Raw genomic sequence first — 56,962 nt, 5'->3', positions numbered from 1 at the left:
AGGTCTGCTGCTGAAATGGACATCGCCTTTTCACAATCACTTCAACATCGAGCTGGCGAACGGAGCTGAGGGCTACATCCCGCCACGTGAGCAGCATGCGCTGGGAGGCTACACCACATGGCCGGCCCGCACCGCAGGACTTGAGGTGGAGGCGGAAGGAAAGATCCGCACTGCATTGCACAAGATGATAAGGGAGCTTGATCTGGCTCCAGGCAGAGGCATGAGCGAAGATTGTCCTCCTTACACCTCGTCGATCATCGACTCTCATGTAGATCTGTTTATCGATTTTCAATGGGGTCTCAGTGATCTTTGCGCGGTGTATACAGGCGCCAGAACGGTCGTGAAAGGCGGCCATGCACTCTGGCTTTCCGGTTTTAATGCTGGAAGAGGATATGGAGATGAATCGGCGCTCAGGCCTCAGCAGGTCCAGGTGCCACGCGACAAGATCAACCGCTCCATTCACCTTGCTGGCGGCCATCTGGAAACTTCCCATCTCAAACTTGGAACTCAGGCCAGCGCCGCCCTCTGGTTCTGGCTGGGCCACGAAAGCGGCGCGAGTGATCGCACCGGCGAGCTTGTCAACGTATTCGGCATCAGCCTGAAAGCACATCAGGATGCAAAGCACCGCGTACGGCTTTCATTAGGGGGAGAGGAATCAAAGGAGGAGCTGTTTGCCGACGACTGGCATTTTGTAGTGCTCGTGCGTGATGGCGACGGCGTCCGCGTGCATATCGACGGGGCAGAAAAACCTTCGCTTCAGGCAAAGACCGGAAAAGTGAACGAAACACTGCTCTTTGGCAGAGGGCTTGAAGGCAGGCTAGATGAAATCACCGTTTGGAACAGGGCGGTCGAAACCGCGGTCATCACAGAGTTATGGCATATCTCAAAGCTGTCTGAAGACAATGCGCGGCATGCGATCACGCGGAAGGAAAAAGCCAAACAAGCTCAGGCCCAAACCTCGGCCATGCTGAAGGGCCATGAAAACTGGTCGGCCTCACTTCGCTTTCGCAACACCAAGGCAAACGACGCCTCCGCTGTGACCGCCTACCTCATCTCGCGCGGCCCAAAGGGCGATCATCTGGCTCCCGGCGACCACCTTGGCATTGGCGGCAGCTACAAAGACTCGCTGCCCGGAAGGTTGTTTGTCTTCAATGGAAACGCGGCCGATCAAATCGTGCGAGGGAAGACCATCATCACCCCTGGATCATGGAACAACGTGTCACTTCAACGCACCGGCTCACACGTGAAAGTCATGCTGAACGGTCAGGTGGAGATTGACGCCGAGCTTCCCGTCACAGCGCCCGGTGCTACAGAGCTCTTCTTCGGCAAACGTTGCGATGACTTTGCCCCCTTGGAAGGCGAGTTCACAGACGTGGCGGTCACTGGCCTGGAAAAGCCTGCCGCCGCACCCAAGCCAAAGGTGGAACTCGCCTCTCAGCCGCTCAGCCCAGAGGAATCAGCGAAGAAGTGGCATATCCGCGAAGGCTACCGCATCGACCTCGTCGCCGCAGAGCCTGTGGTTCTCGATCCCGTCGCATTTGACTGGGATGACAAAGGCCGCCTCTGGGTCATCGAGATGGCGGACTACCCCCTCGGCATGGATGGCAATGGCAAGGCGGGCGGACGTGTGGTCATGCTCGAAGACACCAACTCCGACGGCCGCTACGACAAACGCACCGTCATCGTGAACGACCTCAGCTATCCCACCGGCATCCTGACCTGGCGCGAAGGCGTCCTCGTGACCGCCGCTCCAGACATCTTCTTCATCAAGCCGAACGGTGAAAAACAAATTCTCTACACCGGCTTCAGCACCGGCAACCAGCAGCTCCGTGTCAACGGCCTGCGCTGGGGCATGGACGGCTGGGTTTACTGCGCAGCCGGGGCGCACCACGGCGGCTACAACAAGGGCACCCAGATCGAGTGCAAGCTCACCGGTCAGAAGATCGACCTCGGCAGCCGCGACTTCCGCTTCAAGCCGGACACCGGCGAGTTTGATCCGCAGAGCGGCCCCTCGCAGTTCGGTCGTGCGCATGATGACTGGGGCCACTGGTTCGGCGTGCAGAACAGCTTCCCGCTCTGGCACTACGTGCTGCAGGACCACTACCTGCGCCGGAATCCGCATGTCATTCCGCCGGACCCGATTCACCAGCTTTTCCCGCGCAATCCCCCTGTGTATCCCGCCAGCAGCATGGAAAAGCGCTTTCACAGCTTTGATCAAGCCGGCCGCTTCACCAGCGCCTGCGGCATCGAGGTCTATCGCGACCGCGTGCTGTTTGATGATAACAAGACCCACGCCTTCACCTGCGAGCCCTTCCACAACGTCGTGCAGCATCACATCCTCGAAGACGACGGTGTCACCTTCAAAGCCCTGCGCGATCCCGCCGAGTCAAAGCTGGACTTCCTCGCCAGCGAGGACCGCTGGTGCCGCCCCGTGATGGTCCGCACAGGCCCCGATGGCGCGCTCTGGGTGGCGGACATGTACCGCTACATGATCGAGCACCCGCAGTGGCTGCCACAAAATGGCAAAGACGAACTGCTGCCACACTACCGCGAAGGAGATGACAAGGGCCGCATTTGGAAGGTGGTCCGCATCTCTGCGCCATCCACACGCACAGATGCAGGGCAAGGCCTTGCCTCTGCCAATGGATGGCAGCGCGACAAGGCCCAGATGCAAATGGCCTGGGAAAACAGGAAAGCGGAGGCCAATGACCTCCTCCAATCCAAGCAGCCCCAGACGCGTGCGCAGGCGGCATGGTCATCGCTGAGCCAGGGCCGGCTGACCACCAGCGCGTGTCTGCAATTGCTGGAGGATGAGTCCCCCCACGTCCGCGAGCAGGCCTTGCAGATGGCCGAGCAGTTGAAATGGAAAGGCGACTCATCCGCATTGCAGCAGGCGCTGGCCAAACTCCTGCACGACAAAGATGAAAAGGTTCAGCTCCAGCTCGCCTGCACCTTGGGCGAACTGCGTGGCGACTGGGCGGCAGATCTGCTTGCGGAGTTGCTCCGCACAGCCCCCCCAGCTTCACCGCTGCAAGGCGCGGCCTTGAGTTCCGTACTGCCGCACCTGGAACGTGTCTGCGCTGCTTCTCCCGAGAGCGACAACCGCGTTGCAGGCATGCTGTTTCGCTGCGCTCTGGCGGTGAAAAATGAAAACGCCCTGGCAGCTCTGCTTTCGCGTCCGGCATCACAAAAACAGGCCGCAGAATTTCTGGCCGTTCTGGATGAAAACGGCCTTTCTCTGGCCCAGTTCGCCAAGCAGACCACTTCGCCAGCCGCGCAGCAGGGATTGAAACAAATGTCTGACATGCTTGCCAAAGCGGCCGCCGCGTTGAAGACCTCACAAACTTCACCACCCATGGCAGACCTGGAGCTGCTCGCCTCAGACCGCGAGCATCGGGAGATGGTCAAAGCTCTGCTGCCTGAGCTCTGGCAGAAATCGGCAGACGCCGGAGTGCTGCGTCTGGTCACCAGGCTTCAGCCAAAGAGCGGCCCTGAATTTCTCCTCGCAGGCTGGAACGAGCGCACGCCTGCGGTTCGCATGCAGATCCTTGAAACCCTCCTCTCCAACGACGGCTGGACACTCGCCCTGCTCCGGCGCCCCGAGGCCAAAGGCTGCGACGCCGCCACGCGGGCCCGGCTGACAAAGCACCCGAAAAAGGAGATCGCCAAACTGGCCGCAGCCGTGTTTGAAGATGCCTCCAGCTCCACCCGCGCAGCCGTCGTCGAAAAGTTCAAACCCGCCCTCAAGCTCAAGGGAGATGCCGCCAGAGGCAAAACCACCTTCGCCCAGGTGTGCATCAGCTGCCACAAGCTCGACGGCGTCGGCATCGAGCTCGGCCCGGATCTCCGCAGCGTCGTTCAGCACGATGCCGAGAAGCTTCTCAACTCCATCCTCGATCCCAGCGCCATCATCGAGCCCGGGTTCATGGCCTACCACTGCACCCTGAAAAACGGCGAGCAGCTCTACGGCGTGATCGCCACGGAAACGAGCGCCAGCCTCACCCTGAAAATGGCCGGCAACATGACCAAATCCGTGCTGCGTAGCGACATCGAAAAACTTCAAAGCACCGGTGCCTCCCTGATGCCGGAAGGTCTGGAGGCCGCGCTCACCCAGCAATCCCTGGCAGACCTGATCGCCTACCTGCAGACACCGAAGTAATTTTCGGATTCGCACTATGTGGCTAGAGAGCCCTCCTCTGGCGCGTATTGCACCTCGATGTCTTCTCCCGATCATCACTGCAGCGGCCACGGCGGACAGCATGCCTTCGGCTTCATGAACCCGCGCCTGCGGGACGGTGTGGTCGTCCACAGCCGCCGCTCCGTGCTCAAAACCAGCCTGGCAGGACTGGGCGGCCTGACACTCCCAGCTCTGACCAAACTTCGGGCCGAAGGCAAGACCGCCAAAAGCGGCAAGTCTGTGATCCTGCTCTGGATGACCGGCGGCCCCTCCCAAATCGACACCTGGGACCCAAAGCCCGGCCGCCCGCGCGAGATTCGCGGCCCCTTCAAGACCATCCCCACCAAGCTCCCCGGCACCCACATCTGCGAGTACCTGCCCAGGCAGGCCGCCATGCTGGACAAGTTCACGCTCATCCGCTCGGTGGACTGCCGCTTCAGCAACCATGAACCCAACATGGTCATGCAGACGGCGAACCTCGCCAACGAGCCGCGCACCAATCCCAAGGCTAAGTACTACCCTTCATTCGGCAGCATCGTGGCCAAGCATCACGGCGCGAATCATCCATCTATGCCGCCCTACGTGGTGCTGAACATGAAGTCCCGCTCCCACGTGGGCTGGGGTGGCTACCTCGGCACCCAGTACGATCCTTTTGATGGCAACAACGCCTCCAAGCTCTTCCAGCTCCCCGCCGGCCTCAGCATGGAGCGCCTGCAGGCACGCCAGACCCTCAGCCAGCAGATGGACGGCTTGCGCGCCGAGATCGACGCCAGCGGCATGATGAGCGCCATGGACAGCTTCTCCCAGACCGCCTTCGACATCGTCGCCGGTGGCCGCGCGCAGGAGGCCTTTGACCTCAGCCGCGAACCCCAAAAAGTGCGCGACCGCTACGGCGACCACGACTGGGCCAAACAGGCCCTGCTGGCACGCCGCCTCGTCGAGCGCGGCTCCTCCTTCGTCACCATTGACCTCAGCAACCACGGCGCTTCCGGCACCTGGGACAATCACGGCGACAACATCCCACCCTACGGCGGCATCTGGAACGGACTCCGCCCCCTGCTGCCAGTCTTCGACCACGTCATTACCACGCTGGTCAGTGACCTCGGAGAGCGCGGCCTCCTGGATGACACCCTCGTCATCTGCATGGGCGAGTTTGGCCGCACCCCCACCCTCGGCACCCAGGGCAGCACCGATGGCCGCAACCACTGGCCCTATGTCATGTCCATGTGCCTCGCCGGCGGCGGTTTCCGTCATGGCCAGGTCATCGGCGCCTCAGACAAAGACGGCGGCCAGATCGACGAGCGCCCCGTCACTCCTGGCGACCTCGCCGCCACCATCTACCACCACATGGGCGTGCCCCTCGACACCACCTACACCGACCACCAAGGCCGCCCCAACTTCATCGTGGACCAAGGTGCCCCCATCCGGGAGCTGATCTGAGTCCGCGCTGGCTCTGCATCGCGAATCTTTGAGCACCTGCTCCAGTCCGTGTATGCTGCACTGTAATCGATGCGCATCCATGTGGTCAGCGATCTTCATCAAGAGTTCGGCGAAGTTCCTTTGCCAAAGGTGGACTGTGACTGTGTGGTCCTGGCTGGAGATGTCTCGACTAAGACCAACGGTCTGAAATGGATATTGCGGGAGATCCCAGATGTCCCCGTGATCTACATCTGTGGCAACCACGAGTTCTACGGAGAAAACTACCCCAGTCTCTTCGGCAAACTGCGCACCTTGTCACAAGGCACCAACGTTCATTTTTTGGAAAATGAGTCGGCCACCATTCAAGGTGTGCGCTTTTTTGGTTGCACCCTATGGACTGACATGGCGCTGATGGGCGGCTGGATGGACGGCGCGGCCGAGGCAGGTCCTGCCATGAACGATTATAAAAGAGTGCGCAACTCTGCCCGGGGATACAAGCACCTCGCACCACGTGAAACACGTCTGGCCCACATGGCTTCTGTGGAGGCTCTGCGCTCCTTTCTCAGTTCAGGTCCGCCAGAGAGCTCTGTTGTCGTGACACATCATGCCCCCTCTCTCATCTCATTACCTGCACACAGACGCACAGAGCCAATAAGCTGCGCCTATGCCTCCCATCTCGACAGCCTGATCCAAGAGTTCCAGCCACAACTCTGGGTTCATGGTCACATTCACCACAGCAATGACTACATGATTGGCTCCACCCGTATTCTGGCCAATCCCCGAGCCTACCCGGATAAACCCAATCAAGGCTTCATCCCGGATTTAGTTGTGGAGATTCCTTCCGATTAACATCTTCACTGACTGTTCCCTGGCCATCACGATGTTCTCGCTCGCTTTGGCTCTCGCTTGAGGGGGCTCTGACTCACCACTCTGGAGCCCCCCATCTCCCAAATTCGCGACCTAATTGTGAACAATTGAACAGTTTGTGAATACAGGAGGAGTATTTTTTCGCGAATAATTATGGCAAACGCACTGACAATCTCTTATTTAAGAGATATTAAACACCGGTTCGTTTGTTTTCGTCACCGGAATTTCCGTTTGTCTGCTCATGTCTGCCGCCAAGAATGGTTCAAAGAAACCAGCCAAGCGCCCTTCCCGTAAGCGCAAGGGGGTTGGCTCGCACGTGATCGATTACGAACCGGAGTCCCCAGTCATCCGCGAGCACGAGGCGGTCGAGCGCCGCCGTCGGGGCTTCCGCACCGCCATGTGGCTGATCACGGCCATGCTCGTGATCGGCGTCTGCTGGGTGACCTGGCACGAGGCCTTGGAAAAAAACTCACAGTTTCTGCTCAAGAGCGTTGAGGTAAACACTGAGGGAACCCTCACGCGGCAGCAGATCGTGGCCGCCACCGGCCTCACCGAAGCCACCAACCTGCTCACCATGAACCTGCGTGAAGTGCGCGCGAAAATCGAGCGCCTGCCCCAGGTGAAGTCCGCGGTGATCCGCCGCGACTACCATGGCAAGCTCAAGCTCGATGTCGTGCAGCGCCTGCCAGTGGCCTGGATGGAGTGCCCCAAACACAAGCTCATGGGCCCGCTCAGCGGCAAGGGCTGCCTGATCGACGCCGAGGGTGCTCTCGTGCCATGCAATGTCATCACCAAAGACTATCTTGCCATGCCGCGCATTCAGTTCCCGGCACTCAGCGAGGCCACCCCCGGGATCCCCTCCCCGGACCTGCAGGTCCATGCGGCGCTGCGCCTCATGGAAAAGCTGCAAAGCCGCCATCAGGACGGGCACCCCGCGCTGGAAGTGATCGAAATTCCCAATCCATGGTCGCTCGTCGCCCATTTCAACGGCGACACCCGGGTCACCTTCGGCCTCGACGACCTTGACCCGCAGCTGGTACGATTTGACCGCGTCATGCATGAGGCCCATGAGCGCAAATGGCGCATCGCCACTGTAAACTTGATTGCAAGCATCAACACCCCCGTCACCTTTCATGAAACACCGGACGTCACCGGGCTGAATCTGGCGGACACCGCCTCCACCCCACCCGCACGCTGAAACTCATGGCAAAAAGCACCATCTACGCAGGTCTTGAAATCGGAACACACAAGATCTGTGTCGTCGTGGGTGAGGCCAAGCGCGACGGTGCCATCAAGATTCTCGGTGTCGGCCAGGCCCCCTCCCGTGGCGTGCGCAAAGGCGAGATCGTTGACTTCGAGAAAGTCCAGACCTGTGTGAACGACGCCCTTGTGCGTGCGGAGGACCGCAGCGATGTGATGATCCGCAACGTCTTCCTCGGAGTGACTGGCGCGCACATCGAAAGCCTCAACAACCGCGGCCGCCACCGCCTGCCGGACGAGCAGACGGAAATCACCGAGGACGATGTGGAGGAGGCCAAGGAAATCGCCCGCAGCGTCTCCATCCCGCAGTCGAATGTTTTCCTGCACAGTGTCACACGCCAGTACATCGTGGACGGCCAGGAGGCCGTGCGCCAGCCCATCGGGCGTGAGGGCCGCGTGCTGGAGGCGGACTACCACATCATCCACGGCGTTCGCGGCCGTGTGCAGAATGCCATCCGCTGCGTGCGTGAAATCCCGCTCGAAGTCGAGGACGTGGTCTTCAATCCCGTCGCGGCGGCACAGGTCGTGCTCACACGCGAGGCGAAAATGCAGGGCGCGCTCATGATCGACTTCGGTGCCGGCACTTGTGACTACGTCTTGTATGAAGACGGCATGATCACCGCCTCCGGCTGCGTCCCCCTCGGCGGCGACCACATCACCAATGATGTCTCCATGGCGCTGCAGATTCCGAACGGCCGCGCCGAACGCCTCAAGGTGGAGGAAGGCAGCGTGCTCTATGACGATGTGCCGGAAGGAGAAATGCTCAGCATCGAAGACGACACCGGCCTGATCCTTGGCGAGATCGAACGCGCCTTTTTGAACGAGGTCATGAATCTCAGAACCAAGGAGATCCTCACCCAGGTGCGCGTGCGCGTGGAAGATCATCTCGGCCGTTTGGGGGCGGGCGTTTTCCTCACCGGGGGCGTCAGCATGATGAAAGGCGTTGACGTCGTGGCCCGTGAAGTGTTTGGAATCAAGGTCACGCGCGCAGGTTCGGCCCCCGTCAGCGGCATCACCGCCACTTTCGAGAATCCGCAATACTCCGCCCCGATCGGCCTCATTCGTTATGCGCAGATTCTGGACAGCGAGAAGCCTTTTCTCTCCCCCCTGAAGCGTCTCGGCAGGCGCATGCAGGAACTTCTCTCGTCCGTCACACTTTAAAATTCAGCAGCAGCCCAACCCTAACCACCCACGATTATGGTAGAATACGACCGCTCCCAATCACCAGAAGGTGCCAGCAAAGCGGCGCCTCGCATCTGCATCGTCGGTGTCGGCGGCGCGGGTTCCAACGTCGTCGATCGCATCACCCTGGACCGCATCGTGGATGCCACGCTGGTCTGCGCCCATACGGACGTGCGGGTGTTGGGCCACTCGATGGCTCCTGTGAAGATCCAGCTGGGGGCCGAGCTCATGAAGGGCATCGGCGCTGGCGGTGACCCTGACCTGGGGCGTGAAGCAGCGCTTTTCTCCCGCGAACAGATCCGTCAGGCCATCGAAAACCACGACATCATCTTCATCAGCGCCGGACTCGGCGGCGGCACCGGCAGCGGCGCGGCCCCTGTCATTGCTGAGATCGCCAAGAACACCGGGGCGCTCGTCCTCGTCGTCGCCACCATGCCCTTCAGTTTCGAAGGCCGCCGTCGTCTGGCCCAGGCCGAGGAGGCGCTGGAGCTGCTGCAAAAACGTGCCGATGCCCTCGTGCTGTTTGAAAACAACCGCATGGGCGAGCTCATCCTTCCAAAGGATGGCATTCAGAAAGCCTTCAATCAGGCCGACCAGCTCATTGCCCAGAGCCTGCGCGCCATCTCCACCATCACCATCACGCCAGGCCTGGTGAAGCTCGGCCTTGATGACCTCACGTCCGCCCTGGCCAATGCAAATGGCCGCTGCCTCTTCGGCTTCGGCGAAGCCCGTGGCCAGAACCGTGGCGCCGAGGCGCTCAAGAAAGCCCTCAAGAGCCCGCTCATCGACTCCGGCCGCCTCCTGCATCAGACGAAGAACCTCCTTGTACACGTGGCTGGCGGCGAATCGCTCACACTGGTGGAAGTCGAAGGCGTCATGAAACAGCTCGGCCGCCATGTGCCGGACCAGACGCACATCCTCTTCGGTCTCGGAGTCGATGCAAAGCTGGGAGACGCCGTCGCAGTCACCCTCATCAGCTCTCTGGGCCTCAATCAGCTCAACGCACACGCCACGGCGGCGCCCCCCTCTGAAATGCTCATGCCGCGCCCTGAAGCGCCTGCGGCAGCCCCGGCCCCGGCTCCCGCCCCCAAACGCGAGACTCCGGCCCGCAAGGCCCCTTCCCCCTATGCCCCGCCGGCGGAATCCGTCCCGGATCTCCTCTTCAAGTCCGAGGAGTTCGCCTCCGTACCAGCCATCGGTGACTCCTTCCCAATGGCCAGCCTCCAAGCCGAGATCGCCAAAGTTCAGACTCAGGAGCTGCCGGTCTCCCATGTGGAGGAACCCGCTGATTTTGCCGACTTTGCGGCATTTGAAGAGCCCGCGCCGCCCGTGATGCCGACCGCCCCTGAAACGGCACGCATTCCCGTGCGCACCCCTGCCGCCAAGGAACTCGCAGACGCCGCCCGTAGCAGCAAGGAATCCACCCTCGCTGCCGTCGTGGCCCGCAGCGTCACCCTGCAGACCGAAATCTCGCCTGCACAGGATGATCTCATCTCCTTTGACGAGCCGGAGTCGGAGCCTTCGGCAGTCACTGCCGCCGTTGCGGCCACCACAGCCGTGCTTGCCCGCACCAAGCCCGCAGCGGAAAGCCAGCAGACCTTCAGCCTCGGCGAGGAAGACCGCGGCCGCTTCAAGGACACCGAACCCTCCATCGTGCAGGGTGAGGACCTCGACGTGCCGACCTGGATGCGCCTCAAGAAGAAGCTGCGCCGCTAAGACATTGCTTTTGCTGCTCAAAAACAGCATCCCAGGCGCGTTTGTTCCCACCCATGAACGCTCCTTTCTCACGTCGTCGCCTGCTTCAGTCCCTGCCCCTTGCTGCATGCGCCGGCAGTTTCAACATCCTCGCCCGCTCCCAGGAGTCGAAAAAATCATGGATCACCGGCAATCCGGCGATCGACAAGCCGCGCGAGATCGCGCTCAGCCTGCTCAAGCCCTCTCAGGCGCAGATTGACCATGCTTGGGAGCTCCATTTCGGCTCCGTCGTCTTTGAGAGCTACGGCTTCGCTCCTCGCTGCGCCATCGACGCCGAGGCCATGAACGAGGCCATCAAATCCGGCATGGGCGCCGCCGAGATCAACGACCTCCGCGAGTCCATGTCCATGAACCGCAACGCGACCAACGAGCGCGAGCGCAAGGAGTTCCTCGACGCCTTCCACGCCGCCGGTGTCACCTGCATTTTCCAAAATACCGGCGAGGAAGGCAGCGACCCCATGCGGCTCATCAAACGCCTCGCCCACTTCACCAAGGCCACCGACTTGCTGAATCCGACACTCTCCAAGGTCGTAACCTCCGACGAAATCGTGGCCCTCAAGAAGGCCGGAAACGTCGGTATATGCTTCACCACCAACGGTGTACCACTCATGCAGGACTGGGAAAGCGTCCGCGACGAACTGCGCTTCATCCGCCTCTTCCACGAACTCGGCACCCGCATGATGCATGTGACCTACAACCGCCGCAATCCGCTGGGAGACGGGGCCGGAGAGCCACACGATGGCGGCCTGAGTGATTTCGGCCACGCAGCCATCGCAGAGATGAACAAAATCGGTGTCATTGCCGATGTAGCGCACAGTGGCTGGAAGACGGCCTACGATGCAGCGAAGTGCAGCACGCGCCCCATGGTGGCCAGCCACACTACCTGCTGCGGGGTATATGAACACTTCCGCGGCAAGCCGGACGACACCATCAAGGCCATCTGCGACACTGACGGGCTCGTGGGCATCTGCTGCATCCCGCGTTTCCTGGGCGGCAAAGGGGACATCACCGCGCTGCTCGACCACCTGGACCATTTGATCAAAAAATTCGGTGCCAAGCATGCCGCCATCGGCTGCGACGTGGCCTACACCTCCCGTTTTGACAAAGAGGAGCGGGCCAAGCTGCTCAAAGCCCCGGGCGGCAGCGCGGACAAGTGGGAGCACCTCTGGCCCAAGGATGATTATGTCACAACTGTGACAGCGGAGCAGAGTGTCGCCTGGTCAAACTGGCCGCTTTTCACCCTCGGCATGATCATGCGCGGTCACAGTGATGAGACGATCCGGCAGGTTATCGGCGGCAACATGCTGAGGGTGCTGAAGGCAAATCAGGTCTGACAGGTGGCAAAAACCGCATTTGACCACCTGCAAGGTGGCAGGTTCGCTGCGCGTTTGGTTTTTGGTGGGAAGTGATGTAGAATCTCCCTCCAAACCCCCACATGACCCCGCGTTTCCAGTTTCCCTCTCTCGTTTTGGGCGGCCTTGCCGTCGCCAGTTCGGTCGCATCCGCCGCCGAATCGTTCCCTGCGGACCAGATCGAGTTTTTTGAGAAAAACGTCCGCCCCGTGCTGGCAGAACGCTGTTACGACTGCCATGGTGCCAGCAAGCACCAGAACGGCCTTCGGCTCGATTCACGAGCTGCCGTCATTCATGGCAGCGATTACGGCAAGGTCGTGGAGCCTGGAAATCCTAGCGCCAGCAAGCTGATCAAGGCAGTCAACCACATCGCAGGTGTGGAAGCGATGCCGAAAAAGGGCGATAAACTGCCCGCACCGCAGATCGCCGCGCTGGAAAAGTGGATCAGCATGGGCCTGCCGTGGCCCACCGAGGCCGCGCCTGCCGCCCACGCCAAGGCCGACCCCATGCAGCACTGGGCCTACAAGCCGGTGCAGAAACCCGCCCTGCCGGCTGGCTTCAACGGCAATCCCATCGACGCCTTCGTCGGTTCCAAGCTCAAGGCCGCCGGGTTCGACTTTGCCCCGCCTGCCGATGCCGCCACTCTCACGCGCCGGCTCCACCTCACCCTCACCGGCCTGCCGCCCACCTACGAAGAGCTGCAGAAAAAGCAGGATCCTCAAAAGCTGATTTCCGAACTGCTTTCCAAGCCCGCCTACGGCGAGCGCTGGGCGCGCTTCTGGATGGATGTGGTGCGCTACGCTGACACCAACGGCTACCAGGTGGCTGGCCGCAGCAACTACTACCCCTACGCCTACACCTACCGTGACTGGATCGTAAAGGCGTTCAACGACGACATGCCCTACGACAAGTTTGTGAGCTACCAGCTCGCGGCGGACCGCATCACCGCTGGCACGCCCAACTCTCCGGACCTTGCTGCGCTGGGCTTCTACAACGTGGGAGAACGTTTCATCAATGACCGCCTGCTGATCGCGGATGACCGCATCGATGTCATCGGCCGTGGCCTGCTGGGTCTTACCGTGGCCTGCGCCCGCTGCCACGATCACAAATTCGATCCGATCCCGAGCCGTGACTACTATGCGATGTACAGCATCCTCAACAGCAGCGACGAGCCGGATGACACCGCCATGCCCATCATCGGCAAGGCGGCCAATGAAAACGACGCCAAGGACTACGAAGCCAAGGTGGCCGAGATCGCCAAGAAGGAGCTCGATTTCAAACGCACCGTCTATGAGGAATTCCGCAAGCCGGAGCGTCTGGCCGAGTATCTCGCCTTTGCGCAGGAGACGGTGGACATCAAGGACAGCACGATCTTCAAAGGAAAAGCCGGCCAGATGAAGCTGCGCGACCGCGTGGCCAACCAGTGGCGCGATTTTCTGAAACGCTATGCGCTGACCGCCAAACCGCACGCCGCCATGGTGGCCTGGAGCCGCTTTGCCAAGCTGGCTGAGGCTGAATTCGCGGCAAAATCCCCCGCCATTGTCCAGGAACTGGTAAAACCTGAAAGCGGCTGCACGCCTGAGGTGGCCGCCGCGTTTGCACAGACGCCGCCGAAGTCCATGAAGGACGTTGCCCTGTCCTACGCACGCATCATCCTCGACAGCAAGGTGGAGCCCGTGCGCCAGCTCATGCAGGACAAGCTCTCCCCCATGTCCGTGCCGGTGGAGGGAGCCGAGGTGTTTTTCACCCGCAAAGACAGCGAGACTGTGGTGCGGCTTAACAACGAGCGCACCAAGCTGGACAGCACGCATCCAGGCACACCTCCGCGCGCCATGGTGATGGTGGACAAGCCCAAGCCCCAGGATGTGCGCGTCTTCATCCGTGGCAATCCCGGGCGTCAGGGAGATCCCGCGCCGCGAGCCTGGCTGACGATGTTCGGCGGCGAGAAATTCACGGACGGCAGCGGCCGCCTGGAGCTGGCCAAACACATCGCCAGCAAGGACAATCCACTCACTGCGCGCGTCATTGTGAACCGCGTGTGGTTGCAGCACTTCGGCAAGCCGCTCGTCTCGCAAACCAGTGATTTCGGTGTCCAGACGCCGAAACCCGTGCAGGCAGAACTGCTCGACTATCTGGCCGCCACCTTCATGGAAAATGGCTGGAGCCTGAAGAAGCTGCACACGCTTATCCTCACCTCCCGCACCTTCCAGCAGAGCAGCCATGCCACGCCGGAAAAAGCCACCAAGGATGCAGAGAACGACCTGCTGAGCCGGTTTAACCGCCAGCGTCTGGATTATGAAACCATGCGCGACGCGATTCTTGCCGCCACGGGTGAGCTCAACACCACCAAGCTAGGCGGCCGCGCTGTGGAGCTCAACGCCCAGGACGCCGACACCCTGCGCACCCTCTACCTCAAGGTGGACCGTTACGACCAAGCCAGCGTGCCAGCCATGTTTGACTTCGCCAATCCGGACGGTCACAGCCCGCAGCGCTTCAACACCACCGTCCCGCAGCAGGCGTTGTTCCTCATGAACAGCCCCTTCATGCGCGCCCGTGCGGACGCCATCGCCAAAGCCACACCGCTGACCGGCACCACGCTCGATTCCGAAGCCATCCGCGCGATGTACCACCGCGTGCTCTCCCGCGATCCGAAGCCGGATGAGGTGGAACTGGCCCAGCGCTTCGCCGCCGATGCGACTGCCCTCAATGCCGAGAAGCCCTTCCGTTGGAGCTACGGCACGATGAAGTTTGAACGCACCCCCGATGGCAAGCCCGCCTTCACCGACTTCCAGGCCTTCACACACCTGACCGAGCGCGGCAATGGGGGGCAGCGACTTTGGAGCCCTGCTCCCAAAATCCCTGATTCCACCTGGGGCCATGTCTTCTGGGCGAACTACGGCGGCCACGCCGCGCCCAATGGTTACATCGTCACCGCCCGCTGGCATGCGCCCGCTGATATGAAGGTCTCCATCGACAGCACGCTCAGCCGCAGCAGCGACCGTGGTGACGGTGTGCGCGGCTGGATCTACAACATGCGCACCGGCATCCTGGCCGAGCAGCTCTGCAACCCGCAGAACAAGAAGGTCCCCGTGCAGCTCACCACCGAGGTGAAACGCGGCGACATCCTCTGCTTCATCATCCACAACGAAGGCGGCACCGACAGCGACAGCTTTGACTGGCAGCCCACCATCAGCCGCGCCGACAACGGCGAAACGCTGACCAACCTCAAAAACGACTTCTGCGACTCCAGCCGCTGGCCCTTCGGCCGCGCCAGGCCCCAAAGCGCCCTCAGCCAGCTCGCTCAGGTGCTGCTCATGAGCAACGAGTTCATGTTTGAGGATTGAGTTGGGAGTTTTAGGTGTCACGCCAAAAAGCTCGACAGTCTCTCTGCAGGCGCAGTAGCATCGGGCCATGAGATTCGTTTTCCGCGTTCTCGCAATGGCGGCTGCACTGGCATTCACTGTGGGGTGTGGGCGCTCTGCCTTTGCACAAGCAAAACTAGCGATTGAAAGTCAGATTCAGCATTGGTCGGAGTGGTGGCTGATTGAAGTGGGACGGCACCCCCTTCCTGTTCCGCAGCTGCTTTCTATTGGCAGCCGATTTCCAGCGGCTGAAGCGGATCTGGTAAAACTGGAACCAAACGACGGGCCTCTGAGCGTTATAGCGGCATTCAAGGTTGTGGATCCCAACATTTCCGAGGGAAAATGGCACCTCGGATTGCTCACGACAGAAGCGCTCATACCACCTCCAAACAACCAGCCTGTTTATGCTGTTGCACGAAGCGGACCATCTTGGGCTAGGTTGCAATTGGCGGCACCTTTGCCTTGGTGTGGCTTGGCAGAATTTTCAGGGCTGAAACCGGTGCAAAAAAATCGCAACGCGTTTTCATGGCCGGGAAACATCCGCGCACCTGCATCCATCGGCTCAATTGCATTCTCCGACATGCATCTAGATGGCAACCCTTTCCATCTCAACATCCCCAAACGTCTGTCCGTCTATGGTGAAGATCTCAGGCTGTTTGAATTCAGCCTTCATCGTACAAGCGATGACTCGTTTGGTTTTGGAAACAGATGGACAGCGCTCTTCTTCAGATGGTCCCCGCCCGAGCTGGACGAAATGTTCTCGACACCTCTCCCAGCTTCGAGGTAGCCTGTTCTTCATGAAATCGCCGCGTGCTCGTTTCTGCCTGCGTTGTGCCGCCGTCTGCTCTTCGTTGGGGCTGCTGATTGGCTGCGCGTGGTTCGCCCACAAGCAGGCCAATCCGGCCATGATGCCAGGTTCCAAAAGCGGTCCAATACTCATGCCTGGCAGCAAATCGTTCACCGGCGGCACCTCGATCACCTCAGGTGCTTTGCAGACTGACAAGCCGCTGCTGCCGCCAGGGAAGCCATGAACAGGACGGCCCAATGCCTTCGCTCCTCCCTGCTGGCATCTGCATTTGCGCTGCTGACGGGTCATGCGCGGCCGTTGGAAGCGATGACTGCAGACACCGTGAACAGCATTGATGTCGAGCGCTGGGTTGAGTCAGGAACGGATGACGTCCGCCGGCTCGCTGCGCCGGTGCCTCAGTTGCTCTTTTCACATCCCGTCTGGCTGACAGGTGAGGAACTTCGTCCCTTCCAGGAACGACTGACTCTTGACGCTAAACTCACAGATCTCACTCACATGCCGGGAATGTGGAATCAAGCCTTCGCTGAACTGCTCACAACGGAAGGTCTGCTGATTACTGAACGACCCAATGAACCTGTTCAGGGAAACTTCTGGCTTCATTACTCCTATTACGAGGACAAGCTGTGGGAGTCCTTCTGGAGAAAGCACCTGCCAGTGCCAAGCGTCATACGCTCCACGGCATTCACGCCAGAGCTATTGCAGGAACACGGCGCACTGTACTGGAACACCTCCATGAGGTTCTGCAGTTTTTAATAACAGGGTATTTCCATCGGCCATGAAACCCCCGTCAAAACTCGTCCGCCTCGCGGTGCTGGTTTCATCCCTAACGCTGCTGACGGTCTATGTGGTCCATTCACAATCCAGAGGTCAAATGGCGTCTCCTCAAACGGAGGAGAAGTTGATGTTTCCCAGCTCCAAGGCTCTGACCCAGCCCGTGTTTTCAACCCGCAAGGTGAAATCAAACACCGTGGCAGCCGATACTTTGGCACCTCCAATGCAAAAGCCATGAACCTGCCAGCCCTCATCCTCTCCACCGGCGTGAGCCTGCTTTTCCTCGTGTTGCTGTTCCGCCCCTTGGAAGCACTCTTTCCTGCACGTGAGGGACAGAAGTTTTTCCGCCCGGCTTTCTGGACGGACCTGTGTTTTCTGCTGGGGCAGTACCTGCTCTGGAGCGGGCTGGTGTTCTGGACGTTGAATCACTTCCGTAGCTGGCTGGATGGCATTGTGCCTGCACATTTTCGGGCGGGGGTGGCGGAGCAGTCTTGGTGGCTGCAGGCGGTGGAGATGGTGGTGCTGAGTGACATCCTCATTTACTGGGCGCATCGGCTGCAGCACACGGTGCCGTTTCTGTGGCGCTTTCATTCGATCCATCACAGTGCGGAGCATCTGGACTGGCTGGCGGCGCACCGGGAGCATCCGCTGGATACGATTTACACGGTGGGCGTCATCAATCTGCCAGCGTTCATGCTCGGCTTTCCGTTGGAGACGCTGGCCGGGTTCCTGGCTTTTCGCGGGCTGTGGGCCATCTTCATCCATTCGAATGTGCGCCTGCCCATCGGGCCGCTGGGCATGATCCTGGGAGCGCCCGCGTTGCACCACTGGCACCACGACAAGGCACGCGATGCGGGGAACTACGCGAACATATCCCCGCTGATGGACATCCTCTTTGGCACTTACCGCTGTCCTGCTCACGAGCCCGAGGCATTCGGCATTCACGAGCCCATTTCCAAACACTACCTGGGGCAGCTCTGGCATCCGTTTCGCCGCAGGAAGCGAGAAAAAGCATGATCCCCTCCCCTGGCATGGAGTTTCCTGCCCAGCCATGACGATCTACCCCCAAAATGGCAAGATCAGCCCTTCCTTGTCGTACATGCCCCCGATATTGACCTCTCATCTCAACCCTTAGCACACCATGTTCCGCATTCCTGGCGTCCCCGGCAAAGACCTTTGCGACAAAAACCTCGGCTTCTCACGCCGTGACATCCTGCGTGTGGGCGGAGGATCCATGATGGGCCTCACGCTCAACAATGTGCTGCGTGGCCAGGCCATGGCGGCGAATTCTCCGAACGCAGGCCGTGCGGGCTGGGGCAAGGCGAAGCACGTGCTCATGATCTACCTCCAGGGCGGCCCCAGCCACCTGGACCTGTGGGACCCGAAGGAAAACGTGCCGGACAAGGTGCGCAGCGCCTTCAAGACGATCCCGACCAAGGTCCCCGGCAAGCACTTCACCGAGATCCTGCCAGGGCTCGCGAAGGTGAACGACAAGTTCACCATGATCAATTCGATGAGCTACACGCCGAATGGTCTTTTCAACCACACGGCTGCGATCTACCAGATCATGACCGGTTACACAACGGACAAGGTCAGTCCCTCCGGCCAGCTTGAGCCGCCGAACGCGAAGGACTTCCCGAACTTTGGCAGCAACATCGTGCGCCTGAAGCCGCTGCAGGAGCCGATGCTCCCCTTTGTGCAGCTTCCCCGGCCTCTGCAGGAGTCCAACGTGGTCGGCAAAGGCGGCGGTGCCGGCTTCCTGGGCAAGGCCTACGATCCCTACACGCTCTTCCCCGATGGCGATGACCTCGACATGGGCAAGATGGACCGGATCAAGATCGACGATCTTCAGCTCCGCCCGGATCTCTTCAGCGTGCGCCTGGAGCGCCGAGCCAAGCTGCGCGACGCCATCAATGACCAGATGCCGCAGATCGAGGCTGCCGTGAAAGACATGAGCCTGGACAGCTACTACAGCCAGGCGCTGAACCTGATCTCCAGCGGACGTGCCCGCGATGCCTTCGCGCTCGATCGTGAGCCTGACAAGCTGCGGGACCGCTACGGCCGCAACACCTTTGGTCAAAGCTGCCTGCTGGCCCGCCGTCTGCTGGAAGCAGGCACGCGCGTGGTGGAAGTGATCTGGCCCAAGGTCGCGAACTCCGACAACCACTCCTGGGACCATCACGTGGGCCTGACCGAGCGCATGAAGAACAAGTCCGGCCCGATGCTGGACCAGGGTCTCAGCGCGCTGTTTGAAGACCTGGATGCCAGCGGCCTGCTGGACGAGACCATCGTCGTGGCCCTTGGCGAATTTGGCCGCAGCCCCGAGAAGGGTGTGTCCACCAGCGGCAATGGCAACAGCGCGGATGGCCGTGACCACTGGCCGTACTGCTACACCGCCGTTGTCGGTGGTGCCGGCATCAAGCGTGGCTACGTCCACGGCAAGTCTGACGCCACCGGCTCCGCCCCTGCGGAAGATGCGGTGCATCCGACCGAGCTCCTCGCCACCATCTACCACGCCGTCGGCATCGACCCGGAGACGATTGTTTACAATCATCTCAACCAGCCGCGTGAGCTGGTGAAGGCCAAGCCGGTGACGAAGCTGTTTGCCTGATCGAATCCTTACCAAAGAGGCAGGGCGAAAGCTCTGCCTCTTTTTTGTTTACTCTTACTTCTGCGGCACCTTGGCCAGCAGGCGTGTGTCGTAGCCCTGTTTCGCCATGCGCTCCAGAATGCCGCGATAGGTGGCGTCATCGAGCACCGGCCTGCGGCTGAGCACCCAGGCCAGTTTGCGGCTGGGGTAGCCGATCACGCTCCACTGGTAGTCTGGGTCGAGGTCGATGATGAGATAAGGCACCCGCAGCGGCCAGACGAACTGCACGCGCCACTCGGCATTGGTGGCTTTGTTGTGAACCCAGGCCACGCCCTTCCACTGCTCCAGCGGCGCGTCGAGGCTGCCGCGCCGGAACAGGAAGATATTGTCCATCCTGCCATCCGGACGCATGGCGTAGCGGTCCAGCGTGCCCACCTTGCCCTTTTCCAAGGAATACGGGATGTTCGCAAAGACAAACCAGTCGCCCACGTAGCGCTGCAGATCGACGTGAGGAACGGTTCGCAGTGGAGCAGGCTTCATGGAGGAGCAGGAGACGAGGCTAAGCGAGGAAAGCAGCAGAAAGCCGAGGCTCAAAAATCGGTAGCGCATGACAGATGAACGAATCCGAGCGGTGCCTGGGTGCGAATTCAATCGTATCATCCCGGCATGCCAGCCGCCCCCACGCTCGAATCCCGTCTCGCCTTCCGTGAGCGCCCGACGCGTGCGCACGTGATGTCTCAGCGCTGGGAAAGCCTGCTCTTCCTGCACTGGCGCTGGGATGCGGCGGAGATTCAGAGCACGCTGCCGCCCGGGCTGTTTGTGGACACGTTTCAAGGCGATGCGTGGCTGGCCATTGTGCCATTCTACATGTGCGGCATTCGCCCGCGCTTCTGCCCGCCGGTGCGCGGCATCAGCGATTTCCTTGAACTCAATGTGCGCACCTATGTGCACGATGAGCAGGGCCGGCCCGGCGTGTGGTTTTACTCGCTGGACTGCAATCAGCGGCTCGCAGTCTGGACTGCGCGCACCTTCTTCCACCTGCCCTATCAGAATGCACGAATGAGCGCACAGGTGAGAGACGGCTGCATCGACTACCGCTGTCAGCGAGGTGGTGAACCGGCCGCGTCACATTTTCGCTATCGGATCGCCGCAGAATCTCAGATCGCAGAGCCTGGATCGCTCGCCTTTTTCCTCGCCGAGCGCTACCTGCTGTTCGCGCAGACACCGCGTGGCATCCGTTGCGGGCAGGTGCACCACACGCCTTACGCGCTTGCAGAGGCAAGTCTGGAGGCATGGGATGCGAAGCCGCTGCTGCAGGCAGGTTTCACGGACCCACGGCGCCCGCCAGATCACATTATTGGCTCGTCAGGTGTTGATGTGGCGGTGTATCCGCTTACTTCATGAACACCGAGATGCCTTCATCCACCAGAGGCTTGGCGGCACGCAGCTTTTTGTCGGTGGAGGAGAGCTGTTTGTCGCCGCTGAGATACTCCGGAATGTTTTCCGTGGTGGGGCTGAAGCGGATGCTCACCTTCCCCTCCAGTTTACCGCCTTCGAAGTTTGCGTAGCCACCGTAGTCCCATTCAAATCCGGCGATCTTGAAGGGCTTGCCGTTGATCTTCTCCACTTCTTCAACGGTCATGCCCGACTTGAGACCGTTTTCGAACTTCCAGGCCTTGCCCATGACGCGGATGTCGAAGACGACCTGCTTCTTGTCGTTGTCCGGGTCCCACACGATTTCCAGCTCACGATCCGTACCCGCAAACAACTTCGCGCCATCGATTTCCTCGCCTTCCGCGCCGGGGATCTTTTGCTGCTTGAGGCTGCCCTTGCCATAAGCACGCTCGATGTCCGTGGAGGTCATGCCCGGTTTGATCAGGCCCACGCGCTTGCCGAGGACAATCGTGTTGTCCTTGGGATCAAACTCATCGGCATGAAGAAAGGCGGTGAACAGCAGCAGGCAGGCGAGGATTCGGTTCATGCTGGGAATACGCCGACAACCGGGTCGCAAATCAAGCCGTTATTTGATCGTTGTGAGATGGCCGCGAAGCACACGGCGCGATTCCCAGCGCTGGTGCAGACGCATGACCGCATAGATCAGCCTGGACAATGGAGAAATCCATGAAGCCTCGTAATGATGAATGGCGTAGGAACCGAGCTCAGCAGCCCGCCTGCGACGGTTCTCAATGAGGCGCTCCGTCGGCGCCGCTGGAAAAAAGAGCTCGTGAGCATGAATGGTGACGTCTCCGACAGACCGGCTGCGTTCCTCCAGCGCCTCACTGCACATCCGCATGCCCATTTCGATCGTGTAGGAGGAGCAGGGCTCCAGCCTTTTCTTCATGCGGTAGCCTGATGCCATCCTATGCATGATTTCCAGCCAGACCGGGTGACCTGCGGGCGAGGCGATCAGCGCACTGCAGATAAAGTCACTGCCACGCATCCGCCGCCCGATGCCGTTGAATTCCCGACCGGACATGATGTTCGAACCACTCAACAGCGGATCGAACGGCTTGATCACCTCAACATCCAGGTCTGAATAGATGCCGCCTTGATGATGCATGTAGACGGCACGAATGAAATCCATCTTCAAGATGTAAGGGGTCAGCTTGGTGAAATACCCGGTGAACTCCGGATAGTGCTGCTGAATCAGGCCAAGGTTGTCAGCTTCAGTCCACAGGCGGTATTCAAAGCCGGGGTGATGTGCCCGCCATGAATGCTGAAACTCGCGGAGGTTGCCTGGTATTTCCGGCGTGTTCCATGTCTGGTGAATGATGCGCGGGATCATTAGGATCAATTATGTCAAAACGACGCTTGGGGATTACAACCAGATCATGAGGATTTACGGCCCCGCCTCCGGCGGCGATTCCACAACTGCTTGGTCGCTTCAACCAGATTGATCAAACGGATGTGCCAGCCCACCCAGGTATTGGCATAATGATGAATGGCATACGAGTTCAACCTGGATGCCAGTTCACGGCGCTCGTCCTTAAACCTCATCGACGGAGGCGCCGGGTAGAAAGGAACATGCGAGTGGATGGTGATGTCATCATGATCGCATGCATAGGCCTCGATCCGCTCATCGAAGATCTTAATGCCCATGCGAATGACGTGGAAAGCATGCGGTTCGAAGCGCCGCCTTGGGCGGAACCGATCAACCGTCGCCTGCATGATTTCCAGCAACAAAGGATGCCCAGCTGGCGAGGCAATGAAGGCATTGATGATGAAAGGCCGCCCGCACATGGGGATGCCGATGCCGCCATTTTCGCGCCCCACGATGATGCGGCCGTCCGCCACCAGAGGTTCCAGAGAACGAAGCGCTTCAAAATCCATGTCCGCGTAAATGCCGCCGAACCTGTGCATGTATGCGAGACGGATAAAGTCGATCTTGATGATTGACGGCGTGAAGCGATGAAAGGTCTCCTCAAACTGCGGATAGTGCTCACGGATCAGACGATCATTGTCTTCATCAGTCCACAGCCTATACTCCCAGCCAGGATGGTGCTGCAGCCAGGATTCCTGAAACTCGCGCATGGAGGCTGGCACCTCCCTTGTCTTCCAGGACTGATGAATGATGCGTGGGATCATGGTGTGAGGACAGGCTGCATGCGGCTCTCCAGCCATTTCAACAAGAGGGCAGCGGGAGGACGTTCAAGAAATCGCCGGCGGCATTCGGAGGCACTCGAGCGGACAGACTTGTCCGTCAGACAACGACGCAAAAGCGGGATGGCCCGTGCGGAAGAAAACGAGGCCAGAGGCAGCGCGAATCCAGCACCGGTTTTCACGACTCGCTCCGCATTGTCCGGCTGGTCAAAAACTGAGCAGGCGACGATCTGCGGAACTCCTGCGGCAAGAAACTGGGATACGGTACCGACGCCTCCTGCGTGGACCGCGACATCCATGAATTTGAGCAACCTTGAGTAAGGAGCATAGCTGGCCACATGGACAGAAGGAGGCAAGGACGGGGGGAAATGCGCAGGCTCACCGCAGATGAAAACCGCCTGACAGTCGAGCTGCAAGGCACACTCCAGGGCCGCCCTGAAAAACCCTGCTGCATGCCGCGAACCACCGCCGGCACTGCCAAGAGTGAAAAGCAGCTTTTTGCCTGGCGCCTCCAGGAAAGCGATAAAATCTGCGGACAGGGGAGATTCCTCAGCCAGATCTTCGAGAGGGAAATCCCACTGGAAGGTGTTGGCTGGCCAGTCAGGCTGGGGTTTTCCGAACCAGGACGGGAACAGCGCCAGGACTCCATCGGGTGAGTGGTACCAGTCTTTCCGCAGGCTGCGCGGAGGTCGCACCCCCTGATCAAGGCAGCATTGCCTGAGCACCGGCATGGGCTGGAAATCGCCGGATGCCGCCGCGAGTATCAGTTTGCGCAGAAAGACCGGGAGCTTTCTCAGCACGCGCACCCAGGGCAGTCCGGCGGGCAGATCGTAGGCGCTGATGAATGGAGCAGGCTGGATGTTGGTGGAAACAAACGGAATGCCATGCCTCTCCCGCAGCAACCGCGCCGCGAAGGAGATCATCGGCCCGAGGATTAGATCTGGCCTGCCGCGTGGTGCCACCTCCTCTGCGTAGGCCTGCAGGCAGGCGGCGGTACACCGGTCTGCATAGGCGTGCCCTTGCCGCATGGACTGCGCCCCTGACCACAAGGCAGACTCGTGCGACATCCTCTGAAACTCTCCTCCGTCCTTGATGGAGACAAAGTCGATCCCTGCGCGTGTCGCAGCATCGCGATACATGTCCACCCAAAGCATGGTCACCTCATGCCCCCGCTGTTTCATCTGGCGGCCCAACCAGATGAAGGGCAGCACATCCCCGGCCGTGCCGTGAGGCATGAGAAGGATTCGTTTGCTCATCGGTTAGGAATAATTGGAGGGCTGCATGCGCTGCTCCAGCCATTCCATGAGTGCGCTGGTTGATGGGCGGTTTTTCATGAGCCGCTTCGTGCAGTCGGCGGCTTTTTGACGCATGGCCGCGTCTTCCAGGCATTTCCTCAGGAGAGGCAGCGCCCGTCTGCAGTCGAATTTTCGAATGTCCAGCCCCACCCCAGCCCCCATGCGCTCCAGACGTTCCGCGTTGTCCGGCTGGTCGAAGCCCATGAAGACGATGAACTGCGGCACGCCGGCCTTGAAGCCTTGGGCAGTGGTGCCTATGCCACCATGGTGCACAAAGACGCTGGCGTGCTGGAGCAATGTGCTGAAGGGCGCATACTTCACGGCAAGAACGGTGTCAGGCAGACGGCCGGGCACCTGCCCGAGCTCACGAGTCACAAAGACAGCGCGGCAGCCAAGGCGTGTGCAGAGCTCCAGCGCGGTTTCAAAGAACTCACGGGCGTGCAGGTTCCCGGTGCCGGGCGTGAAGACCACCGGCTTTTCTCCCGCCGCGAGAAAGGCGACGAGTTCAGGCGACATGGATCTTTCTTCTGCGAGGTCTTCAAGCGGGAAGTCCCATTGCAGAGTGTTCACAGGCCAGTCGGGCTGTGCCTTTCCATACCAACCAGGAAACAGGGCCAGAACGCCATCGGGAGAAAGCCACCAGTGGCGCTGGAGATTGCGGGGTGGGGGCACGCCATTTTCGTGGCAGTTTCGACGCACGTGAGGCATGGCAAAACGGTCATATGGCATCACCAATCCAAGGATGATCTTACGCACGAAGACCGGCAGCATTCTCATCAGCCCCGCGCACAGCATGCCACCGCATATCTCATGCGCGCTGATGAAAGCGGGGGGATACAGCACCACCGAAATCAGGGGCAACCCGTGTTTTTCACGCAAAAAACGTGCCGCAAAATTGATGTGAGGCGCGACCAGAAGGGCGGGCATCCCGTCATGCGCCACAGAGGTGGTGAATGCCTTGATGTACTCTTCCATGCACTCTCCCGCGTACGCAAAACCCGCCTGCAATCCCCTGTGGGGCAACCATAAGTCGGGATTCCGAAGGAGTTTCTCAAATCCAGCACCGGGCATCGGCACATAATGAATGCCCGCCCTTTCGGCGGCTGGCTGGAAGGATTCCACCCAGATCATCGTGACGCTGTGCCCCCGCCGGATCAACTGCCGGCCAAGCCAAATATAAGGCAGCACATCACCCGCAGTGCCATGGGGAAGAAGGAAAATTTTACTCATGCAATTTTTTATTCTTTCCTCCGGACATGATTCTCTGCTCAATCCATGCGACCACTGCTTCTGTATCTCTGGCGACGTCGTTCCGGGGGGCCAGCTGGCGCGCCTTTTCCCGCATGTGCGGGTCCGACAGGCAGCGCTGCAGCAAGGGCAGCGCACGTTCGACTGAAAAACGGCTCACAGGGATGCTCAAGCCCACGCCGAGGCGCGCCACGCGTTCCGCGTTGTCATGCTGATCCAGCGCCATCTCCACCACGAGCTGCGGCACACCTGCCGCCAGACTTTGCGCAATGGTGCCAATGCCACCATGATGCACAAACGCGCTGGCGTGCGGCAGCACCGCGCTGAACGGAGCATAGGAAGCGACGAAGATACCCGCAGGCAGGTCAGCAGGCACCTGCGTCGTTTGAGGAGTCAAAAACACAGCGCGGCAGCCGAGTTTTTCTTTCAGGGCGAGCGCGGTTTCAAAAAACTGCCTGGCGTGGTGGTGTCCGGTGCCGGGCGTGAAGACCACGGGGGCCGCCCCGGCATCCAAAAACGCTTTCAGTTCGGGGTCCAGCGGACGCTCTGCCGCCATGTCTTCCATCGGAAAATTCCACTGCAGCAGATTTTGCGGCCAGTCCGGCTGAGGCTGTGCAAACCACGCCGGAAACAGGGCCAGAACTCCGTCAGGAGAGTGCCACCACTGCTTCCACAAGCTCCACGGCTTGGTGACACCGTTTTTGGCGCAACTCCGCCACACGGAGAACAAGGCAAAAACATCGAGCGGGTTCGGGAACGCCAGGATGGCCTTGCGCACCCATACGGGCAGTCTTCTCACCCAGCGAACCAACGGAATGACGAGCGGCACATCATACGCGCTAACAAACATCATGGGGTAGAGATGCACGCTGACCAGCGGGATGCCGCGCTTTTCCCGCATCAGCCTGGCACCAAAGCAGATCATGGGAGCCAGCATCAGATCAGGCATGCCCTCCCTGGCAATGAACGCCTCCACCGCCTCCACATAATCGCCCGTGGCGCGCCCGGCGTGCTGGTAGGCCACTTTGGAGCCATGCCCTGCCCGCCATAAGTGCGGATCGCTCAGCATCTGCTCCAGCGCATCATTGCCGACAGCCGCAAAATTCAGCCCTGCGCTGACGGCATGCTGCTCGTGAAGACGTGCCGTGATCATTGTCACGCGGTGCCCTCTCCGCATCAGCAACCTGCCCAGCCAGATGAATGGAAAAATGCTGCCGGAAGTGCCAAACGGCAGCAGCAGGACATGGCTCATGAGATGGGGTGGCAGGGCTTCATGCGTGATTGGATCCAGGCAAAAAGCACCTCGTGAGAAGGCATCTGCCGCAATTTCGCCGCGCATTCTAGCGCAGCCTGACGAATTTCAATGCCCTCCAGAAGGTGTTTCAGCTCATGCGCCACACGCTCAGGCGTGAACTGCCGCACGTTGAGCCCCCTGCCAGCGCCGAGGCGTTCCAGACGGTCCGCGTTGTCGGGCTGATCATGGGCCATCGCCATGATGAGCTGCGGCACACCGGCGGCAAAACCTTGGGACATCGTGCCGATGCCGCCGTGATGCACAAACACCGCGGCATGCTTCAGCAGCGTGCTGAAAGGCGCGTATTCGACCGTGAGAATACTGGATGGCAAATTGGGCGGCACCTGCTTAGGCTCGCGCGTGACAAAGACTGCACGGCAGCCGATTCGCTCGACGGCTTCCGCAGCGACAGCAAAAAAGCGTGATGCCTGCACATTCGCACTGCCCGGGGTGAAGATGACCGGGGGCTCTCCGTGTGCGAGAAACGCCTGCAACTCCGGCTGCAGCGTCTGCTCCCTGGCGAGGTCTTCGAGTGGAAAGGTCCATTGCAGCAGATTGGCCGGCCAGTCTGGCTGCGGCGCTGCGAACCATGCGGGAAACAAGGCGAGCACGCCATCCGGTGAGTCCCACCACTCACGCCACAGACTGCGCGGCGGTTTGACGCCATTCGCCGCACAGATGCGGCGCACTTTGGGCAGCGCGAAGAGATCGACAGGATTCGGCAGTGAGAAGATCAGCTTTTTGAAACCCGCAGGCAGCTTGTTGAAGAGGCGCATGAGCGGATGCAGCAGCGGTGTCTCATGCACGCTCAAAAAAACGGCGGGCTGCAAATGCACAGTGATCAACGGGATGCCATGCTTCTCACGAGCCAAGCGCCCGGCAAATGCGGTGACGGGAGCCAGCATCAGATCAACTTTTCCGCAGCTCTCGATGGCCGCGAGATAAGGCTCGACGGATTTGGCGGCGAACTCAAACACGACCTTGGTGCCGATGCCGGACTTCCAGATGCGGGGGTCTCGGATCATGGCCTCGAACTCATCTCTTTCTCCGAGAGAAATGAACTCAATGCCGACTTTGCGCGCCTGCTCTTCAAACAGACATGCCGTAATCATTCTCACGCGGTGTCCGCGCGCCGTGAGCTGCCTTCCCAGCCAGATGAAGGGAAACACATCGCCGGCACTGCCGAAGGGAAGCAAAAGAATCTCAGCCATGCGTCCAGCGTTTGAGCAACGCAGGCAGGGCCTGCGGACGCGACATTGTCACATAGATGCCTCCGACCACCGCACTGGCTCCACAGAACCAGAAAATGTCCCCGGGCGTCCAGCCAAGGCGGATGTTCAGCTCCTTTTGCAGCAAAGCGGCGGCACTGATGCCCACCCACGACAGCCACGAGGCCGCTCCCTGCACCGAGCCTTTGCGGTCTGCCGGCGGCCGGTGCTGCAGCACGGCAGCAAGCGGCACAATGAACATGCCACCGCCGATGCCCAGCAGGGTGAGGCAGACAGTGAATGCCGATTTGGAAATGTCGGTCAGCCCGAGCGCGAAACCCATGCTCGCCATGAGGAAGGCCCCAAGCGGAATGAGACCATACTCCACATGATCCCCGCTCAATTTTCCCGCGAGCAAGCTGCCCGCCGCCATGCCGACGGCAAGCGCGACCTGCAAGGCGCTGTTTTCCATAGGCTTGATGTGCAGCACCTGCTCCGCATAGAGAACCAGGTTCATCTGAATGAGCACGGCGATGAAAAAGAAGCCCGTGTTGCCGAGATTCGCCCGCCACAGATCGCGGTCCTTGCGCATCCATTTGAATTCACGCCACAGGTCACCCAGGAAGTTGATGCGCAGCGGTTTGTCAGGGCTCGCGGCAGGCACGCGCGTGATGCCCAGGCTCATGAGCCAGCCAGCAAAAGCGAGGGCCAGCAGAATGCCGCCCGACCACGCCGGCCTGCCAGCAAAGCTCTCCGCCAGCCAGGCGGCGGCCAGGGTGCCGAAGATGGCCGCGAGGAAGGTGAGCATCTCGATCACGCCATTGGCCCACGAAAGCTTTGCAGGAGGCACCACTTCAGGCAGCGAACCGTACTTGGATGCCGCAAAGAAGGCACTGTGAACTCCCATGAGGCAGATGCTCAAGAGTTGCAGCCCCATCCTACCGGAAGCCAGCGCATAGGTGGCGAAGATCATGATGCCGATCTCCATGATCTTCACGCCTATCATCACATGCCGTTTGCTGAAGCGGTCTGCCATCCAGCCGCCAAACATGGAGAGCAGCAGGAAGGGAATGGCGAAGTACATGCCCGAATCCGACACGAGCGCGTCGAGCTGCTCCTTGGGCAGCTTCTGAGCGATCACCAGATAGATGACCAGCCACTTGAGCACGTTGTCAGAGAAGGCTCCTTGAAACTGAGTGCCCATCAGGCTCCAGAAGCCGCGCTGCCAGCTGGATTGAAGAGTTGGAGGGGAAGAAGCATTCATGCGCGTTTGGCGGCGGCTTGTTCGGGCGTGGGACAGATTTTCTTCAGAACAAAGTGTGTCGGCACAAAGACCACGAAGATGAGCAGCGCAAGCCATGTGACGAGATAAAGTTCGGGGCTCATCCAAGTCTGGGGGTGCGCGTCGTCCATACCGAAAACGTAGTTCACATTACGCGGCAGATTGGGGTCGGAAAGAATGGCACCGGCCTTCGGCATCCAAAAATAGGCCACGAGGCACGAGGCCGAGGCCACCACCGTCCAGCCTTTGAGGGCACGCCTGTCATAGCCCAGCCTGAACACGAGCCAGGCCAGCAGAAAGGGCAGCCAGCCGTGGAAGAGAGACAGGCTGCGCAGAAACAAAGGCTTGGTCTCATCAACCATGTAGGCCGTCATTCCCGTCATCTTGAAACCGCAGAGCTGTGCGGCAAAGTCCACGCACCACAACGCCTGAGGCATCAGGATTCCCACCGCTGGCAAGGAGAGGAGCAGCGGACTTTCCCGCCATATCCCGAACAGCGTGAAGACAAGGGCGATGTCGCAGAAATAGAGGAAGTTCGTCGGGCCGTAGTGATACCAGTAAACGGGAATCAAAACCGCCATGAAGGCAGTGTAGGCAAGCTTGAGCCAGAGCGGGATGGCGTGGGCGGATGGAGTGTTGCTGTTCATGCATCAGGAGCATCCAACCATCGGCCCAGTCTGACCAATCGACCGTCTGTGAGCTTGCATTGAGAAAATGCATGACCCGCCGCCATCAGGCGCGTCAGGCCTACTGCACGCTCAGGCAGACCATGTCACCGGCGGCGTTGCGCACGTAGATGTGCCCGTTGGCAAGCACCGGAGCGCTCCAGCAACGGCCGGTGAGCACCGGGGTGCGGGAGATGGGCTCAAACTTAGTGGCGCTGGCCTTGGCGATGATGAGCTCGCCTTTGGCGGTCATGATGATGAGCTTGCCATCGGCTGCCATGAGAGAACAGAAGCCGACATCGGCGGCGCTCCACTTCTCCGTGCCCGTGGCAAAATCGATGCACTTCAGGCTGGCGGATTTGTCTGAATCGCCATCGCTGCCATACAGATGACCGTCAATCAGCACGCTGGAGTTGAATTGGTTTTTCATCACCCGGCTTCGCCAGATCTCCTTGGGTTCGGCGGAGGCGAGATCGAGCAAGGCGCAGCCTTTGTTGTAGCCGGAGGAGATGAAGAGCTGCGTGCCGCTGAGGATAGGATCTGCCGCATTCACGCCGTAGCTGGTGGACCAAGTGTGCTCCCACAGCACGCTGCCGTTGCTGGGGTCGACACCTTTGTAGGCGCGGCCGGAACTCAGCACGACCTGCGACTTGCCATTCACTGTGATGGGATACGGCGTGCAGTAGCCGGAGCTGGCCTTGTCGCTGGTCCACACGGTCTTCCCCGTGGCTTTGTCAACGGCAGTGCCGGCTTTGCCAACGTTCACTATGAGGAGCTTGCCAGCGACCAGCGGCGAGCCTGCGAAACCCCAGTCCGGGATGTCAGCCTCGGTTTCCTTCTGGATGTTTTTCTGCCACACGACCTTGCCCGTGGCGGCATCAAAACAAATCAGGTCGCCCCAGCGGCTCAGATGGTATGCCTTGCCATCTTCAATCGTCGGCGTGGCGGAGGTGCCGCCTTCATAATACTTATCCCCGAGGTCGGCGGCGTAGGCGTGCTTCCAGACTTCCTTGCCAGTGGTGGCGTCAAAGCAGAAGACCGTGTCCTTGCCGTCCGCATGCCCTGTGGTGTAAACGCGACCGGCAGCCACGGTGAAAGAGGCAAAGCCGATGCCAATCTGTGCCTCCCAGACCTTTTTGACCGCCGTCCCCGCCAGTTTCTCACTTGAGATACCGTCATGATTGGGGCCGCGCCAGACCGGCCAGTCAGCGGCTTGCAGGGCTGTGGTGGCAAGAAGGAGAAGGAGCGTGGATTTCATACCCCCAGAATGGAGCGGGAACGGCCTGAAATGGCAAGCTTGATCTCGATTGCGCCGCAGTGTTCCATTCCTGCGCTGCCAGTGCGGTTTGCACTCGCCGTCCGCCTGTTCTTGTGCTTTTTCACCTGCCCATGCCAGCCACCGCCACGATCACCAACATCTCCTGCTATCAGTTCGCCGACCTTTCCGGATTGAAGGACATGCGTGCCCGCCTCCTGGAACGCTGCAAAGAGCTGGGACTCAAGGGAACCATTTTGCTGAGCACGGAAGGCATCAACATGTTTGTGGCAGGCGTGCGGGAGAATGTGGATGCTCTTATGGATGAACTGCGCGCCATTCCAGGGCTGGAAGGACTGAAGCCCAAATACAGCGAGAGCACGGAACAGCCGTTCCGCCGCATGCTGGTGCGCATCAAGAAGGAGATCATCGCCTTCGGTGTCGAAGGCATCGAACCGGCAAAGTACACCTCGCCACGCCTTGAGCCCAAGGTGCTGAAGCAGTGGCTGGATGAAGGCCGCCCGGTCATTCTGTATGACACACGCAATGACTACGAAGTGAAACTGGGCACCTTCAAAGGCGCCGTCGTGGCGGGTGTCGATTCCTTCCGCGAATTCCCCGAGGCGGTGCGCCGCCTGCCACCGGAGATGAAGAAGGCGGAGATCGTGTCTTTCTGCACCGGCGGCATCCGCTGTGAGAAAGCCGCGCCCTTCATGGAGCGCGAGGGCTTTGAGCATGTGTGGCAGCTTGAGGGCGGCATTCTGAAGTACTTTGAGGAATGCGGCAGCGCGCATTACGACGGCGAGTGCTTTGTCTTCGACCAGCGTGTGGGCGTCGATCCCGGCCTGCATGAGACCGCCTCCTCGCAGTGCTTTGCCTGCCAGACTCCGCTCACAGCGGAAGAGCAGGCCGACCCCCGCTATGTGGAGCATGTCTCCTGCCCGTACTGCTTTAAAACCTCCGAGGAGCAGCAGCGCGAGAATCTGGCGCAGCGCCATGCGGCGATCCTCCAGGCGGTGACGCCGCTGCCGGGCAGTGTGCCCTATGATCAAACGCGGCCGCTGAATGTACCGGAGGCCTGTGATCACGCCACCATTCTGGACTGCCTCTGCCACGTGATGCCGCACATCCCGCGCGAGCAATGGCTCGCGGTCTGTGAAGAAGGACGCATGGTGACGGATGAGCGCGTGATCGTGCCGGCTCACCAAATCGTGCGCGCCGGGGAGCGCTACCTGCACCTGAAGCCTGCCCAGCGCGAACCGGATGTGAATGCGGACATCCGCGTGCTGTTTGAAGATGAGGCCATCATCGTCCTCAACAAACCCGCCCCGCTGCCGGTGCATGTGGGCGGCAGGTTCAACCGCAACACGCTGCAGTTCATCCTCAACACCGTCTGGCATCCGCTGAAGCCGCGCAGCGTGCATCGCCTCGACGCCAGTACAACGGGCGTGACCGTGCTGTGCAAGACACGCCACTTCGCCAGCTTTGTGCAGCCACAGTTTGAGCGTGGAGAGGTCGAGAAGCTTTATCTTGCCCGCGTGAAAGGACACCCGCCACAGGATGCCTTCACCTGTGATGCGCCCATCAGTGATGAAGCCGGCAAACTGGGTGGCCGCTCCGTTGATGCCGAAGGACAGGAGGCCAGGACAGAGTTCCGCGTGCTGCGGCGCGATGCCGATGGCACCGCACTCCTTGAGGCCCGCCCGCTCACCGGACGAACGAATCAAATTCGCATCCATCTCTGGCATCTCGGCTTCCCGATTCTCGGCGATGCCGCGTATCTGGCCGATGGCGAAGTCGGCGAGACGCAGACCCTGGCCGTGGGAGATCCCCCGCTCTGCCTGCATGCCCTGCGCATCACCTTCACGCATCCTTTGACGAAGGAACGCGTGACGTTTGAAGCAGAGCCGCCAGAATGGGCAAAATGAACCTCACTCTTGCCGACCCTCTTTATCGCCAGAACCTGAAGGCGCTCTACCGAGACACGTTGCTCAAGGACGTGATGCCCTTCTGGATGAAGCACGGCATGGACCGTGAGTTTGACGGCATCATCACCTCGCTGGATCGCGATGGATCCATCCTGGACACGGACAAGAGCATCTGGTTCCAGGGCCGTGCGGCCTGGACGCTTTCCACATTGTACAACACCGTGGAGAAGCGCAGTGACTGGATCGAGGCGGCGGGATCGTGCCTGGCGTTTCTGGAGAAGCATGGCTACTCCACGGATGGAAAACTGTTCTTCACCGTCACCCGCGAAGGCAGACCGCTGCGCATGCGGCGCTATGTATTCAGCGAGGCCTTTGCAGCCATTGCCCATGCAGCCTATGCCAAGGCCACGGGCGATGAGGGCTACGCAGAAAGGGCCAGGAGAGATTTCGCCACCTATTTGAAATACTCCTTCGAGAAAGGTTTGATGCACCCGAAGATCGAGCCGAACACGCGGCCGATGATGGGCATCGGGGCCTTGATGATCGGCATTGCCACGGCGCAGGAACTGCGCGCCAACCTCGGTGATGTGAAGATTTCAGGACATAGCTGCACGGAGTGGGTGGACCGCTTTATTTTGGAGATTCAGCAGTTCTTCTTTAAACCAGACATCGGGGCCCTGATGGAGGTCGTTTCACCGGATGGCGCGCTCATCGACCACTTCGACGGCCGAACCCTGAACCCGGGGCATGCGCTGGAGTGTGCGTGGTTCATCCTGCATGAGGGCCGCTGGTGGGGGGAAAAGAGCTACATCAAGCTTGGGCTGGAAATCCTCGACTGCATGTGGAAACGCGGCTGGGACGAAGAGCACGGCGGCATTTTCTATTTCCGCGATGTGCTGGGGAAACCGGTGCAGGAATACTGGCACGACATGAAATTCTGGTGGCCGCACAACGAGGCCATCATCGCCACGCATCTGGCCTGGCACATCACCGGGGATGCCAAGTACGCCACGTGGCACCAGCAGGTGCATGACTGGAGTTTTGCACACTTTCCCGATGCGGCCCACGGCGAGTGGTTTGGCTACCTCCATCGTGATGGCAGCCCCTCCTCGCTGCTGAAGGGCAGCATGTGGAAGGGCCCGTTCCATCTGCCGCGCATGCTGTGGTACTGCGGGCAGCTGCTGGAAGAACACGGCATTCCGTCAGATTCCCTGTAACAAAAGCCTGAGAGGAGGGTTGAGCACCTGAGCGGCGCCCGCTAGCTTGCTAACCACCATGGCCATTACCATCGACGAGATACTCCAAGCCGCCGAAGACCACCAGGCGAGTGACATTTTCCTGCAGGAAGGCGAGGTGCCGCGCATGAAGATAGCCGAGCAGCTCATGATTTTCGGCGACGAACCGCTGCTGCTGCCTCAGATGGCCGGGCTCTGGCAGGCCTGCGGCGGAGACACGCTCAATGACACGGATCGTGACTCCGGCCTGGTGTCACGCACTCATGTGCGCTTCCGTGTGAACCTGCACAAAGTGCTGGGCCGCATGGCGGCCGTGCTGCGCCGCATCCGCACGGACATCCCTGCCCTGCACACATTGGGTGCGCCGGACTGGCTGCTGCAGCGCTGGGCTCAGAAGCAAAACGGCATGATCCTCGTCACCGGCGCCACAGGACAGGGCAAATCGACCACCCTGGCGGCGCTGCTGCAGTGGATGAATGAAAACATCGCAAGGCATGTGATAACGATCGAAGATCCGGTGGAGTACATCTTTGCCAACAACCGCTGCCTCTTCACCCAGCGTGAGGTCGGGCGTGATACGCCCACTTTTGCCCGTGGGCTGCGCAGCGCCATGCGGCAGGCGCCGGATGTGATTTTTGTGGGAGAAATTCGCGACCAGGAAACGGCCCTGACCGCACTCCAGGCCTGTGAGACGGGCCATCTTGTGCTTGCCTCGATGCATTCCGCCACCGTCTCCGAAACGATGGAGCGCTTTGTGAACCTCTTCCCGCCGGAGCAGCTCGGCATGGGGCTGCACCTGCTGGCACATCAGCTGGTCGGAGTTTTGTGCCAGAAGCTCGTTCAGAATGTCCATGGCAAGCTTTTCATGCTGGCTGAGCACCTGGAGAACGGTGGTGCCGCGCGTGATTGGATCGCAAAACGGAACCTTTCCGGCATCACCGACTACATGAGCCGGGGCAGCGATCCCAGCACGAGGACATTCCTGCACTCGACCGTGGCGGCTTACCAAAACGGCATCATCTCCGAAGCTGAAGCCGTGGCCTCCGTGGGCAACGAGGCTGAATTTCGCCGTGCGGCACGCGGCATCTCCTGAGCCCCTCCTTTTTCATCCTCATGCGCTCTCACGACCTCATCGAATACCTGGCCATGGTCACAAACCAAGGCGGCTCGGACTTGCACCTCAGCGTGGATGCCCCACCCACGGGCCGCCTCCATGGCCAGCTCCAGCCGCTGACGGATGAGATTCTGGAAGCGGGAGACATCCGAGAGCTCGTCTTTGCAGTTTTGAAGGAAACCCAGCGCGCCAAACTGGAGCAGGACTGGGAGCTGGACTTCGCCATTCAGGTGGAAAACCTGGGGCGCTTTCGTGGCAACGCCTGCTACGTGCTGGGCCGCGTCGAGGCCTCGTTTCGCTTCATCCCTGAGCAGATTCCCGAGCTGCGTGATCTTGGGCACGGGCCGACGGTGGAAAGCCTGTGCAATCTGCGCGACGGGCTGATCCTCGTCACCGGGACCAGCAACTCAGGCAAGACAACGACGCTGAGCTCGATGACGCAGCACATTTCCCGGCAACGGCAGGCCAACATTGTGAGCATCGAAGACCCCATTGAGTATGTGTTCAAGCACTCGCGCAGCCTGGTGCGTCAGCGTCAGGTGGGCAGCGACACGCACACCTTTGCACAGGCTCTGCGCAGCGCGCTGCGGCAGGACGCGAATGTGATCATCATCAGCGAGCTGCGGGATCTCGAAACCATCAGCACCGCCCTGACAGCGGCTGAAACCGGCCACCTCGTCATCAGCACGCTGCACACGCAGGATGCACCATCGACCGTCATGCGTGTGATGGATGCCTTTCCTGAAGATCAGCAGGACTTCGTCGCCTCTCAGCTCGCGCACAGCCTGCAAGGTGTGATCTGTCAGAACCTGCTCTCCAGGCTTGACCAGGAGGGACGGGTCATGGCTTCGGAAATCATGGTCAACAACCAGGGCATCGCCTCCTGCATCCGCTCCCGGAGGCTCCAGCAGCTGCCCAGCCTGATCCAGATCGGAGCCAACGACGGCATGCATACCATTGATGACAGCGTGACCCATCTGGCGATTCATGGCTTCATTTCGCTCGACGACGCGCTGCTGCGAGCACGCGACAAGGACTTCGTGATCGCCGGCTATGAGCGCAAGATGCGTGAGCGTGAGGGCAGGAAGCGCTGAGGCACAAAAAAGCGGAACCAGTCGCCCGGTTCCGCTTTCTAAACGCTGATCATGCCAGCGCCGTGGGGACTACTTGTTCTTGGCGTCGAATTTGGCTTTGCACTTCTCGCAGCAGAAAGCGACGGTTTTGCCGTCTTTGCCGGTGCTGGTGATGCTGGGGTCAGCAGGCTTGCCGCTGATGGGGCATTTGTCGGCAGCCATGGCGGCCGAAGCGAAGGAGAGGGCGCAGATGGTGAGCAGTGTTTTCATCGATTTGTATGGGTATGGGTGTGACCGGTGAAATGACCGGCCAATGCTCGAAACGTATGAAACAGGGCGTTTCTTGTCGATCTTTGAGCGTTCCTTGCCCGATCTGCCAGAAAACCACCCGCGGCCTGCTACTCCCCAAAACCATGTCTTTCCTCTCCCGTGAAGCCACCGTCGCCAGCCCTGGATTCAGCCGCTGGCTAGTACCGCCCGCAGCCATCGCTGTTCACATGTGCATCGGGCAGGTGTATGGGTTCAGCGTTTTCAAGAAGCCGCTCGCCAGGGCTCTGAGCATCACCGCTCCCGGTGCGGGCGATTGGAGCGAAGCCGATGTCGGCGTGGCCTACTCGATCGCGCTCGCCCTGCTCGGGCTCTCGGCAGCTTTTTTCGGCAAGTGGGTGGAACGCAGCGGCCCGCGCAAGACCATGCTCGCCAGCATGCTCTGCTTTTGCAGCGGTCTGGTGCTCACCTCACTCGCCGTGCGCTGGCATCAGCTCTGGCTGCTGTATGCGGGCTACGGATTGATCGGCGGCATTGGGCTGGGACTCGGCTACATTGCACCGGTTTCCACCTTGATGAAATGGTTCCCTGACCGGCCCGGCATGGCCACAGGCATGGCGATCATGGGATTCGGCGGCGGTGCGCTTATCGGCGGGCCGCTGGCCGAGGAATTGATGAAGCACTTTTCCACTGCAAGATCCGTCGGGGCCAGTGAGACGCTGCTGGTGATGGCGGGTCTTTATGCCATCTCGATGCTGTTTGGGGCTTTGATCGTACGGGTGCCGCCTGAAGGCTGGCAACCCGCTGGCTGGGTGCCCAAGGAGCATGTTTCAAAACTGGTCACGACCGCCAATGTCGCCGTGGACACCGCCTGGAAGACACCTCAATTTTGGACGCTCTGGGTCGTGCTCTGCATGAATGTGAGCGCCGGCATCGGCATCCTCGGACAGGCCTCGCCGATGATTCAGGATATGTTCAAGGTCACGCCAGCCGCAGCGGCCGGATACGTCGGCCTGCTTTCGCTCTGCAATCTCGGCGGCCGGTTTTTCTGGTCTTCCATGTCCGACTTCATCGGGCGCAAGGGCATCTACTGCATCTACTTCATTCTGGGGGCCGCCCTGTATGCCAGCGTGCCGTGGATCCAGGGCCAGGGCAGCGTGACGCTGTTCGTGGCCGCCACCGGGCTGATCCTCACGATGTATGGCGGCGGTTTTGCCACCATCCCGGCCTACTTGCGCGATCTCTTTGGCAGCTATCAGGTAGGCGCGATCCATGGCCGGCTCATCACCGCCTGGTCCATGGCTGCGATCATCGGCCCGCAGCTCATGGACCGCCTGTCTGTGGCCAACAAAAAAATCATGCCTCCCGAACAGGCCTACAACTCGATCTTTCACCTCATGGTGGGCCTGCTCGTTGTCGGTCTGATCTCCAACCTGCTTGTCCGCCCTGTCGATTCCAAGCACCACATCGCTGAAAACGCCCAAGCCTGACTCCCGCCATGAAAGCTCTCACCCTTCTCCTCGCCTGGACGTGGATCACCCTGCCGCTGGGCTGGGGCGTGTATCAGTCCGTGCAGAAATCACTGCCCCTGTTTGGCATCACGGCAGTTGCGAAGTAGCGCGGGCGTGGCTTTGATGTGCCACACATGCTTTCGAACGCCACCTTCTTCCTAGCCCGCCGCTACCTGCGCGCGAAGCGTTCGTTTGTCTCTGTCATCACCGTCATCTCGATCCTGGGTGTCGCGGTCGGCGTTCTGATGATGATCGTGGTCAGTTCGGTCATGAAAGGGTTCGAAGGCGAGTTTCGGAAAACCCTCATTGGGTCTGAGCCTCACATCCTGCTGCATCCGCAGAACCAGAAACCCACGGACTCCAGATCAGCGGCCGATGTGCTGGCCAAGGTGCGTCAGCAGCCTGACGTGCTCGCCGCCAGCAGCTACGTCGGCGGCACGATGTTTGCGGAGCATGCGGGCCAGCAGTCCGGCATGGATGTGCTGGGCCTTCCTGAAGATGGCGCCAAGTTTTACATGGCAAAAATCGCCAGGCACAAGGACGAAGGCTCGCTGGAGCTCGCTCCGGGCGGCGTGGTCTGCGCCGACTATGTCGCGAGCGGGCTCGGGGCACATCCCGGCGACGCCATCAGCGTTTATGCCTCCGGCAATGTCACCAGCGCAGTCAGGCGCTTCCGCATCGCCTCGGACGAGCAGGACGAAGCCAAGCGCCATGCTGCCTACGAGGAGATCAAGCTCAACCCCAGGGATATCCAGCTGCTGGGCACCACCCGGGTGGAATCTGCGGGCACCTATGGCTATGTCACGCTTGAAACAGCGCAGCAAATCTTCGGCCTGGGTGATCAGGTCAGCGGTGTGCTGATCGAGCTCAAGCAGCCCGGAGAGGTCAAGGAAGTGATCAAACGCTTCACCGCTGCGGGCATAGTCCCACCCGAATGGAGTGCCTCGCTGTGGACCGATGCAGGCGACGCCCGCCTTGCCGCCATGAGCAATGAGCGTGTGATGATGTGGATCGTGCTCCTGATCATCGCGATTGTCGCAGCGTTCTCGGTCATGAACACGACGATCACTGTCACGACACAGAAGCGGCGCGAGATCGGCGTGCTGACAGCGCTAGGTTCAAGGCAGAGCCAGATCATCGGCATTTTTGTCTCCCAGGCGGCCTTTGTGGGCATTCTCGGAACATTGGCCGGGCTCATTCTCAGCGGGCTCGTGCTGCGATACCGTGATGAAATCCGCATGGGCATCGCAGTGCTGAGCGGTGGCAGCGCCAATGCCGACTCCGGCATGTTTCTGGCCACCATCCCGGCACAGGTCGAGCCCTGGTTCGTCGTCGTCACCTGTCTGGGCTCCATCACATTCTGCCTGCTCGCCGCCCTGCCACCCGCCTGGCTGGCCTCCCGCGTGGACCCTGCGGTGGCGCTGCGTGACTAATCTCAAAACTTCCATGACCAGCGCCCCCCTCTTCCTCGCCCTGCGCTATCTGCGGCCTACGCGCTCATTCATCTCGGTCATCACCGTGATCTCGATGCTCGGCGTCATGCTCGGCGTCGGCGTGCTGGTCTTTGTCATGTCCGTTTTCAGCGGGTGGCAGCGTGAGTACCGGCAGATGCTCATCGGCTTTGAGCCGCATGCCATGGTCGAGCCCGTGGGAGGCCCCGAAGGTGCGCCCCACGTTGACTGGCGCGAGCTGAGAAAAAACCTCGCCGCACGGCCAGAGGTCGTTTCCGCCGTGCCGGTGGCAGACAGAACGAGGGAGGGGCGGGCCGGCATCCTTGTCGTGGAAAACGAGGGCAGCCTGCAGGGAGTGAGCGTCATCGGCATGGCTGATGACAAGGACAACGGGCTTCTGCAAAAATTGAAAAAGCACGTCAAGGAGGGAAAGTTTGATCTCCAGAACGACACCATCATCCTCAGCGACAAGTTTGCGAAGGAGATCGGGGCCAAGGTCGGTGACACGCTGGTCGTGCATGCGGCCGAAAGCGTGAACCAGTTCATCCAGAAGTACCGTGAGATCCCCGAGAACGGCGACAAGAAAAAACGTGCCGAGGCGCTCGACAGCGTCACCGTGCTGTCCAAGGACCTGATCCTTGCCGCCACTTTGCGTGCGGACACCGCCGGCCTGCGCGGGTATGTGCCGCTGCATGTCGCCCAGGAGTTCTTCAACCTCGACAGCGCCATCAGCGGGATCGACCTGGAACTGAAGGACCCGGACAATGCCGAAGAAGTCATGGCCACGATCTACCAGTCAGGAGCGCTGCCTGAAAGCTGGGGCTACCGCACCTGGGAGCAGGAGCATGGCATGATGCTGGAGTCCGTGAAAAACCAGGAGACGATGATGTGGTTTCTGCTGCTTTTCATCATGCTCGTCGCCGCCATCTGTGTGATGAACACCACCATCACTGTCACTGTGAAAAAGCGCCGTGAGATCGGCATTCTCACGGCGTTGGGCACGCGTGCCTGGCAGATCATCGCCATTTTTGTCACCCAGGCCGGAATCGTGGCTCTCGTCGGTGCGGTGGCCGGACTCGCAGGTGGCTTCTTCGTTCTCAGCATCCGCAACTGGTTGCGCGAGCAAATCGCCGGCCTGACCGGCCGCGACATCTTCCCGCAGGACATTTATTTTCTCTCCAGCATCCCGGCGCACGTCGATCCAGAGAAGATTCTCGCCATCTGCGCCACCGCCATCGCCCTCTGCCTCCTGGCCGCGCTGGTTCCTTCATGGTTCGCCGCACGAGTGGATCCTGCGGTAGCGTTGCGGGACGGGGGCTAGGACTTGTGCGAGGTGTCATTTTGTCTGCGCCATTCATCCAGCCTCTGGGCAAGCGTCTCCGCAGTGACGGATTCCGTGATGCCATCCACAAGGGTTTTGGGTTTGCCGAAGATCGTCTCTGCGCGCACACGGTAATAAAACTTGCCGCCTGACTGCATGTCGGAGTCATGGACGAAGCCGGTGATGTGGCGCGGCTCGAAGGTCTCATGCCAGGAGTAGAAGGGGCCCACGCGGTTCAAGATGCGGATCTCCCGTCTGTTGATCTCAAGGCTGCGGCTGTGCAGCAACATCCACACCCCGCCCCCGACAATGAGCGGCGAGGTGATGCCCCAGAGGAGCCGGAAGACAAGCGGAGCCCCCTGCGCCTGCATGAAAAAAAAGGCCGCAGACCAGATGGCCCCAAACAGCAGCAAAAAAATGCCCGCTGCACGATTCCTCCCTGGAGGGCACAGGATGGAGACAGGCAGGCCACCGTCATCCACCTCCATCTCAATGCCCCTGGCATTCAGCCGCATGAGCAGATCATCCATGCTCAGCAGCGGCGCCCGCCCCGGCTGTGCAGACACGACTTGCCCTGCGCTTTCCACGGCTTCGGCCGCGGAAATAAAAACAGGCAGCGGCAGCACCACAGGTCTGCCACCTTGAGAGGAGCTGACTTCCAGTGTCCACACATGCTGCTCTCCCTCCGTCGTAACGATTGAGGCCTCGTCCAAGACAGCACATGGCAGGCCACGCGGAATTTCGATGCGGAGCGGCAGCGCCACGCCGCCCGCATCACGCCGAGCCTCGGCAGCGGGCAGTGTTGCAGCATGCTCCCAGATGGTTTCCTTCGCGGTGGCGTGGGAGTCACCGCTGTTGCGCGTGATGTGCCGCTGGCAGAGCACACGTACTGAAAAGGTGCTGTATGGAGAAGGCACACGGGAAAGCCTCAGTTCGCCCAGCAGCGGATGCCCCGGGGCAACCGGCACCCGCTGGAGCAGCAAAACGGGGCGGCCCAAGGTCATCCGGGACTTGAGCCGCCTCCAGGCGAAGTGAAGAGGAATCCAGGCCAGCGCGGTGGGGATGAGCGCGAGCCAGGCCAGCGCCGACCTGAAAAGCTCCCCGCTCAGAATCACGGCGAGGCTCAACGGCATTTGCACCAGAAGAATCCAGCCGGCGACTCCAAGAATAAACAGCAAGGGGTCTGGCTCTGGATAAACCCTCTCCCCCACCCACTCGGGACGCCAGAGCCACGGAGCCTCCGGGTGCTGCGCTCTGTGCCGTGCGATCTTGGCCGCCCTGCGCGACTGGCGCCAGCCGCCGATCGAGACCAGGCAGCCCGCCAAGGGAAATGTGGTCGGAAAAATGGAAATCAGGAGCAGCAGCTGCCAGCGGAGATCACGGAACAGCAAAGCCTGATCCGGCCTGGATGGATTCACAAAGCAACGAAACTGACCTCCAGACCTCCTTGCAGACTCAAGCTGCTGAAAAGCCTCCTGCTGAAAGCTGCCCATGTTGTCCGAACCGCCAAAGATCCCCACCTTTTCACCACGGTAGGCACGGCGGTCAAACTCGTAACGATACCTGGCCAGAACTTCATAGGTCGGCCCGCCTTTGCCGCTGTAGGACTTTTTGAGCTCTGCTGTCTCAATCCAGCACGGTGCCTCCACCCACTCACGCGCCTCCCACCATCCGCCAATCATGGGCAGATAGAAAAAGAAGCCGACGGCAACCCCAGCCAGTATAAAAGGCAGACCAAAGAGCACTGCACAGCCTCCGCTGAGCTGTTTCGTGGAACGGACCGAAGAGCGGTTTGAGCGTAACATCTTCACAAGATGCCACAAACCGTCTGACTTCCGCAACAACCGCGTATGATTCCGGCCATGCCTCCCGCCTTTCATCCCTATGGCCCTTCGCACAAGGCGGCGCTTGCCGTCACTCTGGCGGTGTTCATCGTCATGCTGCTGCTCTCCCGGACACGCTGGGCCGTGCTCTCGCAGCGGGTGCTGGGGGGCATGCTGCTGGCCCTGTACCCCATCGGTCTCAGCGTGCATGCCATGCATGGCTCTCTTAATGTTACGACGGCGCTCCCGCTCCAGTACTGTGACATTGCGACGCTCGCGGCGGGCTTGGCACTATGGACGCACCGCCCGTTTTTTTGTGAGGTGGTTTACTTTTTTGGCATTGCCGGGACCCTGCAGGGGCTGCTCACCCCCGCTCTGATCTACGAGTACCCGGACCCACGTTTCTTTTTGTTTTTCATCATGCACGGAGGGGTGCCGATCACGGCCTTCTACGTCGTCACCGCCATGAAAGCCCGCCCGCGTTCCGGAGCCGTACGGCGCATCATGACCTTCTCAGTAGCCTGGTATGCAGCAGTGGCGGTCGTGAACTGCACGCTGGGGGCAAACTACGCATTCCAGTGTTCAAAACCCGTCCAGGCCAGCCTGTTTGACAAGCTGGGGCCCTGGCCGTGGTACAACTTCAGCACCATCGGGCTGGGTCTTGTATTTTACACCGTTCTCCACCTCCCCTTTGCCTTTCGCAGACCCCGCCCTTGACACAGGGAGCATTTCCGGGCGTTTCGCCCCCCCTCAACCTCCCCGAGATGTCGCTTTGCATTTCCAAATTTGCCCCCATAATCGCCGCCCTTGAAAGCCCCTCCAACCCAGCCCACGAAAATGAGAACCCCAGCATGGACCACCGACGACAGCGCCGAGCTTTATGGCATCCGCGAATGGGGGCATGATTACTTCAACATCGCCAAAACAGGCGAGGTCACGGTGAAGCTGAAGGACGGCAAGAAGACCAAGGATGTCTCCCTCGCCTCCATCGTCAAAGGCCTGCGTGAGCGCGGCACCCAGCTCCCGCTGCTCATCCGTTTCGGCGATCTGCTGCGCTGGCGCATCGACGAACTGAACGAAGGCTTCGCCTCCGCGATCAAGGAAGGCAAATATCAGGGTGTTTATCGTGGCGTTTACCCCATCAAGGTGAACCAGCAGCAGGAAGTCATCGAGGAAATCACCCGCTATGGCCGCAAGTATCACTACGGCCTCGAAGCCGGCAGCAAGCCGGAGCTGATCGCCGCGCTCAGCTACATGCACGATCCGGAAGCCTACATCGTGTGCAACGGCTACAAGGACGAGGAGTTCATCGACCTGGCGCTCAATGCGCAGAAAATGGGCCTGCAAGTCATCCTCGTTCTTGAGATGCCAACGGAGCTGGACCTGATCCTCGAACGCTGTGAGAAGATGGGCGTGCGCCCCACGCTGGGGGTGCGCTTCCGCCTCAGCGCCGAAAGCGCCGGCCACTGGAGCGGCTCCGGCGGAGACGCCAGCGTCTTCGGCCTGAACATCTCCCAGCTGATGCATGTGGTCGATCACCTGCGCGAACGCGGCATGCTCGACTGCCTGCGCATGCTGCACTACCACCAGGGCTCCCAGATCCCGAACATCCGCGCCATCCGCCAGGCCGTCACGGAGGCCACACGCGTTTACGTCGGTCTCGTCCAAGAAGGCGCCCGCATGGGCATTCTGGACCTCGGCGGCGGTCTGGCCATCAGCTACGACGGCCTCAAGGGCGCCAGCGAAGCCAGCAGCAACTACGGCACCAAGGAATACTGCGCCGACATCATTGAGGCGATCACCGAAGTCACTGCCGAGGCTGGCGTGCCCCACCCGGACCTCATCACGGAATCCGGCCGCGCCATCGTGGCCTATTACTCCGTCCTGATCATCAACATCCTCGACATCAACCGCTTCGAACCTCGCAAGAGCGTGGCGGAACTCGAGCTCGACAAGGACGCCCCTCCCCTCCTGCGCAATCTCTTCGAACTCCGTCTCGACGCGGAAAAGCATGCCACCAAGACCTCCCGCGACCGCCTCCAGGAGATCTACAACGATGCCATCTACTACCGCGACAAGCTGCGCAGCGAGTTCAATTACGGCAAAGTCAACCTCCGCGAGCGCGCCCACGGTGAGGAGCTCTACTGGGACATCCTCACCTGGGTGTCCAAGATGCTCGAAAGCTGCGGCCACGATGGCAGCCAGATGGACCGTCTGGACACCATCATGACCGACTTCTACTACGGCAACTTCAGCGTCTTCCAGAGCCTGCCGGACCTTTGGGCCATCGACCAGATCTTCCCGGTCATGCCCATCCACCGCCTCAAGGAGAAGCCCACGCGCAACGCCGTGCTCTCCGACATCACCTGCGACAGTGACGGCAAGATCGACAAATTTGCCCACTCCAGCGGCATCAACCCCACTCTCCCACTGCACGATCCGCAGATCGAGAAAGGCCACGAGTACATGCTCGGCATTTTCCTCGTCGGCGCGTATCAGGAAACCCTCGGCGACCTCCACAATCTGCTCGGCGACACCAACGTCGTCAGCGTCCGTGTGGAAAACGGCAAGGTGAAGTACAGCCGTGAACTCGAAGGCGACAGCGTCTCGGAAGTGCTCACCTACGTGGAGTATGACCCGAAGGACATGCTCACGCGTTTCCGCAACCTCGCTGAAAGCGCCGTGATTTCCAAACGCATCACCGCCACTGAGCGCCGCGAGATCATGGAAAGCTTCGAGGCCGGCCTGCGAGGCTACACGTATTTCGAGAGCTGATTCAGCTCACATAAACGTCGCCTTCCGCAAGATCGCGCGCTGCAGCATCTCCAGATACTGCGCGCAGGGGATCTCGTGCCCGCCAAACATCGCCAGGTGCGGCGTGGTCCACTGCGTGTCATGCAGCAGGTAGCCGCGCTCGTGCAGACGTCTTTGCAGGTAGGTCAGCGCCACCTTGGACGCCTGCGGCTCGCGACTGAACATCGACTCGCCAAAAAACGCCCCGCCGATGCTCACCCCGTAGACGCCGCCGCGCAGCTTGCCGTCCCGCCAGACCTCCGCGCAGTGGGCAAAGCCCAGCCGGTGCAGTTCCTCATAGGTGTCCATGATGGTGTCGGTGATCCAGGTGCTCTCTCGGTCGGCGCAGCCACGTATCACATCGCCAAAGGCGCTGTTCCAGCGCACTTCAAAGGGATGGTCTTTGAGGTAGCGCTCAAAGCGGCGCGGCACATGAAACTCCGCCACGGGCAGGATTCCACGCATCTTGGGCCGGTACCATGATATGGAGCCATCCTCCTCCCCCATCGGGAAGGCACCCTCACAGTAGGCATTCAAGAGGTCCACAGGCTCGATTCGCTGCATGGGGCCAGTTTCAAGTTCCCCCCTCAAAGTTTCAAGCCGCGTGATTCAAACTTTGAACTTTAACCATGAAACTTTAAACTGAGCACTCGTGAACCTCGCCAATCAGATCACCGTTTTCCGTATCCTGCTGATCCCCGTCTTCATCGGGCTGGTCATCTACTACGGCGACAGTGCCCGCAGCGAGCACCCGGACGAAGCCCTGCGTCTTTGGGCGGCGGCGGTCTTCGGAATCGCCGCCATCAGCGATGCCTTCGATGGCTGGATCGCCCGCCGGTTCAATCAGCGCACCCGTTTCGGCGCCATCATGGACCCCCTTGCGGACAAGCTCCTGATGCTCGCCGCCATCATCCTGCTGAGCTTCACCGCCTGGCGGCAGCATTTTCCTCTTTGGTTCCCCATCCTGGTCATCGGGCGGGATCTCCTCTCCATTGGCGGCGCTTTCGTCATCGACCACTTCGCCGGAAAGCTGCAAATCCACACGCACTGGACTGGCAAAACCGCCACTTTTTCCCAGATGGCGGCTATTTTGTGGATCCTCCTCGACCTCAAGCCCGAATGGTGCATCTGGCCCACGCTCTTCGCCGGTTTCTTCACCGCGCTCTCCGGAATCATCAATCTGGTGGACGGATACCGGCAGCTCCAGTCTGCGGGTCACGATTGACGCGGGGGGCTCACCGTGCTCCTTGAGCAATGCTCAAAACCGTCGCCATCGTCGGACGCCCGAATGTGGGCAAGTCCGCGCTCTTCAACCGCCTTGCCGGCAAAACCATCTCCATCGTCCATGACCAGGCCGGTGTGACACGGGACCGCATCACCGCGCAGTGCCGCCGCGGGCCTGCTTGGTTCGAGATCATGGACACGGGAGGCATCGGCGCCAGCACGGACGATGTGCTGACTGACCAGGTCCAGACGGAGGCCTCCATCGCCCTTGATGTGGCGGACCTGCTGCTCTTCGTGGTCGATGTCGTCGATGGCATCACCACCATTGATCAAAGCCTCGCCCGCGAGCTGCGCCGGACCAGCAAGCCCGTCATCCTCGTGTGCAACAAGGCCGACTCCCCCAAGCGCAAGCTCAATGCCGGCGAATTCGCCCGTTTCGGCTTTGCCGACACCGTCGAAGTCAGCGCCGCGCACGGGCTCGGCATCGACGATCTCGTTGCGCTCATCTCCGAGCGCCTGGACCTGAAGGAGTCCACCGAAACGGAGGACGCCATCGCCCATCAGAATGTGCGCCCCTTGAAGCTTGCCATCGTCGGCCGGCCCAATGCAGGCAAATCATCTCTCGTGAATGCCATCCTGGGCAAGGAGCGCGCCATCGTCAGCGATGTGCCCGGCACCACGCGCGATGCGCTCGACATCAAGGCCACCTACAACGGCAAGCACTACCAGCTCATCGACACCGCAGGCATCCGCCGCCGCTCGCATCTGGACACAGTCGTGGAGATTTCAAGCGTGGACCGCAGTCTGCAGAGCATCAAGCGCGCGGACCTCTGCCTGCTTGTCATTGACTGCGCCGCCGGTGCCAAGATGCAGGACCGCAAGATCGCCCAGCTCATTCTGGAGGAGCGCAAACCCTGCATCCTCGTCATGAACAAGTGGGACCTCTTCCACCCGGATGCCAAGCAGAAGGACCGCATCGAGCATCTGGACGAGCTGATGCGCCGCGAGTTTTTCTTCCTGAACTACGCACCGCTCGTGGCCATCTCGGCCAAGAACAAGGACCACATCGGCAAGCTCTTTGTGCAGATCGAGAAAGTGCGCAGCGGTGCGCAGAACCGCATCGGCACCGGTGCCCTGAACCGCCTGCTGGCCAATGCCATTGAGAACACCCCCGGAGCCCTGGGGCGCAGCACCCACAGCTTCAAGCTGCTTTATGCCACCCAGGTCAACGAGGCCGAAGGCTTCGCCATTCCCGTGCCGCACTTTGTGCTCTTCGCCAACCGCGCCTCCAAGCTCACTGACAGCTACATGCGCTATCTGGAGAAAGTCATCCGCGACGAATGGAACGCCCCGGGCGTGCCCTTCAAGATGAGCGTGCGTGGCAAAGGGCCGAAGAACCCGAAGTAAGCTTGTCCGATGCCTGCCTGCCTTTGGACTTTGGCACTCGCGGCTTCCATGCTTTGAAGATGGTGACTAGGCTGCTGCATGGCCACCATCCAGACCACCACCGTCGGCTCCTATCCCGTCCCCGAATGGCTCAGCGCGCTGCCCAGCGAAGCCGCCGTGATCGACGCTACGCGTGTGGTCTTCGACACGCAGCGGCAGGCGGGCATTGACCTGCCGACCGATGGCGAGCTCTACCGCTTTGATGTGAACCATCCCGACACCAACGGGATGATCGAATACTTCGTCCACAAGCTCGGCGGCATCGACAGCCGTGTGGGTCGTGCAGACGCCGCCGCATTCCGCGCCAAAAACGAAATGGCCTTCCGCAGCAAACCCGCAGCGGTGGTTCGCGGCCCCATCACCGAAGGCGTGCTCAATCTGCCCGAAGACTGCGCCCGTGCCGCCCGAGTCGCCGGTGGCCCCTTCAAGTTTACCCTCACCAGCCCCTACATGCTGGCCCGCACGCTGCTGGACACGCACTACCACGATTTCGAAGCGCTCAACATGGCCATTGCCGACGCGCTTGCAGCTCAGGCCGCCCATCTGCAATGCGACTGCGTGCAAGTCGATGAGGCCAACATCCCCGGAAATCCGGCGGATGCCCCCATCGCGGCCGCAGGTATCAATCGCGTGCTGGACGCCGTCAAAGGCACCAAGGCCGTGCACTTCTGCTTTGGCAACTACGGCGGCCAGACGATCCAAAAGGGCGAGTGGGCCGCACTCATCGCTTTCCTCAACTCCCTGCATGCCGACCACCTCGTTCTCGAGCTAGCGCATAGGCCTGCCGCCGACTTGGACGCCCTCAAAGACCTAGACTCAAAAATCGGCGTCGGCCTCGGAGTCGTGGACATCAAGGTCAACCACGTCGAAACCGCCGACGAAATCGCCCGCCGCATCGAAGCGGCAGAGAAAAAACTCGGCTCCGGCCGGGTTAGGTTCATTCACCCAGACTGCGGTTTCTGGATGCTTAAGCGAAGCGTGGCCGACCGAAAAATCGCGGCTCTGGCAAAAGGGCGTGACAGGTTTGAAGGAAGGTGATTGCTTCCGGCACCAGCCTATGAAGCGTTTTTTCCTCTTCTCCTCGGTGCTCGCACTGGCCTCATGCGCCAGCTTCATCAACAGCCACCGCATGCATGCCGCAGAGACCAAACTGCAGGCCACACGCACCCTGCAGCAGTCCGGCCAATGGGACGCCGCTCTCGAAATGGCCGAGCGCATGCACTCCAGCGTGGCCAAAACCGTTCAGAGCGCCCCAGCTCACAAAAGCCCAGGCGGCAGGGTGGACCTCCGCCCCCTTCTCACAGGCTGGGAGACCGGCCCTTTTGCAGCCCTCAAAACCGCACTGCAAAAGCACGATGCCAAAGCCTCCACCACCGCTTTTTCCTCTCTCCGCCAGCAGTGCATGAACTGCCACACCGTGATTGGGAAGGCCGACATCAAGCTGAAGGAGATTCAGTAAACCTCACGTCAGGCCAAACAGCCTCTTCAGCGCCGCCTCATCCGCCCTCGTGGCCAGAATGAAGCTCTGATTGCCGTCGCTCCAGCTGGCCATGTTCCAGTTTTTGCAGGACTTGAACTGCGGCTGCAGCTGCGGCGGCACGTTGGCCATGCCGGCATTGTCCATCACCACCAGATGGGCTTCCTTCCCGGGCTCAATCTCAAAGCAGATGATCGAGGCCGTGCGCCCGGACACCTTGATGCATTTGCAGGCCAGCACCGGCATGGCCCCCACCTTCCCCGGCAGGCGCTCAGGCGTTGGGGACTGGTCGGCCACCAGCATCTTTTTGATGGCCTCAAAGTCACGCGACGGGTGCACCTTGGACACGCCATATTCCACCTTCGTCACCGCCGCGAGAGACTCCGCCTGCCAGGCGGGCATGGTGCTTTCAACCGGCCACAGCAGCGTCCAGCCCAGCGCAATGGCAGCAGCCCCCGCAGCCAGGGTGGGAAGCGCCCAGCGCAGCGGGCGTCGTGCAGGCTCGCGCGCATTTTGCAAAATGTTCTGACGCAGTCCCGCAGGCACCGTTGCCGCAAAGACCTCGGCCACCTCTTCATCAAAGGCGGTTCGCTTCTTCAGCCACGCGCCCAGTTCGGGATCGCTCTCCGCCATCGCACGCGCCTCCGGCGACGCATCCTGAGGACGGAGCGTCGTGGCGTCGAGTTCGAGTCTGGCTTCTTCGCGGTTCACGAGGCGGTGATGGGGATGATGTTGGCGGGAGTGGTGTTTTCAAGCCGGTGCAAAATGGCACGCAGGCTGTCCTTGGCTCGGGAAAGTCGGGACATCACCGTGCCGATGGGCACGCCAAGCGTCTCGGCAATGTCGCGGTATGATAACTCCTTGAGATAAAAAAGCACCAGCGGAGCGCGGAAGTTAGGCTCCAGCTGTTCCAAGGCCGTCTGCAGGGTGGCGCTGTCCACGCGGGGGTTTTCGCCATCGTCCTCCTCTTGCGTGGCTCCATGCACCTCGGCCTCAAACTCCACCTCCTCGTATTTCTTCTCCCGCCGGGCGATGGCCAGCCACTCGCGGTAGATCGTGGTGAAGAGCCAGGTCTTCACCTTGGAGGCATCCCTCAGGGAGTGGCCCTTCTTCGCCCATTGCAGGAAGGTCTGCTGCACCAGATCCTGCGCCGTCGCCTCGCGCCGGCTCATGCTCAGCGCAAAGCGGTAGAGCCCCTGATAGTGGGCGTCCACGATCTGCTCAAAGCTGGGCACGGGATCAGTCACGCAGCGAGGTATCGTGCGGGTTGCAGGCAGTTCAATGCCGAATTGAAGGGCGAGTTCCATGAATTCATGGGCGGGAGATGCAGGTAGGAGGCGGCTCTGCGGCGTTTATTCCCGGTTTTTTAGAATTTTTTTCGGTGCTGCACCAGCCCATCCACAGAAAGCCTGCCCGGGCCAAAAATGAAGACAATCGCCGCCGCCAGCAGAAAGAGGAAAGGCGGTGCCGTCACAAACGAGTCCGGGTCCGACCAGATTGTTTTGACCACATCCAGATGCGCCGTGCCATACGCCACCAGCATGGTGCAGATCAGCGGCACGCAGGTTACCCGGGAAAAAAGCCCCGCCAGCAGCAACAACCCGCCAAAACATTCCGTGCCTCCGGCCAGGTAGGCGTTCAGCTTCGGAAACGGAATGCCCAGCTCGGTGAAAAACGCGGTGGGGGCGCTGATGTCGCTCAGCTTGCCTTTCCCCGTCTGGAAAAACTGCCAGCCCCAGTAGAGGCGGATGCTCAGGAGAAAAGGATTCGGCAGCCAGCTGGCGGCGCGATCAAGAAAAGAATTGGCAAGCGTCCAGGGGTTCATGATTGGCGGGAGTGTTTTTGGGTGAGCCAGCCGAGCTGGGAAAATTCATTGAACCAGTCTCGAATCTGCGCAGGCCAGTCAGTCTCCGGGCATGCTTCGGAAAGCGCTCTCTCAATGGCCTCAGCGAGCGGAGCACCATCCTTCAGTGCGCAAAGCAGGGCATGGGCCTCCGGGGCCAGCCGCTTGAAGTACAGCCGGTTGTCATGCCGGTGCACGGCCAGATGCACACGCTCCCGTTTGAGTCTTGGCGCTCTGGCTGTGGCCGTACGCAAAGGCGCTTCAGTGACAGCCTGACTGGCGGAGCCGCGCACATCCGCGTCGCTCTTTTTCATCGCTGTGATGAAGTGGTCCACCGCATGCCCGATCTGCAGCAGCACCACGCAGGGCTGCACATCCAGGCGCAGCGTTGCAGGATCCTCCCCCAGCAGATCATCCACATGCAGCGGCTTTTTCTGCGCTTCATCAAAGGCCAGTGTCTGCGCCCATTCCACGCGCGCAATGTCTCGCGCCCTGGCATCAGTGATAAATGCGGGCAGCTCTGCCCCCAGATTTCTCAGAGTCCATGACATGCTCGGATGCTGCGCCAGGTAGTCGCGGCAGAGCTGGTGAAAGCGGCGTTCACCCAAAAACACACGCAGCGCCGGATAGTCATCGTAAAGGCAGTCCAGCAGCCGAAACCAGTACTGCCGCGCATAGATCTCCAGCCGTTCAAAACCGCTCATGCGGTCATTCGGTGCGATGTAGTCCGCCCTCGTTTCAGAGCGCAACCGGTCCTGCTTCGTCAGCGGCTGCATCAGGGCGGCGGCCATGCTGCGCTGCAGGTGGCGCAGATCAGCATTGGTGCGCAGTCTCTCAGGCGGCGTGTGAGTGCTCATGCAGATACAGGTTGGCTTTCAGCGCTTCGGCATGGACCTCGTCAAAGCTGGGAATCTTGTCATCCCACTCCAGCAGCGTGGCCGTGCTGCCGCACGATTGAATGGCGGCCGCATACAGATCCCACACGGGATCCGGCACAGGATGGTCATGCGTGTCGAGAATCACGTGATCCAGCCTCGTGTGTCCGGCGATGTGGATCTGCCCCACACGCTCATGCGGCACCGCCCTCAGGTATTCAAAAGGATCAAAACCATGGTTCTGCGACGACACATAGATGTTGTTTACATCCAGCAGGATGCCGCAGTCAGCACGCTCCACGACCTCGTTGAGAAACTCCCATTCCGTCATCTCATTCTGGGTGAATTCCGCGTAGCTGCTCACATTCTCCACGCAGATGGGCACCTCCAGAAAGTCGCGTGCCTGCCGTATTTTTTCAGCCGTGTGCCTGGCCACGCTCATCGTGTAGGGCATGGGCAGCAGATCATGCGAGCACCGCCCGTCCACGCTGCCCCAGCAGAGATGGTCGGAGAGCCAGGGTGTGTTGGTGCGTTTTACCAGCCGCTTCAGTTTTTTGAGGTGCTCTCGGTTCAGCGGATCCGCATTGCCAAAGTACATCGACACCCCATGCTGCACCACGCGGTACTGCTCCAGAATGCTGTCCAGAATCTCCAGCGGCCGGCCGCCATCGACCATGAAATTTTCAGAGATGATCTCAAACCAGTCGCACACAGGCTTCTTCTCCAAGATGTGCCGGTAATGCGGCACCCGGAGTCCGAGACCAATGCCGAGATCGGTGTGGCCGTTGTGTGGGTTGGCAGGCATGAGAATGACAAGAAGGGAGTAGCTTGAATTGATGAAAGGATGGAGGCGTGCGTGGCTGCCGCCTCCATCCCTTCAGCCCGGGCATCAGGGCTTCTTCGGCATGGTGTTGCAGCCGCCTTTGCCCTTGCAGGAGTTCTTGCCCTTGCAGCCGTTGTCACCGGACTTGCAGCCGCCCTGGCCCTTGCAGTCGTTGTGTCCCTTGCAGGCGTGCTGGCCCTTGTCTGCCATCTTCTCGATGGAGACGCCCAGGCTGGCGGCCTTCTGCGTGTTGGTGGTCTGGGCGGCGTAGGCTCCGGAAAGGAGACCGGTGAATGCGGCGGCGGCGATGATGTGCTTGGTGCTCATGGCAGTGGTGGTGTGCGTTGTATTTGGTTTGGATTTCCGGCTGGCAGGATCGTTTCCGGCCATCGCAGCGTGTGAGCCTCCGCCCCGGCGATTATTCCCACCGGATTGAACTTTCTTTTAGCAGGGGGCAAAAAGGCCTGCTTTAGTCCGCGCCTGCGCCTGGATTTCGAACCGAGCGCCTTCTCCCCCCATGGCATCTCCAAAGCATATTCATTTCATCGGCATCTGCGGCACCGCAATGGGCTCGACTGCGGTCGCACTGCGCGCCCTCGGCCACACCATCAGCGGCTCGGACAATCAGGTCTATCCGCCCATGAGCGACGTGCTGCGTGATGCCGGCATTACCGTCACAGAAGGGTACAATCCTGAAAACCTGCCGCTGAAGGCCGATGTGTACGTCGTTGGCAACGCCATCTCCCGCGGCAATCCCGAACTCGAAGCGCTGCTGGAGAAAAAGCTGCCCTACGTCTCCATGGCGGAGATGCTCAAGCGCGAGGTGATCCAGGGCAAGCGCAGCTTCGTCATCAGCGGCACCCACGGCAAGACCACCACCACCACCATGCTGGCGTGGATCTATGAGCACGCGGGTAAAAACCCCGGCTTCATGATCGGCGGCGTTCCTGAAAATTTCGAATCCGGCGCACGCTTCACGCACTCCGATCTCTTCGTCATCGAAGGGGACGAATACGACACCGCCTACTTCGACAAGCGCAGCAAGTTCCTCCACTACCTGCCCGAGTGCGCCATCGTGAACAACATCGAGTTCGACCACGCGGACATTTTCCGCGACCTCGATGAAATCCTGCTCTCCTTCCAGCGCTTCCTCAACACGGTGCCGCGCAACGGCCTCGTGCTCATCAATGGAGACGACCCCAACTGCCTCAGCCTGCGCGCCAAATGCCCTGCCCCGCTCAAGACTGTCGGCCTGGGCCCTGACTGCGACTTCCGCATCACCATCACCGGCACCACGCCTGAGAGCACTCAGTTTGCTATCAACGGCGTCGCCTTCGAGGTCCCCATGGTCGGCGAGTTCAATGCACGCAATGCCGCCATGTGCGTCTGCGCCGCGCGCTTTGCCGGATTGAGCGACGACGAGATCCGCGCCGGGCTTGAGAGCTTCCGCGGCATCCGCCGCCGCCAGCAGGAGCGCGGAGAGGCCCATGGCATCACCATCATCGACGACTTCGGCCACCATCCCACCGCCATCCGCGAGACCCTGCGCGGCCTGCGCCAGCGCTACGCCGGACGCCGCCTCTGGGCCCTCTTCGAGCCGCGCTCCAACACCAGCCGCCGCAACGTGCTGCAAAACGAACTGATCGATGCCCTCACTGAGGCCGACGGCTCCGTCATCGCTGCCGTGGCCAATCCCGAAAAAGTCGCCGCAGACCAGCGCCTCGACACCGCCAAGGTGGCCGAGTCAGTCACCGCCCGTGGCAAGCCCTGCTATTTCGAAGCCAGCACCGACGCCATCGTCGCCCGGCTCAAGCAGGAAACCCGCTCCGGTGATGTCATCGTGGTCTTCAGCAATGGCGGCTTCGACGGCATCCACGACAAGCTGCTGAAGACGCTCTAGCCACAGTGCCGTTTTTCCAGGCCTGACTTGAGGCTCTGCCGGCGTTTGGGGCATCCTCGCCAAAAGCAGGAGCAAATCTTCAATAGACAATTTCCACTTCGTCTCCCACCCGCACCTGGGCAAAAAACTCCTTTGCCTTTTCATACGGGAGGCGGATGCAGCCGTGCGAGGCAGGCTGGCCCGTGACATATCCGCTATGCAGGCCGATGGCGCTGCAGTTTAACCGCATGAACCAGGGCATGTTCACATGATACAGCGTGGAGACATGGGAGGTGTGCTTGTCGGTAATGACATACCGGCCCGGCGGGGTGCCGTAGCCCTCGCGCCCGGTGGAAACCATCGTGTGGTTGATGATTCGGCCCTGCTTGGTCACCCAGGCGCGCTGGCTGGAGAGATCCACGGTGACAAGCATGTCCGGCTCGGAATCTGGATCACGGCCCAGCAGCACGCGCATGAGAAAGAGATAGCCTTGCGTGGCGGCAAAGTTGATCGGGTACCGATGATATCGTGTAGTACCCATGCCAGGCCTGGCGCCAGCACGCATCAAAACCACCGCGCCTTCCACATCGCCGCGCGCGGCACAGCAGATCAGGGGGGTTATCCCACGGTCACTTTCCATGGCATTCCTGAGATCTTTGATGGAGCAGCGGTCAATCACCTGCTTCTGCACAGGCGAGTTGAAGCGGGTGTTGGGGTCAACGCCAAAGTCGAGCAGCGTCTTCAGCACAGGCACATTGCGGCGCATTGAGGCCAGGGCTATCGGCGGCTGTTTTTCATGGGCAGGCTGGCTCAGGTTCACCCCCGAAAGAGCCAGCACGCGCACGCACTCAGCCCGCCCCATGCGCACGGCGGCGCACAGAGGCGTGTCACCTCCCAGGGTCATTTCGTTGGGCGAAATGCCCATGGCGATGATTTTTGCCAGATGTTCAGCATCATCATTGAGCACCGCCTGATAAGCTTGCGGCAGCGCAGATGAACGCGGCATGAGGCGGTTCCAGTGCTCCGTAATCGGATCAATCAGTGGTCGCCATGCAGGTATTTGGACTTTCGCGAACGCGGCAGGCTTGTCGGTTTTTTGGACCGCTGCCGTCGAAGGCTCCACGTTGGCCGCTTTTGCAGGCAGGGCAGGCTTCACTGCGGCCGCCTCAGCCGCGCGCCTGAGGGCAGCTTTTTCAGGATCTGGCGGCACCGCAAGCGGCCTTACCGGATCAAATCTCGCATCAACGGGTAACGCGGCACGGATCTCTGCTCCCGTCTGGCTCAGCCTGCCCTGGCGCACTTTGCTCACTGCAGCCGTGGGTATTGCAACAGGCTCAAGGCGAAACATGTCATGGTTCTTCAAAAGCTGGACGATACCCCAGCAAACCCCCACGCCGACGAGCGGCGGGAGCACGCAGGCACCGAGCATGTTGATGAATGAACCTGGCTTCATTTTTGAGTCACAAGCCTGCCATTCATAACAAAAATG

The 56,962-nt window shown here is 60.5% G+C and carries 51 protein-coding genes and 2 pseudogenes (1 of these 53 only partly in view); 31 read left to right on the top strand and 22 right to left on the bottom strand.

Going from position 1 to position 56,962, the window contains the following annotated elements:
• The 14 genes from ACZ5WW_RS19595 to ACZ5WW_RS19530 form a co-directional block, all read left to right on the top strand.
• A protein-coding gene (locus ACZ5WW_RS19595; RefSeq protein WP_377169122.1) for a neutral/alkaline non-lysosomal ceramidase N-terminal domain-containing protein crosses the window boundary here: on the top strand, positions 1-4,159 show its 3' portion. 1,196 nt of this gene lie to the left of the window's left edge; the window shows 4,159 of its 5,355 coding nt (coding positions 1,197-5,355); its start codon lies beyond the left edge, outside the window; the stop codon is at positions 4,157-4,159.
• A 57-nt stretch (positions 4,160-4,216) separates the two neighbouring features.
• Positions 4,217-5,617: a DUF1501 domain-containing protein gene (locus tag ACZ5WW_RS19590; RefSeq protein WP_377169120.1), complete on the top strand. Its 1,401-nt coding sequence runs from the start codon at positions 4,217-4,219 to the stop codon at positions 5,615-5,617.
• A gap of 69 nt (positions 5,618-5,686) precedes the next feature.
• Positions 5,687-6,445 carry a metallophosphoesterase gene (locus tag ACZ5WW_RS19585; RefSeq protein WP_377169118.1) on the top strand — a complete coding sequence of 253 codons (759 nt, stop codon included), beginning with the start codon at positions 5,687-5,689 and terminating at the stop codon, positions 6,443-6,445.
• A 259-nt stretch (positions 6,446-6,704) separates the two neighbouring features.
• Positions 6,705-7,661 (top strand): cell division protein FtsQ/DivIB, encoded by a 957-nt coding sequence (locus ACZ5WW_RS19580; RefSeq protein ID WP_377169116.1) that lies wholly within the window; start codon positions 6,705-6,707, stop codon positions 7,659-7,661.
• Between the two features lie 5 nt (positions 7,662-7,666).
• Positions 7,667-8,884: a cell division protein FtsA gene (ftsA, locus tag ACZ5WW_RS19575; protein ID WP_377169114.1), complete on the top strand. Its 1,218-nt coding sequence runs from the start codon at positions 7,667-7,669 to the stop codon at positions 8,882-8,884.
• Between the two features lie 36 nt (positions 8,885-8,920).
• Positions 8,921-10,621: a cell division protein FtsZ gene (locus ACZ5WW_RS19570; protein WP_377169112.1), complete on the top strand. Its 1,701-nt coding sequence runs from the start codon at positions 8,921-8,923 to the stop codon at positions 10,619-10,621.
• Between the two features lie 53 nt (positions 10,622-10,674).
• Positions 10,675-11,994: a dipeptidase gene (locus ACZ5WW_RS19565; protein ID WP_377169110.1), complete on the top strand. Its 1,320-nt coding sequence runs from the start codon at positions 10,675-10,677 to the stop codon at positions 11,992-11,994.
• Between the two features lie 101 nt (positions 11,995-12,095).
• A complete protein-coding gene (locus ACZ5WW_RS19560) occupies positions 12,096-15,356 on the top strand; it encodes a PSD1 and planctomycete cytochrome C domain-containing protein (protein ID WP_377169108.1) in 3,261 nt (1,086 codons plus the stop codon).
• Between the two features lie 67 nt (positions 15,357-15,423).
• Positions 15,424-16,161 carry a hypothetical protein gene (locus ACZ5WW_RS19555; RefSeq protein WP_377169106.1) on the top strand — a complete coding sequence of 246 codons (738 nt, stop codon included), beginning with the start codon at positions 15,424-15,426 and terminating at the stop codon, positions 16,159-16,161.
• Positions 16,162-16,171: 10 nt separating this feature from the next.
• Positions 16,172-16,405 carry a hypothetical protein gene (locus ACZ5WW_RS19550; protein WP_377169104.1) on the top strand — a complete coding sequence of 78 codons (234 nt, stop codon included), beginning with the start codon at positions 16,172-16,174 and terminating at the stop codon, positions 16,403-16,405.
• Entirely contained in the window at positions 16,402-16,935 is a 534-nt protein-coding gene (locus tag ACZ5WW_RS19545; protein ID WP_377169102.1) for a hypothetical protein, read from the top strand. The genes ACZ5WW_RS19550 and ACZ5WW_RS19545 overlap by 4 nt, the downstream gene beginning before the upstream one ends.
• Before the next feature lie 22 nt (positions 16,936-16,957).
• Positions 16,958-17,191, top strand: coding sequence for a hypothetical protein (locus tag ACZ5WW_RS19540; protein ID WP_377169100.1), 234 nt, complete (start codon positions 16,958-16,960; stop codon positions 17,189-17,191).
• Positions 17,188-17,970 (top strand): sterol desaturase family protein, encoded by a 783-nt coding sequence (locus ACZ5WW_RS19535; RefSeq protein ID WP_377169098.1) that lies wholly within the window; start codon positions 17,188-17,190, stop codon positions 17,968-17,970. The genes ACZ5WW_RS19540 and ACZ5WW_RS19535 overlap by 4 nt, the downstream gene beginning before the upstream one ends.
• A gap of 124 nt (positions 17,971-18,094) precedes the next feature.
• Positions 18,095-19,564, top strand: coding sequence for a DUF1501 domain-containing protein (locus ACZ5WW_RS19530; RefSeq protein ID WP_377169096.1), 1,470 nt, complete (start codon positions 18,095-18,097; stop codon positions 19,562-19,564).
• Between the two features lie 54 nt (positions 19,565-19,618).
• Here ACZ5WW_RS19530 and ACZ5WW_RS19525 read toward each other — a convergent pair whose 3' ends face one another.
• On the bottom strand, positions 19,619-20,152 hold the full coding sequence (locus ACZ5WW_RS19525; protein ID WP_377169094.1) for a lipocalin family protein: 534 nt from the start codon (positions 20,150-20,152) through the stop codon (positions 19,619-19,621).
• Positions 20,153-20,209: 57 nt separating this feature from the next.
• Between ACZ5WW_RS19525 and ACZ5WW_RS19520 the strand changes: the two genes are divergently transcribed.
• A complete protein-coding gene (locus ACZ5WW_RS19520; RefSeq protein WP_377169092.1) occupies positions 20,210-20,947 on the top strand; it encodes a YqjF family protein in 738 nt (245 codons plus the stop codon).
• Here ACZ5WW_RS19520 and ACZ5WW_RS19515 read toward each other — a convergent pair.
• The 11 genes and pseudogenes from ACZ5WW_RS19515 to ACZ5WW_RS19465 all read right to left on the bottom strand — a co-directional run bounded on the left by ACZ5WW_RS19515 (position 20,937) and on the right by ACZ5WW_RS19465 (position 31,393).
• Positions 20,937-21,524 carry a hypothetical protein gene (locus ACZ5WW_RS19515; protein ID WP_377169090.1) on the bottom strand — a complete coding sequence of 196 codons (588 nt, stop codon included), beginning with the start codon at positions 21,522-21,524 and terminating at the stop codon, positions 20,937-20,939. The genes ACZ5WW_RS19520 and ACZ5WW_RS19515 overlap by 11 nt on opposite strands.
• 39 nt (positions 21,525-21,563) lie before the next feature.
• Entirely contained in the window at positions 21,564-22,328 is a 765-nt protein-coding gene (locus ACZ5WW_RS19510; protein WP_377169088.1) for a glycosyltransferase family 32 protein, read from the bottom strand.
• A 44-nt stretch (positions 22,329-22,372) separates the two neighbouring features.
• On the bottom strand, positions 22,373-23,128 hold the full coding sequence (locus tag ACZ5WW_RS19505) for a glycosyltransferase family 32 protein (protein WP_377169086.1): 756 nt from the start codon (positions 23,126-23,128) through the stop codon (positions 22,373-22,375).
• Complete coding sequence (locus ACZ5WW_RS19500; RefSeq protein WP_377169084.1) at positions 23,125-24,399, bottom strand: glycosyltransferase; 1,275 nt, start codon at positions 24,397-24,399, stop codon at positions 23,125-23,127. Before ACZ5WW_RS19500 ends, ACZ5WW_RS19505 begins: the two co-directional genes overlap by 4 nt.
• A gap of 3 nt (positions 24,400-24,402) precedes the next feature.
• Entirely contained in the window at positions 24,403-25,110 is a 708-nt protein-coding gene (locus ACZ5WW_RS19495) for a glycosyltransferase (protein WP_377169225.1), read from the bottom strand.
• 186 nt (positions 25,111-25,296) lie between these two features.
• Positions 25,297-25,668: pseudogene (locus ACZ5WW_RS19490) on the bottom strand (glycosyltransferase); the annotation flags it as partial.
• Positions 25,661-26,938: a glycosyltransferase gene (locus ACZ5WW_RS19485; RefSeq protein WP_377169082.1), complete on the bottom strand. Its 1,278-nt coding sequence runs from the start codon at positions 26,936-26,938 to the stop codon at positions 25,661-25,663. The gene ACZ5WW_RS19485 and the pseudogene ACZ5WW_RS19490, both read right to left, overlap by 8 nt.
• The gene (locus ACZ5WW_RS19480) at positions 26,935-28,191 is read right to left on the bottom strand and encodes a glycosyltransferase (protein WP_377169080.1); all 1,257 of its coding nucleotides are present in this window, start codon (positions 28,189-28,191) and stop codon (positions 26,935-26,937) included. The genes ACZ5WW_RS19485 and ACZ5WW_RS19480 overlap by 4 nt, the downstream gene beginning before the upstream one ends.
• Complete coding sequence (locus ACZ5WW_RS19475; protein WP_377169078.1) at positions 28,184-29,452, bottom strand: MFS transporter; 1,269 nt, start codon at positions 29,450-29,452, stop codon at positions 28,184-28,186. The genes ACZ5WW_RS19480 and ACZ5WW_RS19475 overlap by 8 nt, the downstream gene beginning before the upstream one ends.
• Positions 29,449-30,117, bottom strand: a complete 669-nt coding sequence (locus ACZ5WW_RS19470) for a hypothetical protein (protein ID WP_377169076.1) — start codon at positions 30,115-30,117, stop codon at positions 29,449-29,451. The genes ACZ5WW_RS19475 and ACZ5WW_RS19470 overlap by 4 nt, the downstream gene beginning before the upstream one ends.
• A 100-nt stretch (positions 30,118-30,217) precedes the next feature.
• Positions 30,218-31,393 (bottom strand): outer membrane protein assembly factor BamB family protein, encoded by a 1,176-nt coding sequence (locus ACZ5WW_RS19465; protein ID WP_377169074.1) that lies wholly within the window; start codon positions 31,391-31,393, stop codon positions 30,218-30,220.
• A gap of 131 nt (positions 31,394-31,524) precedes the next feature.
• On the opposite strand from ACZ5WW_RS19465, the pseudogene ACZ5WW_RS19460 reads away from it, so the two are divergent.
• The 5 genes and pseudogenes from ACZ5WW_RS19460 to ACZ5WW_RS19440 all read left to right on the top strand — a co-directional run.
• Positions 31,525-32,358 (top strand): annotated as a pseudogene (locus ACZ5WW_RS19460) (sulfurtransferase); the annotation flags it as partial.
• A 48-nt stretch (positions 32,359-32,406) separates the two neighbouring features.
• A complete protein-coding gene (locus tag ACZ5WW_RS19455; protein WP_464694260.1) occupies positions 32,407-33,318 on the top strand; it encodes an RluA family pseudouridine synthase in 912 nt (303 codons plus the stop codon).
• Positions 33,315-34,535, top strand: coding sequence for an AGE family epimerase/isomerase (locus ACZ5WW_RS19450; protein ID WP_377169070.1), 1,221 nt, complete (start codon positions 33,315-33,317; stop codon positions 34,533-34,535). Before ACZ5WW_RS19455 ends, ACZ5WW_RS19450 begins: the two co-directional genes overlap by 4 nt.
• A 58-nt stretch (positions 34,536-34,593) precedes the next feature.
• Positions 34,594-35,646 carry a type IV pilus twitching motility protein PilT gene (locus tag ACZ5WW_RS19445; RefSeq protein WP_377169068.1) on the top strand — a complete coding sequence of 351 codons (1,053 nt, stop codon included), beginning with the start codon at positions 34,594-34,596 and terminating at the stop codon, positions 35,644-35,646.
• Positions 35,647-35,666: 20 nt separating this feature from the next.
• Positions 35,667-36,761, top strand: coding sequence for a type IV pilus twitching motility protein PilT (locus ACZ5WW_RS19440; RefSeq protein ID WP_377169066.1), 1,095 nt, complete (start codon positions 35,667-35,669; stop codon positions 36,759-36,761).
• Between the two features lie 69 nt (positions 36,762-36,830).
• Here the strand turns inward: ACZ5WW_RS19440 and ACZ5WW_RS19435 are convergent, their stop codons facing one another.
• The gene (locus tag ACZ5WW_RS19435) at positions 36,831-37,010 is read right to left on the bottom strand and encodes a hypothetical protein (RefSeq protein WP_377169064.1); all 180 of its coding nucleotides are present in this window, start codon (positions 37,008-37,010) and stop codon (positions 36,831-36,833) included.
• Positions 37,011-37,153: 143 nt separating this feature from the next.
• Here ACZ5WW_RS19435 and ACZ5WW_RS19430 point away from each other — a divergent pair, with 143 nt between their 5' ends.
• Genes ACZ5WW_RS19430 through ACZ5WW_RS19415 form a run of 4 tightly spaced genes read left to right on the top strand, consistent with a single transcriptional unit; the run spans position 37,154 to position 41,290 of the window.
• Positions 37,154-38,497, top strand: coding sequence for an L-lactate MFS transporter (locus ACZ5WW_RS19430; protein ID WP_377169062.1), 1,344 nt, complete (start codon positions 37,154-37,156; stop codon positions 38,495-38,497).
• A gap of 8 nt (positions 38,498-38,505) precedes the next feature.
• Positions 38,506-38,625 carry an MFS transporter small subunit gene (locus tag ACZ5WW_RS19425; protein ID WP_417715080.1) on the top strand — a complete coding sequence of 40 codons (120 nt, stop codon included), beginning with the start codon at positions 38,506-38,508 and terminating at the stop codon, positions 38,623-38,625.
• Positions 38,626-38,652: 27 nt separating this feature from the next.
• Positions 38,653-39,951 carry an FtsX-like permease family protein gene (locus ACZ5WW_RS19420; protein ID WP_377169060.1) on the top strand — a complete coding sequence of 433 codons (1,299 nt, stop codon included), beginning with the start codon at positions 38,653-38,655 and terminating at the stop codon, positions 39,949-39,951.
• Positions 39,952-39,964: 13 nt separating this feature from the next.
• A complete protein-coding gene (locus ACZ5WW_RS19415) occupies positions 39,965-41,290 on the top strand; it encodes an FtsX-like permease family protein (protein WP_377169058.1) in 1,326 nt (441 codons plus the stop codon).
• Here ACZ5WW_RS19415 and ACZ5WW_RS19410 read toward each other — a convergent pair.
• Entirely contained in the window at positions 41,287-42,972 is a 1,686-nt protein-coding gene (locus ACZ5WW_RS19410; RefSeq protein WP_464694179.1) for a DUF3592 domain-containing protein, read from the bottom strand. The genes ACZ5WW_RS19415 and ACZ5WW_RS19410 overlap by 4 nt on opposite strands.
• A gap of 180 nt (positions 42,973-43,152) precedes the next feature.
• On the opposite strand from ACZ5WW_RS19410, the gene ACZ5WW_RS19405 reads away from it, so the two are divergent.
• Positions 43,153-43,830 (top strand): YwaF family protein, encoded by a 678-nt coding sequence (locus ACZ5WW_RS19405; protein WP_377169054.1) that lies wholly within the window; start codon positions 43,153-43,155, stop codon positions 43,828-43,830.
• A 120-nt stretch (positions 43,831-43,950) separates the two neighbouring features.
• On the top strand, positions 43,951-45,888 hold the full coding sequence (speA, locus tag ACZ5WW_RS19400; protein ID WP_377169052.1) for a biosynthetic arginine decarboxylase: 1,938 nt from the start codon (positions 43,951-43,953) through the stop codon (positions 45,886-45,888).
• A gap of 6 nt (positions 45,889-45,894) precedes the next feature.
• Here speA and aat read toward each other — a convergent pair whose 3' ends face one another.
• Positions 45,895-46,470, bottom strand: coding sequence for a leucyl/phenylalanyl-tRNA--protein transferase (aat, locus tag ACZ5WW_RS19395; RefSeq protein ID WP_377169050.1), 576 nt, complete (start codon positions 46,468-46,470; stop codon positions 45,895-45,897).
• Positions 46,471-46,558: 88 nt separating this feature from the next.
• Between aat and pgsA the strand changes: the two genes are divergently transcribed.
• From pgsA to ACZ5WW_RS19375, 4 genes are all read left to right on the top strand, one after another.
• Positions 46,559-47,131, top strand: coding sequence for a CDP-diacylglycerol--glycerol-3-phosphate 3-phosphatidyltransferase (gene pgsA / locus ACZ5WW_RS19390; protein ID WP_377169048.1), 573 nt, complete (start codon positions 46,559-46,561; stop codon positions 47,129-47,131).
• A 29-nt stretch (positions 47,132-47,160) separates the two neighbouring features.
• Complete coding sequence (der, locus tag ACZ5WW_RS19385) at positions 47,161-48,537, top strand: ribosome biogenesis GTPase Der (RefSeq protein ID WP_377169046.1); 1,377 nt, start codon at positions 47,161-47,163, stop codon at positions 48,535-48,537.
• 78 nt (positions 48,538-48,615) lie between these two features.
• Positions 48,616-49,614 carry a cobalamin-independent methionine synthase II family protein gene (locus tag ACZ5WW_RS19380; RefSeq protein ID WP_377169044.1) on the top strand — a complete coding sequence of 333 codons (999 nt, stop codon included), beginning with the start codon at positions 48,616-48,618 and terminating at the stop codon, positions 49,612-49,614.
• A 19-nt stretch (positions 49,615-49,633) separates the two neighbouring features.
• On the top strand, positions 49,634-50,035 hold the full coding sequence (locus ACZ5WW_RS19375; RefSeq protein WP_377169042.1) for an outer membrane protein assembly factor BamD: 402 nt from the start codon (positions 49,634-49,636) through the stop codon (positions 50,033-50,035).
• A gap of 3 nt (positions 50,036-50,038) precedes the next feature.
• Here the strand turns inward: ACZ5WW_RS19375 and ACZ5WW_RS19370 are convergent, their stop codons facing one another.
• The 6 genes from ACZ5WW_RS19370 to ACZ5WW_RS19345 all read right to left on the bottom strand — a co-directional run bounded on the left by ACZ5WW_RS19370 (position 50,039) and on the right by ACZ5WW_RS19345 (position 53,921).
• Positions 50,039-50,764, bottom strand: coding sequence for a hypothetical protein (locus ACZ5WW_RS19370; protein WP_377169040.1), 726 nt, complete (start codon positions 50,762-50,764; stop codon positions 50,039-50,041).
• A complete protein-coding gene (locus ACZ5WW_RS19365; RefSeq protein ID WP_377169038.1) occupies positions 50,761-51,360 on the bottom strand; it encodes an RNA polymerase sigma factor in 600 nt (199 codons plus the stop codon). Before ACZ5WW_RS19365 ends, ACZ5WW_RS19370 begins: the two co-directional genes overlap by 4 nt.
• A 59-nt stretch (positions 51,361-51,419) precedes the next feature.
• Entirely contained in the window at positions 51,420-51,878 is a 459-nt protein-coding gene (locus ACZ5WW_RS19360) for a DoxX family protein (RefSeq protein WP_377169036.1), read from the bottom strand.
• Positions 51,875-52,753 carry an HvfC/BufC family peptide modification chaperone gene (locus tag ACZ5WW_RS19355; protein WP_377169034.1) on the bottom strand — a complete coding sequence of 293 codons (879 nt, stop codon included), beginning with the start codon at positions 52,751-52,753 and terminating at the stop codon, positions 51,875-51,877. The genes ACZ5WW_RS19360 and ACZ5WW_RS19355 overlap by 4 nt, the downstream gene beginning before the upstream one ends.
• Complete coding sequence (gene bufB, locus ACZ5WW_RS19350) at positions 52,731-53,576, bottom strand: MNIO family bufferin maturase (protein WP_377169032.1); 846 nt, start codon at positions 53,574-53,576, stop codon at positions 52,731-52,733. Before bufB ends, ACZ5WW_RS19355 begins: the two co-directional genes overlap by 23 nt.
• Positions 53,577-53,660: 84 nt before the next feature.
• A complete protein-coding gene (locus tag ACZ5WW_RS19345) occupies positions 53,661-53,921 on the bottom strand; it encodes a hypothetical protein (protein WP_377169030.1) in 261 nt (86 codons plus the stop codon).
• Between the two features lie 190 nt (positions 53,922-54,111).
• Between ACZ5WW_RS19345 and mpl the strand changes: the two genes are divergently transcribed.
• Entirely contained in the window at positions 54,112-55,494 is a 1,383-nt protein-coding gene (mpl, locus tag ACZ5WW_RS19340; protein ID WP_377169028.1) for a UDP-N-acetylmuramate:L-alanyl-gamma-D-glutamyl-meso-diaminopimelate ligase, read from the top strand.
• Positions 55,495-55,573: 79 nt separating this feature from the next.
• Here mpl and ACZ5WW_RS19335 read toward each other — a convergent pair whose 3' ends face one another.
• Positions 55,574-56,479, bottom strand: a complete 906-nt coding sequence (locus tag ACZ5WW_RS19335; protein WP_377169026.1) for a L,D-transpeptidase family protein — start codon at positions 56,477-56,479, stop codon at positions 55,574-55,576.
• Positions 56,480-56,962: the final 483 nt, after the last annotated feature.

The sequence above is a fragment of the Prosthecobacter fluviatilis genome (genome assembly GCF_055388355.1).
This window is presented reverse-complemented; position numbering and strand designations above follow the sequence as displayed.

What these genes read in the sequence shown, in the direction of transcription:
- ACZ5WW_RS19420 (WP_377169060.1), top strand. Translation starts at nt 38,653, where the DNA reads ATGCTTTCGAACGCCACCTTCTTCCTAGCCCGCCGCTACCTGCGCGCG.
- ACZ5WW_RS19405 (WP_377169054.1), top strand. Translation starts at nt 43,153, where the DNA reads ATGCCTCCCGCCTTTCATCCCTATGGCCCTTCGCACAAGGCGGCGCTT.
- ACZ5WW_RS19520 (WP_377169092.1), top strand. Translation starts at nt 20,210, where the DNA reads ATGCCAGCCGCCCCCACGCTCGAATCCCGTCTCGCCTTCCGTGAGCGC.
- ACZ5WW_RS19355 (WP_377169034.1), bottom strand. Translation starts at nt 52,753, where the DNA reads ATGAGCACTCACACGCCGCCTGAGAGACTGCGCACCAATGCTGATCTG.
- ACZ5WW_RS19380 (WP_377169044.1), top strand. Translation starts at nt 48,616, where the DNA reads ATGGCCACCATCCAGACCACCACCGTCGGCTCCTATCCCGTCCCCGAA.
- ACZ5WW_RS19525 (WP_377169094.1), bottom strand. Translation starts at nt 20,152, where the DNA reads ATGCGCTACCGATTTTTGAGCCTCGGCTTTCTGCTGCTTTCCTCGCTT.
- ACZ5WW_RS19435 (WP_377169064.1), bottom strand. Translation starts at nt 37,010, where the DNA reads ATGAAAACACTGCTCACCATCTGCGCCCTCTCCTTCGCTTCGGCCGCC.
- ACZ5WW_RS19580 (WP_377169116.1), top strand. Translation starts at nt 6,705, where the DNA reads ATGTCTGCCGCCAAGAATGGTTCAAAGAAACCAGCCAAGCGCCCTTCC.
- der (WP_377169046.1), top strand. Translation starts at nt 47,161, where the DNA reads ATGCTCAAAACCGTCGCCATCGTCGGACGCCCGAATGTGGGCAAGTCC.
- ACZ5WW_RS19550 (WP_377169104.1), top strand. Translation starts at nt 16,172, where the DNA reads ATGAAATCGCCGCGTGCTCGTTTCTGCCTGCGTTGTGCCGCCGTCTGC.
- ACZ5WW_RS19555 (WP_377169106.1), top strand. Translation starts at nt 15,424, where the DNA reads ATGAGATTCGTTTTCCGCGTTCTCGCAATGGCGGCTGCACTGGCATTC.
- ACZ5WW_RS19465 (WP_377169074.1), bottom strand. Translation starts at nt 31,393, where the DNA reads ATGAAATCCACGCTCCTTCTCCTTCTTGCCACCACAGCCCTGCAAGCC.
- ACZ5WW_RS19540 (WP_377169100.1), top strand. Translation starts at nt 16,958, where the DNA reads ATGAAACCCCCGTCAAAACTCGTCCGCCTCGCGGTGCTGGTTTCATCC.
- ACZ5WW_RS19545 (WP_377169102.1), top strand. Translation starts at nt 16,402, where the DNA reads ATGAACAGGACGGCCCAATGCCTTCGCTCCTCCCTGCTGGCATCTGCA.
- ACZ5WW_RS19475 (WP_377169078.1), bottom strand. Translation starts at nt 29,452, where the DNA reads ATGAATGCTTCTTCCCCTCCAACTCTTCAATCCAGCTGGCAGCGCGGC.
- ACZ5WW_RS19365 (WP_377169038.1), bottom strand. Translation starts at nt 51,360, where the DNA reads ATGGAACTCGCCCTTCAATTCGGCATTGAACTGCCTGCAACCCGCACG.
- mpl (WP_377169028.1), top strand. Translation starts at nt 54,112, where the DNA reads ATGGCATCTCCAAAGCATATTCATTTCATCGGCATCTGCGGCACCGCA.
- ACZ5WW_RS19560 (WP_377169108.1), top strand. Translation starts at nt 12,096, where the DNA reads ATGACCCCGCGTTTCCAGTTTCCCTCTCTCGTTTTGGGCGGCCTTGCC.
- ACZ5WW_RS19510 (WP_377169088.1), bottom strand. Translation starts at nt 22,328, where the DNA reads ATGATCCCGCGCATCATTCACCAGACATGGAACACGCCGGAAATACCA.
- ACZ5WW_RS19360 (WP_377169036.1), bottom strand. Translation starts at nt 51,878, where the DNA reads ATGAACCCCTGGACGCTTGCCAATTCTTTTCTTGATCGCGCCGCCAGC.
- ACZ5WW_RS19570 (WP_377169112.1), top strand. Translation starts at nt 8,921, where the DNA reads ATGGTAGAATACGACCGCTCCCAATCACCAGAAGGTGCCAGCAAAGCG.
- ACZ5WW_RS19500 (WP_377169084.1), bottom strand. Translation starts at nt 24,399, where the DNA reads ATGAGCAAACGAATCCTTCTCATGCCTCACGGCACGGCCGGGGATGTG.
- ACZ5WW_RS19535 (WP_377169098.1), top strand. Translation starts at nt 17,188, where the DNA reads ATGAACCTGCCAGCCCTCATCCTCTCCACCGGCGTGAGCCTGCTTTTC.
- ACZ5WW_RS19515 (WP_377169090.1), bottom strand. Translation starts at nt 21,524, where the DNA reads ATGAACCGAATCCTCGCCTGCCTGCTGCTGTTCACCGCCTTTCTTCAT.
- bufB (WP_377169032.1), bottom strand. Translation starts at nt 53,576, where the DNA reads ATGCCTGCCAACCCACACAACGGCCACACCGATCTCGGCATTGGTCTC.
- ACZ5WW_RS19445 (WP_377169068.1), top strand. Translation starts at nt 34,594, where the DNA reads ATGGCCATTACCATCGACGAGATACTCCAAGCCGCCGAAGACCACCAG.
- ACZ5WW_RS19410 (WP_464694179.1), bottom strand. Translation starts at nt 42,972, where the DNA reads ATGATTGGCGGATGGTGGGAGGCGCGTGAGTGGGTGGAGGCACCGTGC.
- ACZ5WW_RS19345 (WP_377169030.1), bottom strand. Translation starts at nt 53,921, where the DNA reads ATGAGCACCAAGCACATCATCGCCGCCGCCGCATTCACCGGTCTCCTT.
- ACZ5WW_RS19530 (WP_377169096.1), top strand. Translation starts at nt 18,095, where the DNA reads ATGTTCCGCATTCCTGGCGTCCCCGGCAAAGACCTTTGCGACAAAAAC.
- speA (WP_377169052.1), top strand. Translation starts at nt 43,951, where the DNA reads ATGAGAACCCCAGCATGGACCACCGACGACAGCGCCGAGCTTTATGGC.
- ACZ5WW_RS19415 (WP_377169058.1), top strand. Translation starts at nt 39,965, where the DNA reads ATGACCAGCGCCCCCCTCTTCCTCGCCCTGCGCTATCTGCGGCCTACG.
- ACZ5WW_RS19485 (WP_377169082.1), bottom strand. Translation starts at nt 26,938, where the DNA reads ATGAGCCATGTCCTGCTGCTGCCGTTTGGCACTTCCGGCAGCATTTTT.
- ACZ5WW_RS19430 (WP_377169062.1), top strand. Translation starts at nt 37,154, where the DNA reads ATGTCTTTCCTCTCCCGTGAAGCCACCGTCGCCAGCCCTGGATTCAGC.
- ftsA (WP_377169114.1), top strand. Translation starts at nt 7,667, where the DNA reads ATGGCAAAAAGCACCATCTACGCAGGTCTTGAAATCGGAACACACAAG.
- ACZ5WW_RS19375 (WP_377169042.1), top strand. Translation starts at nt 49,634, where the DNA reads ATGAAGCGTTTTTTCCTCTTCTCCTCGGTGCTCGCACTGGCCTCATGC.
- ACZ5WW_RS19470 (WP_377169076.1), bottom strand. Translation starts at nt 30,117, where the DNA reads ATGAACAGCAACACTCCATCCGCCCACGCCATCCCGCTCTGGCTCAAG.
- ACZ5WW_RS19335 (WP_377169026.1), bottom strand. Translation starts at nt 56,479, where the DNA reads ATGCCGCGTTCATCTGCGCTGCCGCAAGCTTATCAGGCGGTGCTCAAT.
- ACZ5WW_RS19565 (WP_377169110.1), top strand. Translation starts at nt 10,675, where the DNA reads ATGAACGCTCCTTTCTCACGTCGTCGCCTGCTTCAGTCCCTGCCCCTT.
- ACZ5WW_RS19590 (WP_377169120.1), top strand. Translation starts at nt 4,217, where the DNA reads ATGTCTTCTCCCGATCATCACTGCAGCGGCCACGGCGGACAGCATGCC.
- aat (WP_377169050.1), bottom strand. Translation starts at nt 46,470, where the DNA reads ATGCAGCGAATCGAGCCTGTGGACCTCTTGAATGCCTACTGTGAGGGT.
- ACZ5WW_RS19440 (WP_377169066.1), top strand. Translation starts at nt 35,667, where the DNA reads ATGCGCTCTCACGACCTCATCGAATACCTGGCCATGGTCACAAACCAA.
- ACZ5WW_RS19425 (WP_417715080.1), top strand. Translation starts at nt 38,506, where the DNA reads ATGAAAGCTCTCACCCTTCTCCTCGCCTGGACGTGGATCACCCTGCCG.
- ACZ5WW_RS19585 (WP_377169118.1), top strand. Translation starts at nt 5,687, where the DNA reads ATGCGCATCCATGTGGTCAGCGATCTTCATCAAGAGTTCGGCGAAGTT.
- ACZ5WW_RS19480 (WP_377169080.1), bottom strand. Translation starts at nt 28,191, where the DNA reads ATGGCTGAGATTCTTTTGCTTCCCTTCGGCAGTGCCGGCGATGTGTTT.
- ACZ5WW_RS19450 (WP_377169070.1), top strand. Translation starts at nt 33,315, where the DNA reads ATGAACCTCACTCTTGCCGACCCTCTTTATCGCCAGAACCTGAAGGCG.
- ACZ5WW_RS19505 (WP_377169086.1), bottom strand. Translation starts at nt 23,128, where the DNA reads ATGATCCCACGCATCATTCATCAGTCCTGGAAGACAAGGGAGGTGCCA.